Source organism: Bacillus thermotolerans (genome assembly GCF_000812025.2).
Classification (GTDB): domain Bacteria; phylum Bacillota; class Bacilli; order Bacillales; family Domibacillaceae; genus Quasibacillus; species Quasibacillus thermotolerans.
Map to the genome: position 1 here is coordinate 1 of NZ_JWJE02000027.1, position 55666 is coordinate 55666.

The 55666-nt window shown below is 43.0% G+C and carries 55 protein-coding genes, 1 tRNA gene, 1 pseudogene and 1 riboswitch; of the genes and pseudogenes, 16 read left to right on the forward strand and 41 right to left on the reverse strand.

What is annotated here, in order from left to right; genetic code table 11:
* Nucleotides 1-74 precede the first annotated feature (74 nt).
* The 5 genes and pseudogenes from QY97_RS11285 to QY97_RS20845 all read right to left on the reverse strand — a co-directional run bounded on the left by QY97_RS11285 (nt 75) and on the right by QY97_RS20845 (nt 3056).
* Nucleotides 75-1364 carry a GAF domain-containing protein gene (locus QY97_RS11285; RefSeq protein WP_039233504.1) on the reverse strand — a complete coding sequence of 430 codons (1290 nt, stop codon included), beginning with the start codon at nt 1362-1364 and terminating at the stop codon, nt 75-77.
* Nucleotides 1361-1618: a hypothetical protein gene (locus QY97_RS11290; RefSeq protein WP_039233506.1), complete on the reverse strand. Its 258-nt coding sequence runs from the start codon at nt 1616-1618 to the stop codon at nt 1361-1363. The genes QY97_RS11285 and QY97_RS11290 overlap by 4 nt, the downstream gene beginning before the upstream one ends.
* Nucleotides 1619-1632: 14 nt before the next feature.
* Nucleotides 1633-2439 (reverse strand): hypothetical protein, encoded by an 807-nt coding sequence (locus tag QY97_RS11295; RefSeq protein WP_315849915.1) that lies wholly within the window; start codon nt 2437-2439, stop codon nt 1633-1635.
* Between the two features lie 3 nt (nt 2440-2442).
* Nucleotides 2443-2628: pseudogene (locus tag QY97_RS21080) on the reverse strand (ATPase domain-containing protein); the annotation flags it as partial.
* The gene (locus QY97_RS20845; protein ID WP_232506278.1) at nt 2586-3056 is read right to left on the reverse strand and encodes an RAD55 family ATPase; all 471 of its coding nucleotides are present in this window, start codon (nt 3054-3056) and stop codon (nt 2586-2588) included. The pseudogene QY97_RS21080 and the gene QY97_RS20845, both read right to left, overlap by 43 nt.
* Nucleotides 3057-3491: 435 nt before the next feature.
* Here QY97_RS20845 and QY97_RS11300 point away from each other — a divergent pair, with 435 nt between their 5' ends.
* Both QY97_RS11300 and QY97_RS11305 read left to right on the forward strand, forming a co-directional pair.
* The gene (locus tag QY97_RS11300) at nt 3492-3674 is read left to right on the forward strand and encodes a YhzD family protein (protein WP_039233508.1); all 183 of its coding nucleotides are present in this window, start codon (nt 3492-3494) and stop codon (nt 3672-3674) included.
* 248 nt (nt 3675-3922) lie between these two features.
* Nucleotides 3923-5146 (forward strand): ATP-grasp domain-containing protein, encoded by a 1224-nt coding sequence (locus QY97_RS11305; protein ID WP_039233510.1) that lies wholly within the window; start codon nt 3923-3925, stop codon nt 5144-5146.
* A gap of 827 nt (nt 5147-5973) precedes the next feature.
* Here QY97_RS11305 and QY97_RS11315 read toward each other — a convergent pair.
* The 4 genes from QY97_RS11315 to QY97_RS11330 form a co-directional block, all read right to left on the reverse strand.
* A complete protein-coding gene (locus QY97_RS11315) occupies nt 5974-7485 on the reverse strand; it encodes a coproporphyrinogen III oxidase (RefSeq protein ID WP_039233596.1) in 1512 nt (503 codons plus the stop codon).
* A gap of 95 nt (nt 7486-7580) precedes the next feature.
* A complete protein-coding gene (locus QY97_RS11320; protein ID WP_039233514.1) occupies nt 7581-8444 on the reverse strand; it encodes an HAD hydrolase family protein in 864 nt (287 codons plus the stop codon).
* 158 nt (nt 8445-8602) lie between these two features.
* On the reverse strand, nt 8603-8959 hold the full coding sequence (locus tag QY97_RS11325) for a YlbF family regulator (protein WP_039233516.1): 357 nt from the start codon (nt 8957-8959) through the stop codon (nt 8603-8605).
* 65 nt (nt 8960-9024) lie between these two features.
* The gene (locus tag QY97_RS11330; RefSeq protein ID WP_039233518.1) at nt 9025-10161 is read right to left on the reverse strand and encodes a DUF445 domain-containing protein; all 1137 of its coding nucleotides are present in this window, start codon (nt 10159-10161) and stop codon (nt 9025-9027) included.
* A 127-nt stretch (nt 10162-10288) separates the two neighbouring features.
* Between QY97_RS11330 and QY97_RS11335 the strand changes: the two genes are divergently transcribed.
* Together QY97_RS11335 and QY97_RS11340 are read left to right on the forward strand one after the other, a co-directional pair.
* Nucleotides 10289-10495, forward strand: a complete 207-nt coding sequence (locus QY97_RS11335; RefSeq protein WP_039233519.1) for a YheE family protein — start codon at nt 10289-10291, stop codon at nt 10493-10495.
* A gap of 64 nt (nt 10496-10559) precedes the next feature.
* A complete protein-coding gene (locus QY97_RS11340; RefSeq protein ID WP_039233521.1) occupies nt 10560-10757 on the forward strand; it encodes a hypothetical protein in 198 nt (65 codons plus the stop codon).
* 35 nt (nt 10758-10792) lie between these two features.
* Here the strand turns inward: QY97_RS11340 and QY97_RS11345 are convergent, their stop codons facing one another.
* A complete protein-coding gene (locus QY97_RS11345) occupies nt 10793-11056 on the reverse strand; it encodes a metal-sensitive transcriptional regulator (protein WP_039233524.1) in 264 nt (87 codons plus the stop codon).
* Nucleotides 11057-11474: 418 nt separating this feature from the next.
* Here QY97_RS11345 and QY97_RS11350 point away from each other — a divergent pair, with 418 nt between their 5' ends.
* Entirely contained in the window at nt 11475-11690 is a 216-nt protein-coding gene (locus QY97_RS11350; RefSeq protein ID WP_039233526.1) for an alpha/beta-type small acid-soluble spore protein, read from the forward strand.
* 64 nt (nt 11691-11754) lie between these two features.
* Here QY97_RS11350 and fumC read toward each other — a convergent pair whose 3' ends face one another.
* From fumC to QY97_RS11410, 12 genes are all read right to left on the reverse strand, one after another.
* On the reverse strand, nt 11755-13131 hold the full coding sequence (gene fumC, locus QY97_RS11355; RefSeq protein WP_039233528.1) for a class II fumarate hydratase: 1377 nt from the start codon (nt 13129-13131) through the stop codon (nt 11755-11757).
* Nucleotides 13132-13271: 140 nt separating this feature from the next.
* Nucleotides 13272-13865 (reverse strand): 3-isopropylmalate dehydratase small subunit, encoded by a 594-nt coding sequence (gene leuD, locus QY97_RS11360; RefSeq protein WP_039233530.1) that lies wholly within the window; start codon nt 13863-13865, stop codon nt 13272-13274.
* A gap of 12 nt (nt 13866-13877) precedes the next feature.
* The gene (leuC, locus tag QY97_RS11365; protein ID WP_039233532.1) at nt 13878-15290 is read right to left on the reverse strand and encodes a 3-isopropylmalate dehydratase large subunit; all 1413 of its coding nucleotides are present in this window, start codon (nt 15288-15290) and stop codon (nt 13878-13880) included.
* Nucleotides 15291-15388: 98 nt separating this feature from the next.
* A complete protein-coding gene (gene leuB, locus QY97_RS11370) occupies nt 15389-16498 on the reverse strand; it encodes a 3-isopropylmalate dehydrogenase (RefSeq protein ID WP_039233533.1) in 1110 nt (369 codons plus the stop codon).
* Between the two features lie 18 nt (nt 16499-16516).
* A complete protein-coding gene (locus QY97_RS11375) occupies nt 16517-18067 on the reverse strand; it encodes a 2-isopropylmalate synthase (RefSeq protein WP_039233534.1) in 1551 nt (516 codons plus the stop codon).
* Entirely contained in the window at nt 18054-19079 is a 1026-nt protein-coding gene (gene ilvC, locus QY97_RS11380) for a ketol-acid reductoisomerase (protein WP_039233535.1), read from the reverse strand. The genes QY97_RS11375 and ilvC overlap by 14 nt, the downstream gene beginning before the upstream one ends.
* A gap of 27 nt (nt 19080-19106) precedes the next feature.
* Nucleotides 19107-19631: an acetolactate synthase small subunit gene (ilvN, locus tag QY97_RS11385; RefSeq protein ID WP_039233536.1), complete on the reverse strand. Its 525-nt coding sequence runs from the start codon at nt 19629-19631 to the stop codon at nt 19107-19109.
* Nucleotides 19628-21343: an acetolactate synthase large subunit gene (gene ilvB / locus QY97_RS11390; RefSeq protein WP_039233598.1), complete on the reverse strand. Its 1716-nt coding sequence runs from the start codon at nt 21341-21343 to the stop codon at nt 19628-19630. Before ilvB ends, ilvN begins: the two co-directional genes overlap by 4 nt.
* A 370-nt stretch (nt 21344-21713) precedes the next feature.
* Nucleotides 21714-23378 (reverse strand): dihydroxy-acid dehydratase, encoded by a 1665-nt coding sequence (gene ilvD / locus QY97_RS11395; protein ID WP_039233538.1) that lies wholly within the window; start codon nt 23376-23378, stop codon nt 21714-21716.
* Between the two features lie 376 nt (nt 23379-23754).
* The gene (locus QY97_RS11400; protein WP_039233540.1) at nt 23755-25716 is read right to left on the reverse strand and encodes a transglycosylase domain-containing protein; all 1962 of its coding nucleotides are present in this window, start codon (nt 25714-25716) and stop codon (nt 23755-23757) included.
* A gap of 198 nt (nt 25717-25914) precedes the next feature.
* Complete coding sequence (locus QY97_RS11405) at nt 25915-26088, reverse strand: twin-arginine translocase TatA/TatE family subunit (RefSeq protein ID WP_039233541.1); 174 nt, start codon at nt 26086-26088, stop codon at nt 25915-25917.
* A 126-nt stretch (nt 26089-26214) separates the two neighbouring features.
* Nucleotides 26215-27450 (reverse strand): dicarboxylate/amino acid:cation symporter, encoded by a 1236-nt coding sequence (locus QY97_RS11410; RefSeq protein WP_039233543.1) that lies wholly within the window; start codon nt 27448-27450, stop codon nt 26215-26217.
* 272 nt (nt 27451-27722) lie between these two features.
* On the opposite strand from QY97_RS11410, the gene QY97_RS11415 reads away from it, so the two are divergent.
* Entirely contained in the window at nt 27723-28028 is a 306-nt protein-coding gene (locus QY97_RS11415) for an ArsR/SmtB family transcription factor (RefSeq protein WP_039233545.1), read from the forward strand.
* Nucleotides 28029-28155: 127 nt separating this feature from the next.
* The gene (locus QY97_RS11420) at nt 28156-28593 is read left to right on the forward strand and encodes an arsenate-mycothiol transferase ArsC (RefSeq protein WP_039233547.1); all 438 of its coding nucleotides are present in this window, start codon (nt 28156-28158) and stop codon (nt 28591-28593) included.
* A 50-nt stretch (nt 28594-28643) separates the two neighbouring features.
* Here the strand turns inward: QY97_RS11420 and QY97_RS11425 are convergent, their stop codons facing one another.
* Nucleotides 28644-29936: an NCS2 family permease gene (locus QY97_RS11425; RefSeq protein WP_039233549.1), complete on the reverse strand. Its 1293-nt coding sequence runs from the start codon at nt 29934-29936 to the stop codon at nt 28644-28646.
* A 145-nt stretch (nt 29937-30081) separates the two neighbouring features.
* Nucleotides 30082-30183: riboswitch (purine riboswitch) on the reverse strand.
* A gap of 149 nt (nt 30184-30332) precedes the next feature.
* Between QY97_RS11425 and QY97_RS11430 the strand changes: the two genes are divergently transcribed.
* A complete protein-coding gene (locus QY97_RS11430) occupies nt 30333-31154 on the forward strand; it encodes an EcsC family protein (RefSeq protein ID WP_039233551.1) in 822 nt (273 codons plus the stop codon).
* Here the strand turns inward: QY97_RS11430 and QY97_RS11435 are convergent.
* On the reverse strand, nt 31146-31853 hold the full coding sequence (locus QY97_RS11435; RefSeq protein ID WP_039233552.1) for a TrkA C-terminal domain-containing protein: 708 nt from the start codon (nt 31851-31853) through the stop codon (nt 31146-31148). The two genes, QY97_RS11430 and QY97_RS11435, sit on opposite strands and share 9 nt — an antisense overlap.
* Nucleotides 31854-31956: 103 nt before the next feature.
* A complete protein-coding gene (locus QY97_RS11440) occupies nt 31957-33369 on the reverse strand; it encodes a SpoVR family protein (protein ID WP_039233553.1) in 1413 nt (470 codons plus the stop codon).
* Nucleotides 33370-33548: 179 nt separating this feature from the next.
* Between QY97_RS11440 and QY97_RS11445 the strand changes: the two genes are divergently transcribed.
* The 3 genes from QY97_RS11445 to QY97_RS11455 all read left to right on the forward strand — a co-directional run bounded on the left by QY97_RS11445 (nt 33549) and on the right by QY97_RS11455 (nt 34837).
* Nucleotides 33549-33767, forward strand: coding sequence for a YhdB family protein (locus QY97_RS11445; RefSeq protein ID WP_039233555.1), 219 nt, complete (start codon nt 33549-33551; stop codon nt 33765-33767).
* A 180-nt stretch (nt 33768-33947) separates the two neighbouring features.
* Nucleotides 33948-34364 carry a disulfide oxidoreductase gene (locus tag QY97_RS11450; RefSeq protein WP_039233600.1) on the forward strand — a complete coding sequence of 139 codons (417 nt, stop codon included), beginning with the start codon at nt 33948-33950 and terminating at the stop codon, nt 34362-34364.
* Between the two features lie 2 nt (nt 34365-34366).
* Nucleotides 34367-34837: a thioredoxin family protein gene (locus tag QY97_RS11455; protein ID WP_039233557.1), complete on the forward strand. Its 471-nt coding sequence runs from the start codon at nt 34367-34369 to the stop codon at nt 34835-34837.
* Between the two features lie 79 nt (nt 34838-34916).
* Here QY97_RS11455 and QY97_RS11460 read toward each other — a convergent pair whose 3' ends face one another.
* Entirely contained in the window at nt 34917-35318 is a 402-nt protein-coding gene (locus QY97_RS11460) for a YhcU family protein (RefSeq protein WP_046128507.1), read from the reverse strand.
* A gap of 113 nt (nt 35319-35431) precedes the next feature.
* Between QY97_RS11460 and QY97_RS11465 the strand changes: the two genes are divergently transcribed.
* Nucleotides 35432-36334, forward strand: a complete 903-nt coding sequence (locus tag QY97_RS11465) for an RluA family pseudouridine synthase (protein ID WP_039233559.1) — start codon at nt 35432-35434, stop codon at nt 36332-36334.
* A gap of 45 nt (nt 36335-36379) precedes the next feature.
* Here QY97_RS11465 and QY97_RS11470 read toward each other — a convergent pair whose 3' ends face one another.
* Nucleotides 36380-37228 (reverse strand): aldo/keto reductase, encoded by an 849-nt coding sequence (locus QY97_RS11470; protein WP_039233560.1) that lies wholly within the window; start codon nt 37226-37228, stop codon nt 36380-36382.
* Between the two features lie 388 nt (nt 37229-37616).
* On the opposite strand from QY97_RS11470, the gene QY97_RS11475 reads away from it, so the two are divergent.
* Nucleotides 37617-38915 (forward strand): NCS2 family permease, encoded by a 1299-nt coding sequence (locus QY97_RS11475; protein WP_039233563.1) that lies wholly within the window; start codon nt 37617-37619, stop codon nt 38913-38915.
* Nucleotides 38916-38964: 49 nt separating this feature from the next.
* On the opposite strand, the gene QY97_RS11480 is transcribed toward QY97_RS11475, so the two are convergent.
* The 3 genes from QY97_RS11480 to yhbH all read right to left on the reverse strand — a co-directional run bounded on the left by QY97_RS11480 (nt 38965) and on the right by yhbH (nt 41552).
* Nucleotides 38965-40098, reverse strand: coding sequence for a zinc-dependent alcohol dehydrogenase (locus QY97_RS11480; RefSeq protein ID WP_039233565.1), 1134 nt, complete (start codon nt 40096-40098; stop codon nt 38965-38967).
* A gap of 71 nt (nt 40099-40169) precedes the next feature.
* The gene (locus tag QY97_RS11485) at nt 40170-40298 is read right to left on the reverse strand and encodes a hypothetical protein (protein WP_039233566.1); all 129 of its coding nucleotides are present in this window, start codon (nt 40296-40298) and stop codon (nt 40170-40172) included.
* A 114-nt stretch (nt 40299-40412) separates the two neighbouring features.
* Nucleotides 40413-41552 carry a sporulation protein YhbH gene (gene yhbH / locus QY97_RS11490; RefSeq protein WP_039233568.1) on the reverse strand — a complete coding sequence of 380 codons (1140 nt, stop codon included), beginning with the start codon at nt 41550-41552 and terminating at the stop codon, nt 40413-40415.
* Between the two features lie 90 nt (nt 41553-41642).
* Here yhbH and QY97_RS20675 point away from each other — a divergent pair, with 90 nt between their 5' ends.
* Nucleotides 41643-41819, forward strand: a complete 177-nt coding sequence (locus QY97_RS20675; protein ID WP_166701692.1) for a hypothetical protein — start codon at nt 41643-41645, stop codon at nt 41817-41819.
* Between the two features lie 49 nt (nt 41820-41868).
* Here QY97_RS20675 and QY97_RS11495 read toward each other — a convergent pair whose 3' ends face one another.
* From QY97_RS11495 to QY97_RS11525, 7 genes are all read right to left on the reverse strand, one after another.
* Nucleotides 41869-43764, reverse strand: a complete 1896-nt coding sequence (locus tag QY97_RS11495) for a PrkA family serine protein kinase (RefSeq protein ID WP_039233570.1) — start codon at nt 43762-43764, stop codon at nt 41869-41871.
* Between the two features lie 332 nt (nt 43765-44096).
* Complete coding sequence (gene trmL, locus QY97_RS11500; RefSeq protein ID WP_039233572.1) at nt 44097-44570, reverse strand: tRNA (uridine(34)/cytosine(34)/5-carboxymethylaminomethyluridine(34)-2'-O)-methyltransferase TrmL; 474 nt, start codon at nt 44568-44570, stop codon at nt 44097-44099.
* A gap of 57 nt (nt 44571-44627) precedes the next feature.
* Complete coding sequence (locus QY97_RS11505; protein WP_039233574.1) at nt 44628-45488, reverse strand: amidase domain-containing protein; 861 nt, start codon at nt 45486-45488, stop codon at nt 44628-44630.
* A 155-nt stretch (nt 45489-45643) separates the two neighbouring features.
* The gene (queG, locus tag QY97_RS11510; protein ID WP_039233577.1) at nt 45644-46789 is read right to left on the reverse strand and encodes a tRNA epoxyqueuosine(34) reductase QueG; all 1146 of its coding nucleotides are present in this window, start codon (nt 46787-46789) and stop codon (nt 45644-45646) included.
* 129 nt (nt 46790-46918) lie between these two features.
* Nucleotides 46919-46992: transfer RNA gene (locus QY97_RS11515), tRNA-Gly, on the reverse strand.
* Between the two features lie 244 nt (nt 46993-47236).
* Nucleotides 47237-47872, reverse strand: coding sequence for a YczE/YyaS/YitT family protein (locus QY97_RS11520; protein WP_039233579.1), 636 nt, complete (start codon nt 47870-47872; stop codon nt 47237-47239).
* A 265-nt stretch (nt 47873-48137) separates the two neighbouring features.
* Nucleotides 48138-48479 (reverse strand): GlpM family protein, encoded by a 342-nt coding sequence (locus QY97_RS11525; RefSeq protein ID WP_039233581.1) that lies wholly within the window; start codon nt 48477-48479, stop codon nt 48138-48140.
* A gap of 133 nt (nt 48480-48612) precedes the next feature.
* Between QY97_RS11525 and QY97_RS11530 the strand changes: the two genes are divergently transcribed.
* Nucleotides 48613-49497, forward strand: coding sequence for a LysR family transcriptional regulator (locus QY97_RS11530; protein WP_039233583.1), 885 nt, complete (start codon nt 48613-48615; stop codon nt 49495-49497).
* 768 nt (nt 49498-50265) lie between these two features.
* Nucleotides 50266-51792 (forward strand): BCCT family transporter, encoded by a 1527-nt coding sequence (locus tag QY97_RS11535; protein WP_039233586.1) that lies wholly within the window; start codon nt 50266-50268, stop codon nt 51790-51792.
* Between the two features lie 102 nt (nt 51793-51894).
* On the opposite strand, the gene QY97_RS11540 is transcribed toward QY97_RS11535, so the two are convergent.
* The 4 genes from QY97_RS11540 to QY97_RS11555 all read right to left on the reverse strand — a co-directional run bounded on the left by QY97_RS11540 (nt 51895) and on the right by QY97_RS11555 (nt 55351).
* A complete protein-coding gene (locus QY97_RS11540; RefSeq protein ID WP_039233588.1) occupies nt 51895-52425 on the reverse strand; it encodes a DUF6241 domain-containing protein in 531 nt (176 codons plus the stop codon).
* A 149-nt stretch (nt 52426-52574) separates the two neighbouring features.
* A complete protein-coding gene (locus QY97_RS11545) occupies nt 52575-53471 on the reverse strand; it encodes a DMT family transporter (protein ID WP_039233590.1) in 897 nt (298 codons plus the stop codon).
* Between the two features lie 267 nt (nt 53472-53738).
* A complete protein-coding gene (locus tag QY97_RS11550; RefSeq protein ID WP_039233592.1) occupies nt 53739-54920 on the reverse strand; it encodes a macrolide family glycosyltransferase in 1182 nt (393 codons plus the stop codon).
* Entirely contained in the window at nt 54917-55351 is a 435-nt protein-coding gene (locus QY97_RS11555; protein WP_039233594.1) for a helix-turn-helix domain-containing protein, read from the reverse strand. The genes QY97_RS11550 and QY97_RS11555 overlap by 4 nt, the downstream gene beginning before the upstream one ends.
* Between the last annotated feature and the right edge of the window lie 315 nt (nt 55352-55666).

The window sequence follows — 55666 nt, forward strand, 5'->3', positions numbered from 1 at the left end:
TCTTTCCACATACTGAACGCCTCCTAAACCCTATTATACAAGCCTTCTACAAGTTTGGTCAAGAAAGCAACAATCTATACGAAAACAGCCTTAAATAATAAGGGACATTCGATAACCGGCTGGACTCCTGTATCCTCATTAAGCCTCGGCTCTGCTTTTTCTATAAGAGCTGAAGAAGAAAAGCAGCGCCTAGCGGCTTCTTTTAAATAATTCTCCACTTCCCCCTTTACATTCCCTCGGGAAATCATTTGTATTTTTTTACTTTCAGGACTTTGTACAAACACACAGGAAAAAGGGCCTTTTACTAAATTCATACTTATATCGACCAGGATATAAGTGATTTTTTTGTATTCGGGAACGGAGGCCATGAGCTTGCAGATATCCGCTAAAGATGATAAATAGTTTAGCTGTTGTGTGTTCTCTGATTGCAGCGATTGAGTCAGGAGAGCCACTTCCGTAAGGACGGCTGTCTCTTTAGCTACTTCCCTTTCCTTTTGAGAGAGCACTTCAGATGAACGGCTGCCGCCAAAAAAGAGATTAAAGGAACCATCCCGTAATTTAAAGGGAAAACAGAATAAGGATTTGGGCTGTATTCCCGACGATTGAAAGAAGGAGGCCTTAGGGTCCTGGCCTATGTCCTCCCAGTACGTGTCCTCCCCCGTTAGAAGAGCACGGCCAAGGAACCCTTCCCCTAGAGAAAACCTCGTGCCCCGGAAAAGTTCTGTGTCTTCTCCAATCATCGCCGTAATGTCATAGACATCCTCCGACTGAGCTTCTGCTATTCCAAAGAAATCAACCTCATAGCTGCTATCTAAAATCCTTGATAAAAGCTGGAAACATTCTTCCCTGTTCATTTGAATCGCTTTTCGAAAATACTCTATTCGTTCGTTAGAATCAAAATCTTCACTCTCTTTTATACATAATGATATCAGCTCAGCCAGCTTCTTTGTTTTAAGCAGCCATTGCTTTTTGTTTTCCTGAGTTAAAGCGGGTGCCTGCTTGAGGATGGGCTCTGGATCCTCTTCGCTGATGAGAGAAAGCTGTTTTTTTACAGATAAACCCTGCTCTTTATCTACCATGGCCCCCGTCCACAGTAACCATGTTGAACCGACATTTAGTGGGGCTGCGCCTATATAGATCCCCGGAAAAAAATCGTAAAGGAGAGGCGTAGAAATCTTCCACTTACTCTTTACGCTCTCCTTTATTTGATCCAACAGTTCATCAAGCATCCGGTTGCAAAGGAGGTTTTCCCCCTTTGGCGGAAGAATGAGCTCTCCATTTTTGTCAGTTATAAACACGGTCCACCCGTATTGATTGGCGTAGACTTCCTGTAATTCAGCCGTGAGCTCTAATGGTGTATTCATATCGGCTCCAGCTCGCTTGTGAAATCAAACTCACTATGGGTGGTTGGTTCCTGGTAGCGGAAAACGGCAGACGGCCCAGCGCCTATCTTTTGAAGAATGCCTTGTTTAACTAAAAGCTCTAAAACCGGCTCCAGGTCCTCACTCTTCCTTCCGAGTCTGCTTTCCAGCCCTCTAGCGGTCTCAATTAAATAAGGATTGGCCTCAAATAACATCGTGCATTCTAGTTCAAGAGCCAGTGACTCTTTATTTGCCATGATACGTCCCTCCTTTACACTAAACGGATATATGGTTTCTCCTCAATGCTTTCCAGCAAATAAGGCTGTGAAATCTGTCCATCTGGAGACTTGGTCACTTGTAAATACTGATAGGAGCCATCAACCCATGTTTGAATCACCCCGTTGGATATACGTTCTAAAAAGGAGGCAACCTGCTCACCAACTTCTTTAAAATTGCATAATACTAAGACCGTCACTCCTATCGACCTTAAAACAGCCGCCTCCTTTGCAAAGGATGTTAATACATAGTCCGTTCCTCTTTCATTAATGACCGTATTCAAGTCATAACTGGCAAACCAGTTAGTTCCCTTGCTTTTACTGTCTTTTAGCATAGAGAAGCATTGGTTTCTTAAAAACCCCTCATATTCTTCATTGGTCATATTCCAAACCCGAAACACAGCGTCCTCCCACCCTGTTGGCAGGGGCCGGTCATAATGTTCAATAAAATAGAGCTTTTTTTGTTCTTTTAATTGATCGAGTTCAGTACCAAAAAAACTCACAAGAGACCTTAGTTCGTGGATAGTTTGAGAGCCGGAAAGGAGGCTTAAAATACCATCTCCCGCCTTTACCCGCTCCTCATAAATCGCTCCGATGACTTCTCTAAAGTTCGTTTTGCTGCCGGTATCCAGCACATACACAGCACCCCTTGTCATCCCGCCTCCCAAGACGTGATCAAGCTTAGAGATGCCGGTTTTCACCTTTTCTTCCCGGTCACTTAAGTACTGATCTTTCACCGTTTGAGCGGCAGGCAGAACGTAAATTCCATCATCTGAAATATCAAAAATATGTTCGCCTTCCATGATTCTGGTGCCCCTCATTTTTGTTACTTCCAAAGTTCTTTTTCTAAAAGTCTGCTTTTGCTCTCTTAAAAATAAGCGGATCACTCCGTCAACAACAAAATGTTCAAAAGGAATATGCCCCCGCTCTAGATATGACATTTCTTGAATTAGCAGTGAAGTAAGACCAAACTTCCGTATAATATTCCGGATTGTAAAAAACTTTTGGCGTTTTTTCCCTCTTCTTCTCCATCTAAATAACGAAAAAGACTAATGCTGTCAATGACAAGCCGCTTACAATCCAGCTCCTTCACCGTCTGCTCAAACAAGCCATCTGGCATCATCATTTGTTCTACTAAAATATCAGGAGATAACCCGATAATTCTAAGCTTATTTTTTCTTTCAAGATCCCTTAAATCCCAGCCAAAGGATTTCATATCTTTATATATTTGATCAGGGAACTCTTCAAACGTGATGAAGATGCCTGTTTCATTATCGCGAATAATTCCTTCATATAAAAACTGAATACCGATGGTTGTTTTTCCAGTACCAGGCGGACCTTCTAAGATAACAGCAGTCCCTTTTGGCATTCCCCCGTCTAAGATTTTATCTAGCCCAGCTATTCCTGTAGATACATTCATAGGCGAACACACCCCTCTTTATCGTTTATAAGAAAATACCCCCTTAGAAAACCGAATAAGATATATGCATTATCTTATAGTAATCTGCAAGGGCTGAATATCCCCTATCATTCCCAATCTGTATGTATGGAATGAACTAGGAAGTAAATGAATAGTATGTATATGGCTTGATCGTTTGCATAAATACATATTTTCAATATATTTCCTATATACCCAATAAGTAATAAACTAAAATTTTTTTGTCTATTATTTTACAGCAGCTTTACAAGAATGGTGGTACAGTACTTTAAATGCTTTTGTGATTGTTCAAAAGTATAGACTTGTAATTCTTCCCTTTAACTAAAGATGAAAAAAATCCTCTTAAACACCGCTTAAATATTTCAGAAAATTGCAAACTGAGTTACAATAGTAAAAACAATATAAGGAGGCAGAGGAATGGTATATAAGCTGACAGTGTTTGAAAAGAACGGCGAAAAGCTTTTAGACGAATCATTTGAAGCTCAAAATGACCAGGAGGCAAAGGATAAAGGGATGGAACTCCTTCACCATTATGCTTATGAAGATTATACATATCGTTGCGCTTCTCCACTCGGCAAGCTTGTTCTTTTTCATGTGTGAGCAGAGAGGCCCTATTGTGTAGGGCCCTCTCTACTTTTTTTAGGTGTTTTTTCAAAAGGATATTTTTTTCAAAAAATTTACTATTTTAATGGCTTAAAACGTTATAGAACTGTGTATAAATAGATTGCTATGAACTTCGTTAAAGCATGTGCGTCCCTTGCTCACTATATTTCTCCACTTCTTAGCATGCAAAGGGCCTATATCGGGACAAGTACTAAGAAAAAAGAAGATATTTGGGAGGAATTTTCATGGAAGAAATGGCTCTTTTAAAAGAACAGCGGGGTATATCTATCCGCCCGTCACAGACCATTCAAGAAATATATGGGTCAGAGTATATTTACTCGCCTAAGCTATACGCTCAGGATTACGAGCATTTTGCCGGTGATGTGCTCAGCCTGGAAGCACTGACGGGAAGAGAGCTATGCGTAGCAGGCAATGCGCCTGTCATCTGCCACGAGGGAGCAGCAACAGAAGCAGCACTGCAGCTTCTGCATAAGGCTGGATTACATACTCCTTCTGTGCTTTATACGTACCGGACAGATGAAGAATACATCCAGATCCTTCACCAGCTGCAGCAGCAGCAAAAACAGGTAATCTTCCAATATCCTCATCCGGATGACAAGGTTTCACCAGACCTGTACTGGGTGAAACCGGAAATGCACGCCTATCTATGTGATAAGCAGAGCATTCCTGAGCTTGTTCCTCCTGAAAATGTTCCCGGTAGAAGAACAATGAGTCTTCAGCAGCTTTTACAGAAAATGCCTTCCTTCCCTTTTGTATTGAAGTCAGGAGACGGTCGCCCCACTTCAGGGGGCAGCGGTGTGCTGTTCGTGGAAAAGAAAGAACAGCTGTATGAGCTTGATGACTCTTTCTGTGATTTGTCTAATCTTATTGTGGAAGAGTTTATTTCCCACGACCGCAACATGTCAGTTCATTACACAGTTAACCAAAAGGGCGACATTAAATTTTTAGGTCAGTCTGAACAACTCGTGAATAAAGACGGCTGCTTCCGCGGAAGCTGGATCAGTTCGGAAGCAGAGGAGTTTATGGCAAGCATCGTAGAAACCGGCTACTGGATCATGAAAAAGGCCGCCGACAAAGGGTATGTAGGCGCTGCTGGCTTTGATGTACTTATCCGTGGCAATCAGTACTATTTTATCGACCTTAACGTGCGATTTAACGCTTCCACATGCGGGCTATTGCTGTACCCTGCCGTAAGGAGAAAATATGGAACGTCAGTCGTCCGGCTTTGCAATCTAGAGTGGACGGGTGATTTTAACTGTGTACTGCCTACTGTTAAAAGCTATATAGATGCGAAGCAATTCGTGCCGTTAAGCTTATTAGATGCGAGCTATTTTCCAGATGATAAAAAAGTATCTAAAGTAGTCGGCTTAATCCTCGGCCATTCTGTTGAAGAAATCGAAGAGATTATTAATGAGATGACAGCAAAAGGGCTGTACCCAAGAGAATAGATCAAAAAAACCGGCCTTAATTATAAGCAGCTCCGTTTCCGTGGAGAAACATACGCTATAGCATGCTCATTAGCAGACCAAATCGCATATGATTTGGTCTCTTATTTTTCGTTCATATATGAACGATTATTAACTAATAACATACAAAATTACAACCAAAACAACAAATGACAACAGCCATTGTCAAAGTGCTAATTATTATGTTGCCGATCATGTTTTTACTATATTGATTTTTGTATACCAAGTAGGTAATTATAATTTTATGTTAAAGTATATGTAGAGCTTGTGAAGGATTGTCTAAACTAACGAGCAGGCTTATACAATAACAAAATTTATAACTTTATATTTAGCCGAGGTAAAAGTATATGAAAAACCGAAAAAAATGGTGGAATGTAGGACTCATACATTACAGCAAATTTGTTCAATTTTATTTTTTACTTGCTTTATCCTTAATGATTTTTGGAAGTAATGTTATTTTTAAGGCATATTTTATGCTGCCGAAGATTGATTGGATGCTTTGGGCTTCTATATTAATAATTCTTAGCTTTATCTATCTCTTTACTCAGTGCATAAAGAGAATGAAAAAAGAATATGCAGAGAAGAACCTTGGTTACTAAGTAAGTGGGGCTTTGATTAGACAATGATAATAAAGCGGAACGCTTGGATATTAGACCCAAGCGTTCCGTTTTGTTATTTATACGACTAGTTATGGTGTTAAACACACTGTATTTTAGTATGTTACTTTACTTGTTTCTTGAATATTTTCTTCGCATTACCTGAACTACATGCCTTAATTAGCTGGTCTTTTTATGAGTCAGTCGTGTATGTTAGCGGACAGGAAGATCCGAGAACAGCTCGTTCAGTTTGTTAAGTTTCTTCTCCGTGTACTCGACGAACCGCTCATTATACGTTTTGGGGTCCTTCGGATTGGAGAAATGTTCGATTTTGCCTGTATGGCGATCGATAAATTTACTTGCGGCTCCACAGCCAATGCCAATAATCGTTTGGACCTCTTCCATGATCATAATATTATAGATGCTCTCCTGGCCCGGCTTTGAGTAACCAACGTTCTCCAGGTTGCCGAGAATGTTCTTCTGACGATATAAGTAATACGGAACGTACCCATGATCACTTGTCCACTCTTCAGCCATATTCATCATTTTCTCCACTTCTTTACGGTCTGCTACTTGATACTTCTCTTTATTAAGCGTCATTTCTGAAGCGCGCTTAAAGGATAACGTGTGGACGGTTAATGATTCCGGCATCAGCTTCTCTGTCTCATCCAGAGAGTGTGCAAACTCTTCTGTCCCTTCTCCAGGCAGTCCGATAATTAAATCCATATTAATATTATTCATACCGCTCTGCTTAGCCATATGATACTTTTCAATCGTTTCTTCTACTGTATGATGACGGCCGATCGCCTTTAGTGTCTCCTGTGTATAGGATTGAGGGTTGATGCTGATTCGGTCAATATTCCACTTCTTCAAAATCGACAGCTTCTCAGGCGTAATGGTGTCCGGACGTCCTGCTTCTACAGTAATTTCCCGAATATTTTCGACATCCGGAAATACTTCGTACATCAAAGCATACAGCTCGTCCATTTCTTCCGCTGTAATAGCAGTCGGCGTTCCACCACCGTAATAGACAGTTGTAATTTTCACGCCTTTCTCCTGCAGCCAGCGGCCAATCTGCTCCATCTCATAATGCAGGCCGCTCAAGAAAGACGCCACTCTTCCTTGCTTTCCTTGAATGGCGTAAGCGGGGAAGGTACAGTAAGCGCACTTCGTCGGACAGAAAGGAATGCCGATATAAATACTCACTTCATCCTTTACATCATATAAATCTGGCACCATTGTCAGCTGGCGCTCGAGAATCTTCTCCATCAAGTCGATTTTTTCTTCTGTAATCATATACTCACTTTGAAGCTTTTGGCGTACTTCCTCCGTCGTCAAACCAGCCTGACGATGCTTATGGAACAGCTTCGTGGGCCGCATTCCCGTTAAGATCCCCCATTTTTGTGTGATACTCGTATATTCCTGCAAAACACTTAAGAAGACGTGAGAAGCGACCATTTTCATTTGCTTTAACCGCTCTTTATCCCCATCAGCTGTGAGCTTCTTCGTATAGCTCGCTGTATATTCCTTGTCAGATGGCTTGGCTGTCAATACGGCCATCGCATGAGCTTGGCCGCTCTCTTCCTTTAAACGAATATCTATCGTCAAATCGCTCTGCTCATTTTCCTCCATGCACACTTCCGTTTCTTCGAAAAACAAGTTGGCAATCAGCTGCAATGGACGGGCAAACCGGTCATCTTGTAATCCTTTTATATAAATTAACACGCTCATTCACCTTCCTACTAGTTGCTTTCCTTAGCATACTGAAACAGCAGCCTGACGGTCAAGAATAAAAAAAGCGGCTAAATTAGCCGCCCTCTTTATTCGAACTTATTCACCTCTTCCGTTTCTACCCGCCTTTGCTTTCTGAACAGCTCTTTAATCACATAATGGACGCCGCCTTCTTCTTTCTTCCTTGTTACCCAGTTGGCCGCCTTCTTAATATTCAATGGTGCATCTCCCATAGCGATGCCTATACCTGCCTCTCTTACAGCCTGTTCATCGTCTTCATTTGCGCCGATGACTGCTATTTCAGAGCGATGAATGTCCATTCGATCAGCTAAATAAAGAATACTGTTCCATTTGGATACATTAGAAGCACTAATGACGACCTCATCCCTGCCCTTCTTTGTGAAAGAAAGCTCGTGGAACATGTTATTTAAAGCTTGCACAGCTTCTTCTCTTTCTGACGGACGGAAGAAAGTAACCTGCATAGATAAAGGAGAAATGCGCTCCTCAAATAAATGTTCAGCTAAGGAGTCAACAAAATATTGAGAATAGAGGAATCTTTGTGTGCGCTGCCACACGTTTCGCTTAACGAGTGTCTTTGGAAGCCTTCCTCGATTGCTCACAGAAAAGTTCTCATTTGATAAAGTCAGGCGGCAATCAAAGGATTCTAGAAACTGCACAATCTCGTAAGCGACATCTTCATTAATCCGCTGAATAAAGACTGGTTTATCTGACTCTGAAGAAACATACGCACCACCGTGAGCAATTAAGCAGCTTTGCGGATGAAGTGATTTCGCTGCTTTTTTGACAAGCGCCAGCTCACGATTTGAATAGAAGCAAATAGCCACTTGCTTTTTGTGCACATACCGAATAGCTTCTTTTGTGGACTTCATCACACGCCCCCGGTTTTGCCACTGGAGAGCATCTATATTAATTGCTAACAATTTATAGGCCATAGCATGTTCCTCCTTCTTGTTGTCCGTTCTTTTTAAACAGTATGAAGAGGGAACAAGCTTTAGAACAACGTTCCTTTTTTGCTGAACAAAAAAACAGCTCCAAACTATTTGTTTGAAGCTGTCTGCGTGCATTTCTCTTTACTTGTGCCTAGACGCGATCAGTTTTGTTCAGATGTTCCGTAAATTTCTTCAAGCGGCTTCATCATGATTTTGTTAATGTCGCCAATCACTGTACTCATTCTTTGTTCCGCTTCCATCAGCTTAGCAATCAGCTCATTCTGCTGGACAAGTGCAGCGGCTTTCTGAGCCTGCTGTACTTCCTCTTGTGTGATTTCCTGTCCGCTCATTTGCTTTTCTTGCAGTCTCACTTGAATGTCCCGGAAGTTTGCGAAGATTCCGTTAGCCTCTTCGTTCGCATTCACTTGCTCATACAAAGTTTTCAGAGTATGAAATTCTTCGCTTTGTCTCAAGCCTTTCTCTAACTCGTATGCTTGATCATATAAATTCGTCGCCATCTTCTTCCTCCTCTAATATAGTCATGACTCCACTTTAACAGACTATGCAGCCGTTGACGAGAATTTCACCCGATGAAGTGGACAATTACTGCCTGTACAAGACCAATTCCTCCCCCAAGCAGGCCGCCCAGGAAAGTGATCATCTTTAACTCCCGGCGGGAAATATCCAGTACGATCTGTTCCAGCCGCTGAAGCGAAAACGTCTCGACCTGGTTCCGTACAATTTCTCCAATTCCCAGCTTCTTCATGATTACAGGTACGCGGGAAATCGCTGCTTCACCCGCATGGTCAACAACAGACGGAATGATTTCATCAATAATTTTTCCTTCAAGCGGCTGAAGGAAATCAGCCACCGGACGCTCAAGCAATGCCGGGATATTTAACTGGTGCAGAACAAACTGTTTTAATTTGCTTAAAGCCTGTTCCTCTGGGACATACTCGAAGATATCTTCCCATTTCCGATCAAGCAGCTTTTCCCACTCCTGCATAAGCACACTGTCCAGCAATTCCTTTGTACCCGGATTATTTATAAACTTTAAAATTTCAGGTTGAATCTTGTCCTCGAGCGATGTGTTTCCTAAAATCATTTGCAGCATGCTTCCCAGCTTGCCGCGTTCGAACAAGAAATCATCTGCCATTCTTTTAATGCGCCATTTTCCTTCCATGCTGGAAAAATAATCAGAGCTTTTTTGCAAAATGTAAGAAGAAACATCAGGCACCTTGCCTTCTAAAGCATCTAGCCATTCAGCTGGGAGTGACTCGCGGACTGTTTGATGCAAATAGAAACCTTTAATATGGTCATATTTATCATCTATCCACTTCTCGACCCATTCTTCCGCACGCTTGCCCGGCTGGCTAAAGTGAAGGTCTTCCAAAAGGGACGATACTGTTTTTTCAGATGCCAAAAGCGGCTTTACTTCCTGCTGAAGCATAGATTTTACCTCTTGGCGGAACACAGGCTCTTGCAGTTTTTTCTCCAAACTGGCAGGTGTCAGTAAATGTTCTTCAACGATGCGGCCGATCTGCTGGGCCAGTTCTCCTCTTCTCTTTGGAATTAAACCTGGTGTAAACGGAAACTTCCATTTACCAATGTAAATTGAATTATAAGGACGAAACAGCATCTTTATAGCAATAGCGTTGGTTACTGCTCCGATGGCTGCTCCGATAAGTGCCATAAAAATAAGCAATCCAATAAAACCCATCTCTTTGTTCACCTTCCATCTGTGATCGCCGGCTAATCCGGCTCTTTCATTATAAGTGGATTCTGCAAAAATTAGCAAATATTGTCCAGTATTAAGGAGAATGTTACGATAAAAATGGGGTGACAAAATGCTGCTTCATTTTCAATATAAGCCGCTTTATAAAGAACAAAAATTGCCTGGCTGGTCGTTTTCTTTCTACTATCACAAGCAGCGGTTAACGGGCAACTACTTCAGCGATGGAACGATTGAATGGCTGTCGGATATACCTCAAGAACGCGAGCAGCTCGAACAGCAGATACACGAGCTGATGCTTTTTCATGTTTATGACAGCTAGACTTGGGGGCTATGAATAACTCCTTCTTTCCCTGAACATATTAAATGGTAAGGAGGGGTTTGCCTTGAAAGACAAACACGAACATTTTCCCTTTCTGCCGGATACACAATTTGAAGGCAGAGACCAGGTGTATTTAGATATCGACCGAATGATCAATGAGGGAATGTCCGGAGGATCTGTGCATATGCGAGAGGATTCTCTTACCGCTAATATCGAAGAGGTCATCCCTTTTATGGATGAAACACCTCCTAATCAGCAATAAACAAAATGAAAAGCTGCCCTGTTTAACAGGGCAGCTTATCTGCTTCGTACAAGCATATCTACTGCTTCTTGGATGGATTCTTCTGCATTCTGGCCCTGTTCGTGGGCTTCACGAATACAGCCTTCTAAATTTTTAGCTACGACCAGTCCAATAGAACGGTCGATAGCTGAGCGTATAGCAGACAGCTGTGTCACTACGTCTTTACAGTTTTTTTCTTCCTCCATCATTTTAAGAACACCACGAATCTGGCCTTCTATACGACTGAGACGATTTTTTACATTGCGGTCGTATTCTGTCATTATGTTGACACCTCATTTTTCTCCTGAGAATTCTCTCTGCTTCCCTTCATAAGGACGGCTGAACAAGATATCCAGGCTGACTGGAAGCCGTTGTTTTTGATCTATAAACCATAGGAAAAGGAACCAGCCATCCGAAGAGAGAAATCATGCAGCCGCTTCTTTTAAGCACTCGTTTTTATGTACATTAGTATAACACATAACCAGACAAAACACGCGATAAAGCAAACGCATAAGGAATAAATTACCACTATTTATTATTGCATAAACTTTTTCAAGCTAAACATACTAGTAGTACAAACAGCAAATACTTCTCTATATCATTGATGGGCCAACCAGATAGTCTGGACGCAAGCTATTGCGGACTGGTGCAAATCCAGCGGCCCAACCAAAAATAAAAAACAACAGGAGATGACAAAACATGGCAAACAACAACAGCAACAGCAATAACCGCAACCAATTGTTAGTACCAGGTGCACAACAAGCAATTGATCAAATGAAATTCGAAATTGCTTCAGAATTTGGTGTACAACTTGGCGCAGATTCTACTTCTCGTTCTAACGGTTCTGTAGGTGGAGAAATCACAAAGCGTCTTGTAGCAATGGCTCAACAACAAATGAACGGTTTCCAAAAATAACTTTTACAACTTCATAAATGTGGAACGAGCCTCTGACAACTCTGTCAGAGGCTCTCTTTATTATTTAGGGAAGGTTAACCATTTTAGCCGGATCAATCCACTCGTCATATTGCTCCTCGGTTAAATAGCCTGTCTTGATGGCTGCTTCTTTTAAAGTACTTCCTTCTTTATGGGCCAGCTTAGCAATTTCAGCCGCTTTTTCATAGCCAATGTACGGGTTAAGAGCAGTTACCAGCATCAAAGAACGCTCCATTAGCTGTTTAATGACATCACGATTGGCTTCAAGGCCTGCCGCGCACTTCTCATCAAATGAACGGATGCCATCTCCGAGTAAGCGAATCGATTGAAGCACATTATAAATAATCACCGGCTTAAAGACATTCAGTTCAAAGTTCCCTTGGCTCGCTGCAAATCCGACAGTCGCATCATTGCCAAACACCTGAGAGGCAATCATCGTCATAGCTTCACTTTGCGTCGGGTTTACTTTACCGGGCATAATAGAGCTTCCCGGCTCGTTTGCAGGGATGGACAGCTCGCCAATACCGCTTCTTGGACCGCTTGCCAGCCAGCGCACATCATTAGCAATTTTCATCATATCGGCAGCAAGCGCCTTGAGCGCTCCATGGAAATAAACAATCTCATCATGACTGGTTAACGCATGGAACTTATTTGGGGAAGAGTAGAAAGCATAGCCTGTTTGTACTTCAAGCTGCTTCGCTACTTTATCGCCGAAGGAAGGATCCGCGTTAATGCCTGTGCCTACAGCTGTGCCGCCGATAGCCAGGCTCAAAAGGTATTCCTGAGACTGTTCAATCATCTCTACGCTGCGCTCCACCATCTTGCGCCAGCCTGAGATTTCCTGACCCAATGTGAGCGGTGTAGCATCTTGAAGATGAGTGCGTCCGATTTTAATTAAGTCCATGTATTCTTTTTCTTTTTGCTCTAGTGTATTTCTAAACTGGGCAAGTGCAGGCTTCAGGTTCTTCTCAACTGCTGTGTACGCAGCAATATGCATAGCTGTTGGGAAAGTGTCGTTAGAGCTTTGCGACATATTCACATCATCATTTGGATGAATCCACTTTTCCTTCTCAGCAATTTCATTCCCTCTTCTTGCGACAACTTCATTCATATTCATATTGGATTGCGTACCGCTTCCTGTCTGCCAGACAACTAGCGGAAAATGCTCATCCCATTTTCCATCGATGACTTCATCACAAGCTTGAACAATGGCTTCCTTCTTCTCTTCTGACAGCTTGCCCAACTCTGTATTAGCAATAGCAGCCGCTTTCTTTAATTGTGCAAACGCATATGTAACTTCAAGTGGCATTCTTTCCTGACCGATGCGAAAATTTTCTCTGCTTCGCTGTGTCTGTGCCCCCCAGTATTTATCTGCCGGTACCTTCATTTCCCCAATTGTATCCCGTTCAATTCTGTATTCCATGTTCTTTACCTCCTCTTTGTCTGACAGTCCCATATCACTCTTCCCTTTTTCCCTCCCGTTCATTCCAGAAAACCCAATTTTTCAAAAAAAGAGCCGCGAATAACTCCGCAGCTCTTTTCTGAACAGACCCGCAGAGTAAATTACTTTCCTGCTGCGATTTTCTCTTCATATTTCTTAATATTATCTTCCAGGTTTAAGGTAACAGCGATTTCGTCCCAGCCGTTTAACAGCATTTCTTTCCAATAAGGGTCAATATCAAATTCCGCTACGAACCCTTTTCGGTCAAAAACGTCCTGGTCCTTCAAATTAACGAATAGACGGTAACCAGGCTCTTCTGCTTTTTTCATAAGTTCTTCTACTTCTTCCTCTGTCAGGCGGATCGCCAAAATGCCGTTTTTCACACAGTTATTGTAAAAAATATCCGCAAAGCTCGGAGCGATCACGACTCTAAAACCATAATCCAGCAAAGCCCAAGGTGCATGCTCGCGAGAAGAGCCGCAGCCGAAGTTTTCGCCTGCCACTAAAATTTCCGCATTCTCATACTGTGTCTGGTTCATAATAAAATCTTCTCTTTTATTTCCTTCGTCATCGAAGCGCCAATGATGAAAAACATATTGGCCAAAGCCTTGCCGTTCAATACGTTTTAAAAACTGTTTCGGGATGATTTGGTCCGTATCAATATTCGCACGATTGAGAGGGCAGACAACTCCGTTGAACTTGTTGATGGCTTCCATTCTACTTCCCCCTTATTGATGAACTTCTGCTAATTTGCGTACGTCAGTGAATTTCCCTGTTACCGCAGCGGCAGCGGCCATTTGCGGGCTGACCAAGTGTGTTTTTGAGCCATTTCCTTGGCGGCCTTCAAAGTTACGGTTAGAAGTAGATGCGCATCGCTTTCCTGAAGGAACGATATCGTCATTCATTGCTAAGCACATGCTGCAGCCTGATTCGCGCCACTCAAAACCTGCTTCTGTAAAGACTTTATCTAGGCCCTCTTCTTCCGCTGCTTTCTTAACTGTTTGAGAGCCCGGTACGACAATAGCAGTTACTCCTTCTTGCACTTTCCGGCCCTTCGCTACCTGGGCAGCAGCGCGCAGATCGCTTAGGCGAGAATTCGTACAAGAGCCAATAAATACATAATCAACCGCGATGTCCTCAAGTTTTGTACCAGCCTCAAGACCCATATATTCCAACGCACGAGCTACGGACTCACGGTCTGCCTCACGTTCAAATTGACTTGGAGTTGGTACGGAAGCGCTAATGCCGCTTCCCATAGAAGGATTTGTGCCCCAAGTGACCTGAGGCTCGATCTCTTCTCCTTTAATTTCAAGCGTGCGATCATACTCAGCACCTTCATCAGTGGCAAGAGACAACCAGTACGCTGCCGCCTTATCAAACTCTTCTCCCTGAGGTGCATAACGGCGGCCTCTTAAATACTCTACTGTCTTCTCGTCTGGGCTGATTAACCCAGCGCGAGCACCTGCTTCAATGGACATGTTGCAGACAGTCATTCGCTCTTCCATAGAAAGATTTTGAATAGCTTCGCCTGTATATTCAATAATATGGCCCGTACCGGCATTCACACCATATTTCGCGATGACGGCTAAAATCAGATCCTTTGCAGTTACACCAAAGCCAAGCTCTCCAGTTACCTTCACTTGAAGAGTCTTTGGCTTTGTTTGCCATAATGTTTGGGTAGCAAGCACATGCTCAACCTCACTCGTACCGATGCCAAATGCTAAAGCACCGAAAGCGCCGTGTGTAGATGTGTGACTGTCTCCACACACAATGGTTTTCCCTGGCTGAGTTAACCCTAACTCTGGTCCAATAACGTGAACAATCCCTTGGTCGGGGTGGTTAATATCTGCTAACTCGATGCCGAACTCCTTACAGTTTTGCTCAAGTGTTGACATTTGTGTCTTTGAAATAGGGTCATTGATGACATTGCGGTTTACCGTCGGCACATTATGATCCATCGTAGCATACGTTAAATCCGGACGGCGCACTCGACGGTTATTCATACGCAAGCCTTCGAAAGCCTGTGGCGATGTCACTTCATGCACTAAATGAAGATCAATATATAAGAGATCGGGCTTCCCCTCTTCCTGATGTACTATATGTTGTTCCCAAATTTTTTCGATAATTGTCTTAGGTGCCATACAACAGCCCCCCTCACTGTCTTATTTTGAAAAAAGAGGTGTTCCGGTCTCTAACGAAGCACACCGGAACCCTCTCATATATCACGATAAATCTTCGATTACATATATACGTCTGCTTCTGAAGATACTGTTGCTCCCTCTTCTACTCGCTTAATAATTAAGTCAATCATTTCGTCCGTTCCCACCACTTTGCCTTCTGTTAACTTAAGGTCTGGTGTTTGGTAACCGGCTTTCAATGTTTCCTGTACAGCTCGTTCGATCAATTCTGCTTCTTCTTTTAAATTAAAGGAATACTTCAGCATCAATGCTCCTGACAGAATCATTGCCATCGGATTAGCTTTGTTCTGACCGGCAATATCTGGCGCTGAGCCATGGACCGGTTCATATAAGCCAAATCCATCTTCCGCCAGGCTTGCTGAAGGCAGCATGCCGAGGGAGCCTGTAATGATTGAAGCTTCATCACTCAGAATATCTCCAAATAGGTTCTCAGTAACAATCACATCAAATTCTTTTGGATTGCTGATCAACTTCATCGCCGCCGCGTCTACATACATATGCTCTACTTCAACCTGCGGGTAGCGCTCTGCTACTTCGTTTACCACTTCACGCCACATTCGGCTTGATTCAAGAACGTTCGCTTTGTCGACGGAAGTCAGCTTGTTATTGCGAATGGAAGCAAATTCAAAGCCCTTTTCAACGATACGTTCAATCTCTGCTCTTGTATATTGCAACGTATCTACTACGACCTCTTGATTAGCTCCGCGCCGCTCACTTGGCTTGCCGAAATACAATCCGCCAGTAAGCTCGCGGATAATCATTAAGTTCACATCTTCTGCAATTTCAGGCTTAAGCGGAGAAGAATGCAGCAGGCTTTGGAACCCAACGACCGGACGAAGGTTAGCGAATAAGCCGAGCTCTTTGCGAATAGCAAGAAGACCACGCTCTGGACGAATGTCGGAAGGAAGGCTATCCCATTTAGGACCGCCGACAGCTCCCAATAGTACTGCGTCACTTTGTTGGCAAAGGCTTAGTGTTTGCTCAGGAAGCGGTGTATTCGATTCATCAATGGCTGCTCCGCCAATGTTTGCATATTCAAATGTAAACTCATGGCCAAATCGCTTTCCAACCGCTTCTAGAACAGCTACGGCTCCCTTCGCAATTTCTCTTCCAATTCCATCCCCAGGCAATACTGCTATATTCTTTTTCACGCTAACTCCCCCGTTACATTAAATGTGATGTACTTTTTGCAATTCCTTCTGCTGTGCCTCTAATGTCAACACTCGGTTAACCGCATTTAGGTATGCGCGGGCAGAAGCTTCAAGAACGTCTTGAGCTGTTCCACGTCCGCTCGTTTCAATTTCTTTATGGTTAATGCGTACGTATACTTCTGCTAATGCATCACGCCCTGCACTAACTGAATTGATTTTGTAGTCTTGCAGTGTCACTGGTTCATTCACTAGGCGCTCAATCGTATTATAGATCGCTTCTACGCTTCCAGATCCTGTTGCCGCTTCTGTTACTTGGTCACCATTCGGCAATGTAGCAGAAATAGTGGCAGTAGGAATATTCTCCGTACCGTATTGAACCTGCACACTGTTTAACTCATAACGGCTAACATCGACTGTTTCTGTTTGTTTATCAGCAAGAATGGAGAAAAGATCTTCCTCCGTGATTTCTTTCTTCTTGTCTGCTAAATCCTTGAATGTGCTAAATGCTTCATTCAATTTCTCCTCAGACAGTTCAAATCCAAGGTCTAATGCCTTGCTCTTGAAGGCATGTCTGCCTGAGTGCTTGCCAAGAACAAGTTTATTAGATTTCAAGCCGATCAGCTCTGGCGTGATAATTTCATAGGTTGTCTTCTCTTTCAATACGCCATCTTGGTGAATGCCTGATTCATGTGCAAAGGCATTGTCACCGATTACCGCTTTATTTGCTGGAACAATCATACCTGTTAATTTAGATACAAGACTGCTTGTACGTTTAATTTCATCTAGCTTCAATCCTGTTGAAGCCTGGTAGAAATCATTGCGGATGTGAAGCGCAACAGCCACTTCCTCAAGGGCTACGTTACCGGCACGTTCGCCAATTCCATTAATTGTTCCCTCTACCTGGCCAGCACCGCCCTCGATGGCTGCTAAAGAATTAGCCGTAGCCATTCCTAAGTCATCGTGGCAGTGAGCTGATAGAATCGCCCGGTCGATGTTTGGTACATTATTCTTTAAATAAGAGAAAATATCTTTAATTTCTTTTGGTGTAATATAGCCAACTGTATCAGGAATATTTACGACGGTTGCCCCTGCATCAATGACCGCTTCCGCTATGCGAGCCAGAAAATCAAGCTCAGTACGGCAAGCATCCTCGGCAGAGAATTGAACCTTCGCAAAACGTTCCTTCGCATATTTAACTGCTTGCACAGCTCTTTCTACTACTTCATCCTTTGACATTTTCAGCTTATACTCACGATGGATAGGAGATGTAGCAAGGAAGACGTGGATACGTGGTTCTTCTGCACCTTTTAATGCTTCCCATGCTGCATCAATGTCATTTTTATGGGAGCGTGCAAGGCCAGTCACTGAGCTGTTTTTAACAGTATTAGCAATCAGCTTCACTGCTTCAAGGTCGCCCCTTGAAGCGGCTGGAAAGCCCGCTTCAATGACATCGACCCCAAGTCTCTCAAGCTGTTTAGCGATCTCTAACTTTTCAATCGTGTTTAAGTTTACACCTGCCGACTGCTCGCCATCTCTTAGCGTTGTGTCAAAGATCTCAACCTTTCGCACCAGAAGACACTTCCTTTTTCGTTTGTTTTTTTACGAATGGCATCATTTCACGAAGTTCTCTTCCTACTACTTCGATTGGATGTTGTTTTTCTCTTTCATTAATAGCTGTGAACTCCGGACGGTTCAGCTGGTTTTCAAGCAGCCATCCTTTAGCAAATTTACCAGTTTGGATATCTTCTAGCACTTCTTGCATACGTGCTTTTGTTTCAGCTGTGACAACACGCGGGCCTGACACGAAATCACCCCACTGAGCTGTGTCGGAAATAGAATATCTCATTCCTTCTAATCCGCCCTCGTACATTAAGTCAACGATTAATTTAAGTTCATGCAAGCACTCGAAGTATGCAACTTCCGGCTGGTAGCCAGCTTCAGTTAATGTTTCAAATCCAGCTTTCACAAGAGCAGATACGCCGCCGCAAAGAACCGCTTGCTCACCGAATAAGTCTGTTTCAGTTTCCTCTTGGAAAGTAGTTTCCAATACACCTGCACGAGCAGATCCAATTCCTTTTGCATAAGCAAGTGCAATATCCTTCGCTTGACCAGTCACATCTTGGTAAATCGCGATTAGTCCTGGTACGCCTGCACCTTCTTCATATGTACGGCGTACTAAATGGCCTGGACCCTTAGGGGCGGCTAGGAATACATCAACCTCTGCCGGCGGAACGATTTGGTTAAAGTGAACGTTGAAGCCATGAGCGAAGGCTAATGTCTTTTCTGCTGTTAATTCAGGCTCAATTTCGTTTTTATATACAGCCGTCTGGTACTCGTCTGGAAGAAGGATCATGATTAGATCTGCTTCAGCACTTGCTTCGCGAACAGACTTTACATCGAATCCATCTTGTACTGCTTGATCCCAAGACTTACCTGGTCTTAAACCGATGATTACTTCTACTCCGCTGTCACGTAAGTTTTGTGCATGTGCATGTCCTTGAGAGCCATAACCGATGATTGCTACTTTCTTGTTTGTTAAAACGCCTTCGTTGATATCTCCGTTGTAATATACTTTTGCCATTTTTCATCATCCTCCAAAATAATTGTTTTAATAGTTTAAAAGTGTAGTTGGTTTAGCATCTAATACTTGCTTTTGAGAACCTCTTTTTAAGGCTGTTTGGCCTGTACGGGCCATGTCTTTAATTCCGTATGGGCGAAGCAGGTCAATCATCGCTTCGATTTTTTCGAAGTTTCCGACAACCTGGATAGTGACACTGTCCTTTGCCACATCAATAATAGTGGCACGGAATGGCTCGATAATCACATTGATCTCCGCCCGTGTTTGCGGGGTAGTCAAAACCTTGATTAATGCAAGTTCTCTGGAGACAACAGCCTGCTCGGTGATATCGGCCACTTTCAGCACGTCAACTTGCTTGTTCAGCTGTTTTAATACCTGCTCAGCTGTGCGGTCATCCTCCACATGAACAATCACTGTGATTTTCGAAATGCCTTCGGTCTCTGTTGGACCTACCGTAATGCTTTCAATATTAAATTGTCTCCTTGTGAAAAGCCCTGTGATTCTATTTAGTACACCACTTTGGTTAAGTACCGTCACCGTTACTATCCGTTTCATGGTCTCACCCCAATCATTTCATGAAGTCCTTTGCCTGGAGCAATCATTGGGCACACTTTCTCTTTTGGTTTGATCTGACAATTGATCAAGACCGGCTTGCGATGGTTAAGAGTTTCCTTTAGCACTTTTGCTGCTTCCTCTTCCGTATTAACAGAATAGCCTTCAATGCCGTAAGCCGCAGCTAGCTGAATGAAATCAGGCTGATGCGGGAGCAATGATTGTGAATATCTTTCTTCATAGAAGCTTTCCTGCCACTGTCTTACCATTCCAAGTGCCTGGTTGTTATAGATAATAATCTTGACTGGCAGATTCAGCTCGGAAATTAAGCTTAGCTCCTGCAGCGTCATTTGGAAGCCGGCATCACCTACAATGGAGACAACAGTCTCATCTGGATGAGCAATCTGTGCACCAATTGCAGCCGGGAAGCCAAAGCCCATCGTGCCCAGCCCGCCTGATGTGATCCAGCGGTTTGGCCGGCTGAAACCATAGTATTGAGCCGCCCACATTTGATGCTGGCCAACGTCTGTTGTAACGATTGCTTCTCCATCCGTCAACTCGTGAATCATCTTGGTTAATAGCTGCGGCGAGATGCCTTCTCCGCCTTCTGTATGCCATAGAGGGAAGTCTTTCTTATCCTGTTGCAGCATAGCTCTCCACTCATCTGCTTGAGGCACAATAAGTTCCATTTCAAGCAATCTTTGAAGCGCTGCTTTTGCATCCGCAACAATTGGAATATGCGTATCGACGTTCTTTCCAATCTCTGCCGGATCGATATCAATATGAGCAACAGTTGCATTTGGCGCAAAATGCTGCAGGTTACCTGTTAGACGGTCATCGAAGCGAGCACCGATATTGATAAGCAAATCGGTATGATACAGGGCCTTATTCGCCGTATGCGTCCCATGCATACCGGCCATCCCTAAAAATAGAGAATGGTTTGCCGGGAACGTGCCGAGCCCTAAAAGGGTATTAACAACTGGAATATCCATCCGTTCGGCAAGAGCAACTAACTCCTCAGAAGCTTGTGCGTGAAGTACTCCTGCACCAGCTAGAATGACCGGTTTCTTTGCCTGGGCAATCGCCTCCGCCAATTTTTTCACCTGCAGTACGTTAGGCGTCGTGTTCGGCTGGTATCCAGGGAGATCAACCTCTGCAGTAAATTCAGGCTTGGAAACAGTCGTCGCGATATCTTTAGGGATATCAATGAGCACTGGTCCCGGGCGACCTGTCGTTGCAATGTGAAACGCTTCTTTGACGATTCTTGGGAGATCCTTTAGATCTCGCACCTGATAATTATGCTTTGTGATTGGCATGGTAATTCCAATTACATCCGCCTCTTGGAATGCATCTGTCCCAATGACGCCCGTAGCTACTTGTCCGGTAAAGACAACGAGCGGAAGCGAGTCCATCATTGCATCCGTAATTCCTGTAACGAGATTCGTTGCTCCAGGACCTGAAGTCGCAATAACAACTCCCGGCTTGCCTGATACCCTTGCATACCCTTCAGCTGCATGAATAGCGGCCTGTTCATGTCTCGTTAGGATGTGACGAATTGGATTTTTATAGAGAGCATCGTATAGCGGAAGAACCGCTCCTCCTGGATAGCCGAAAATGACTTCTACTCCTTCGTTTTTCAACGTTTCAATAAAGAGATCAGCTCCACTGATGGACAGAGTCAACGGTTTGGCTTCTGTTTTTACTTTTGCGCTCATGCACTTTCCCTCCAAATTGTTGTTTTCTAAATCGCAAGAGTAATGGGGCTTTTCAAAAAATAAAATCCAAAAAGAAAAGCTTTTTTCACCCCACACGCCTACTTCTCCTATAAGCGCAGGGGTGAAAAAAGCTTTCTCATTTCACGGTACCACCCTGGTTCATGACATTTTCACAAATGCCACCTCGTGAACAATCAGTTGATTGTTCGTTTTGATAACGAGTAAGTGTTACTCGGCCATTCCTAATTGTTTCCGTTCAGACTGGCACTCAGAGGGGATGTCGCTATAAGGGGTATACCGGCTCTCAGCCCCGCCGGCTCTCTGTGAATACGGATCCTTACAGCTTTTACCTCGTCTACGCTTTTAATAATTAAATTTTCATTACTCCGCCCGTGTTAGCTGATGTAACAAGCTTAGAGTATCTTGCTAAGTAACCTTTTTTAATCTTTGGTTCAGGCTGTACCCAGCCTGCTTTTCTTGAAGCAAATTCTTCTTCAGTTAAATCAACATCAATTGTACGGTTAGTTAAATCAATCGTGATCTTGTCCCCATTTTCAATAAAAGCGATTGGACCGCCTTCAGCTGCTTCAGGTGAGATATGGCCGATTGAGATGCCTCGGGAAGCTCCTGAGAACCTTCCGTCCGTAATTAAAGCTACTTCCTTATCAAGTCCTCGTCCTGCGATCGCCGCTGTAGGAGCGAGCATTTCAGGCATTCCCGGTCCGCCTTTAGGTCCTTCATATCTAATGACGACTACATGGCCCGCTTTGACTGTTCCATTATTGATGCCTTCCTGTGCCGCATCCTGTGAGTCAAACACGATTGCTTCACCAGTGAAGGTCTTAATGGATGGGTCAACAGCACCGACTTTAATGACGCCTCCGTCTGGTGCAAGGTTTCCGAAAAGGATGGACAAGCCGCCAACCGGGCTGTACGGATCATCACTTCTGCGAATGACCTGGTCGTTCTTGATCTCTGCATCTTGCACGTTTTCATAAACGGATTTTCCGGTCACAGTAATTCGATCCCTGCTTAAGGCTCCAACTTTGCAAAGCTCATTAATAATCGCGCTTACGCCGCCTGCTTCATGGACATCTTGCATGGTATAAGGAGAAGCCGGGCTGATCTTGGCTAAATAAGGAACCCTTTTAGCTACCTCATTGATACGGTTTAGATCGTATTCAACTTCTGCCTCATGAGCGATAGCAAGTGTGTGAAGAACCGTGTTCGTCGAACCGCCCATCGCCATATCAAGTGCAAATGCATCATCAATGGCTTCTTCTGTGATAATATCTCTAGGCTTAATGTCGTTCTCAATCGCGTTCATTAAGTGCTGAACTGCTTGCTTGATTAATTTATGACGTTCATCTGAAGTAGCGACAATCGTTGCATTTCCCGGCGGTGTAACGCCCAGGATCTCCATCAAGGAATTCATAGAGTTTGCTGTGAACATTCCTGAACATGATCCACATGTCGGGCAAGCATTCTCTTCAATCTCCTTCAGCTGTTCTGCTGAAATCTTCCCGGAGTGGTGAGCTCCTACTCCTTCAAATACGGATACAAGGGAAAGCGGCTCTCCTGATTTTGTTTTTCCGCCTTCCATCGGACCTCCTGATACGAAAACAGAAGGGACATTCGTCCTAGCAGCTGCCATCAGCATTCCTGGAGTTATCTTGTCACAGTTAGGGATGAAGAACACTCCATCAAACCAGTGAGCATTAATAACTGTCTCAGCCGAATCGGCAATTAGCTCTCTGCTTGGCAGGGAATATCTCATACCAATGTGACCCATTGCAATTCCGTCATCTACTCCAATTGTATTAAATTCGAAAGGTACGCCTCCGGCTTCGCGGATAGCTTCTTTGACCACTTCAGCAAATTTGTTTAAATGGACATGACCTGGGATAATATCAATATAGGAGTTACAAACTCCAATGAAAGGTTTGTTCATGTCTTTTGCTTTTACTCCCGCCGCATAAAGTAAGCTTCGGTGGGGAGCGCGATCAATTCCCTTCTTTATCATATCACTGCGCATACTATCTCTCCTCCAGGTGTCTTCAGGCTACATGTTAGTCTGTATTGAGTGAAATATCTCACTATTCTGTCTGCAAAACACCTTTCAATCCAGGTGTTCACTTATATTCTCAATTCAGAAAATTAAGTGTATGTTGAGGACAATCATATCCTTCTTTTCAGCATTGGTCAACACCTTTTAAAAAATTTTTAGATAATTAGAATTATTGATTTTACAGCATTTAAACATGCAATCGCTTACAAGGTTGATATTATTAGATTTTTCATTTTTGCTCTTTTTCGAATTAGTTTATGACTTTTTTGTCACTTGGTTTTTCAAAGAAAAACAACAAAAGGTTTACCGAGGGCCATTTTCCCGCTACCCTCGGTAAACCTTTTTAGAATAAATCCTTCCACTTCTCGACTACTCTATCAAACCAGCCGTCCTCTTCCTCTTTCTCTCCCTGTTTTTCCTCTATCGGAGGGACGTTGAAAGACGAGCCTTCCAGATCTGGCTCGATTTCCTGCATAATCTCTTTAAATAACGGCACGGCTCCCTCTGAACTGTTCGTAGCAAGGTGATTTTCTTCGTCAGCATTCTCTACACCAATCCATACGGTTCCTACGATATCCGGCGTATAGCCGACAAACCATTGATCTTTTGTTCCGCTGACTCCTTCAATCGGCACCTGCGTTGAACCCGTTTTTCCGGCAAGCTCCAGCCCCGGAATTCTCGCATTCCTTCCTGAGCCCTCTTCGACTACATTCAGAAGCATAGCGTTAATATCGTCCGTCACTTCTTTCGTCGTAACCTGTGTTTCCTGAGGAGCAGACTTTGGTTCTACTTCTCCTTCTGGACCCACAATTTTCTTAATAAAAAAGCTGTCTTTTCGCACGCCATTATTAGGGAATGTCGTATAGGCCTCAGCTATTTGCAGCGGAGACACTCCTTTATACATTCCGCCAAGAGCAATTGCTAAGCTCTTATCTTCTTCTACTAGTGGAATGCCGAAACGCTCAAGCGCATCTAGACCTTTGGATAAGCCAATCTGGTCTAGGAGCCAAACAGTTGGAACATTGAGAGACTTTTCAAGCGCCGTCTTCATGGTTACTTCTCCCCGGTAATTCCCTCCATAGTTCGTTGGCTCGTATTCACCTCCGAAGGTCATTGGCTCATCCTTCAGCATCGATGTCGGTTCATAGCCCTCTTCTAAAGCCGGCGTATAAACAGCAAGCGGTTTTAAGGTTGAACCCGGAGATGTTCGCATTTGGGTCGCGTAATTAAACCCTCTAAACACATGCTCCCCTCGCTTGCCAACGATCGCCACAACTCCGCCAGACTTAGGATCAACGAACACGGCCGCACTTTGAGTTGGATCGCCATTCACAGAATCAGGGAAGACCCAATCTTTCTCATACACCTTTTCAAGGCCAGATTGGATATCCTGATCCAAGGCAGTATGAATTTCATAGCCTTTCGTTAGCAGGTCATCTTGTGTCAGTCCGAACCGGCTAATCGCTTCACTAATCACCGCATCCGTATAGTAAGGATATTTTCCCGCTAAAGGGTCGCCGCTTGTATCCTCTAGATTCACGTTCTCCTCTTTAGCAGCCGCTGCTTCTTCCTGCGTAATATATCCATGCTTAACCATCTGATTTAATACCACATTTCGGCGTTCAACCGCTCCTTCTAAATTCTTATAAGGATCAAGCGCAGACGGTGCTTTAATAATCCCTGCAAGCATAGCTGCCTCGGCAATCGTTAAATCATTTGCCCCCTTGCCAAAGTACTTCTTTGATGCAGTTTCAACTCCCCATGCACCGCTTCCGAAATAGATGGTATTTAAATACATTTCTAATATTTCTTTCTTGCTGTATACTTTTTCAATTTCAATAGCTAAAAACAACTCTTCTATCTTCCGCTTATACGTCCGCTCATGGGAAAGCAAAGCGTTTTTGGTTAGCTGCTGGGTAATGGTGCTCCCTCCTGCTACGACATCTCCAGAAAAGATATTCGTGAAGAAGGCACGAGCAATGCCCTTTACATCAAATCCGTTATGCTCGTAAAAGCGATGATCCTCAATAGACACAACGGCATTCTGCAAATGCTCAGGCATTTGGTCAATTGGAATGCTTTCTGAACTCTTAGCTGATATCTTGCTTGCTTTCTCTCCTTCCGCATCATATATGATCGTCGATTGAGAAAGCCCTTCTTTTAGCGTTTCTACATCAGCAGACTTCATAAAGTAAAAAACAAATCCCAGTCCCGCTAAGATAGTAACAGCTATGGCCAGGATGAGAATTTGCGTTAAGTGAAATCTCTGCCACAGCTTTCTTAGAAACTTGCTGACTGTTTTCATAATTGATACTTGTCCTCCTGAAAAAACTGAATTCCCCTTTATTGATCCGTATGGATATATACAGGTTGCTCTATTGCTGCACACAACAAGAACTTATTATAACTGATTTGACTCTATCCGCCAATTTTCAACTATTTTCTACATCTCCTCTGCATAAAAAAAGCTGGAGCAATTGCCCGCAGCCTTCTGCATATTCCGTTACTGGTTCGTTTTCTTATTTTGTTCATCGTCTTCCATAACGCCCTTCATTCCCCGTTTGAATTCGTGAAGTGTCTGTCCCGCTGCTTTTCCAAGCTGAGGAAGTTTAGAAGGCCCAAAAAGCAACAAGGCTACAATCAATATAATGGCTACTTCTCCAAAGCCTAAATTCATGGACGGTTATCTCCTTTTGCTTTTGTAATTAGTGACTCTATCCGTTTAATTATATATTAATTTTTGGAAGTTGAAAACCAAATAAAGCAAGCAGGCCATTCCTGGCATGCTTGCTTTATTGTTCCATTAAGCGCCGTCACGCTGTTTCTTAATCGTTCTCTTCTTTTCAGTTTCCGCCACATATAACGCACACGCAGCGTCACCAGAAATATTAACAGCTGTACGAGTCATATCAAGAATACGGTCAATACCAATAATTAAACCGATACCCTCAACCGGAAGCCCGACACTGCCCAATACCATTGCCAGCATAATCAAGCCGACACCTGGTACTCCGGCCGTTCCTACACTTGCTAAAACGGCTGTCAATACAACGGTTACTAATTCACCCATCGTCAAATCAATACTGTACACCTGAGCGATGAAAATAGTCGCAACCCCTTGCATAATGGCTGTTCCATCCATGTTAATAGTCGCGCCAAGAGGCTGAACAAAGGAGCTGACAGACTTAGGTATATTCAACTTCGTCTGCGCCACTTCCATGGAAAGCGGCAATGTGGCGTTACTGCTGGATGTACTGAAAGCCACTGTCATAGCAGGTGCAAAGTTTTTAAAGAACCAAATCGGGCTCTTTCTCGCAAGCAGCAGCACAGTACCTCCATACGTTAAAATACAGTGAATGAGGAGCGCAGCTAACACACAAAGCATATAGCTTCCCATCGACTGAATCGCATTCCACCCTTGTTCTCCAATAGCTGAAGCAATCAAGCCAAACGTTCCGTAAGGAGCAAATTTCATCACAAGGTGAACAAGGTACATCATAATATCATTACCTTGTTCAAATAAGTTGAATATGCCCTTTGTTTTTTCACCTAAAGCCGCTAAAGCAAGACCAATGAAAAGAGCAAAAGCGATAATTTGCAGCATGTCACCCTGTGACATCGCTTCTACCGGGTTTTTAGGAATAATATTCAGTAAGGTTTCGCTCACAGGAGGAGCTTCCTCTGCTGAGAACTCTGCATTCTCCGCATCAAACGTGCCTGCCTCTCCCGGCTGAACGACACTCGCAATCGCTAAACCGATCGTGATGGCAATAGAAGTGGTCACTAAGAAGTAGACAATTGTTTTAAAACCAATTCTTCCTAGCTTCTTCGGATCACCTAGGCCGGCAGCCCCTAACACGATTGAGAAAAAGACAATCGGCACGACAAGCATGCTGATTAAGTTAAGAAAGATTTGACCAAGCGGGTCAAATACATATGGATCTAGGACGCTGTATGCACCAGGTGTGAACATATTTAATAATAGCCCAACCACTGCACCGGCGATCAACGCAATAATAATCCTAGCAGTTAAGTTCATGCGTTATTCTCCTTTCTAACATTCCAAAATGAGTGCATTTTTATATAAGAGGGGGTCTAAGCATTGGTGACAAAATGAAGGGGAAAATATAGTTAAGTTTACCACTAATCTTGTTTATTAAACCCCTTCGACATTATACACGATAAAGATAACGCTTACAATTGAATGTTTTTTCCCACTTATCCGACTAATGAGTGCTTAAATTCAATATTCTATTATGAATGATCACTTGATGTACTGAAAACAAAGGCACTGCACTTTAGGAAGTTACTATGCAAAAACCCCCTTATGAGCTGGATGAAGAAACGCTGTTTATTGTTTCTCAAACCTTTAAAGCCCTACCTGACCCTACACGCCTAAAATTTTTAAATCTGCTCTTCAACGGGGAACAATCCGTCAACGATATTGCCCAAAAGCTGTCCATGCTTCAGTCTACCGTCTCCCAGCAGCTTCGTTTCTTAAAAAACCTGCGGCTCGTTAAATATCGCCGGGAAGGCACGACCTTGTACTATTCTCATGATAATGAGCATGTTATTGACCTTTTGTCCCGGACAATCGAGCACACCAACCATCATTAACCTCCTTACCATCCAATACACCTAGAACTTTCCGCCTTATCTTTTCAAAAATTTTTCTAGTATGGAAGCATACTTTCCATAAAAAGGGGTAAAAAAGAAACAGAACAAAGGCAAAGGGGCTAGCACAATGAAAAGTAAAAATATATTGTTTTTCTCTACATCTAATGAACTAAGCATCATGGCAGAAGGTTGGGCTTCTAAGCTAAATGAGCCTGCATTAAATTTTATTAGCACCTCATTCGATAAAGCCCTTGATCCTAGCCTTTCTATCGAAGCAATGAAAGAAGTTAACATAGATATTACAGACAAGGAGCCAGCATCTCTAGCTCCTAAACTAATTAATGAGGCAGATTTGATCGTCAATATTTATGATTCGGACTATGACCAAGGACTGACCCTGCCGCTAGCTTCTGATAAGAAAGTTCTTTACTGGGACATTCCTAACCCTGCTTACTGCAAAGATGTGATAGAAAAGTGGGCAGCTTATCAAATCGTATGCGATGAATTAGCTGGACATGTAAAGCAATTGGAAAAAGATTTAAAATCCCCCCCGCCAAAACAATAGATTAGGCAGGAGGGATTTTTTTACTTTATTTAACGGCAATCGGCTTTATCCTATAAATACATGAAGTAAGCTACAAAAGCGATAAACAATACATACAGAAGCGGATGAAGCTCTTTTCCTCTCCCCTTGGCAATCATAGTGACTGGATAAAGAATGAAACCGAGAGCGAGCCCGCTTGCCACACTGGATGTGAGCGGCATCATAATAATTGTCACGAAAGCAGGAATGGCCACCTCTGGACGATGCCAGTTGATATTTTTAATACCGCTTGCCATTAAAGCACCGACAATAATCAGCGCTGGCGCTGTGACAGCTGACGTAATAACGGAAAGCAGCGGAGAGAAGAACAGGGAAACGGCAAATAAAGCGGCAATTATAATTGAAGTAAACCCTGTTCTCCCTCCAGCTGCTATACCTGCGCTTGATTCAACCATAGCAGCTGTAGTTGATGTGCCCAGCACGGCCCCTACTGTTGCTGCTGATGAATCCGCCAGGAGCGCACGGCCAGCATTAGGAATTTTATTTTCCTTCATTAAGCCAGCCTGGGAGGCAATAGCAATTAATGAGCCGGCTGTATCGAAAAAGGCAACAAACAGAAATGTAAAAATAACAGCCAGCATATCCGGCGTAAAAATGCTATCTAAGTGACTAAAAACAACCCCAAACGTCGGTTCTAGGCTTGGAATGGCGCCAATGATGCGATCAGGTACCTCAATCAGCCCGACAACCATACCGACAGCTGCGGCAATGGCCATGCCGTAAAAGATCGCGCCGCCGATTCCCCGCATCATCATAATAATCGTCACAACAAACCCGAATACTGCCAGGAGCACTGTCGGCGACCGCAAATCCCCAATAGCAATAAATGTATCAGGATTTGCCACTACAAGCTCGGCGTTTTTCAATCCAATGAAAGCAACGAAAAATCCGATTCCGCCCGCAATAGCATGCTTTAAATCTTCGGGAATCACGTTAATAATTAATTCACGTATTTTCAGCAAGCTTAGTATGACGAATAAGACACCTGAAATAAACACACCGGTTAAAGCTGTCTGCCAAGGTATTCCCATACCGATGCAAACAGAAAAAGTAAAAAATGTATTCAACCCCATGCTTGGTGCAATGCCAATTGGGTAATTAGCTAAGAGACCGATCAGCAGTGAGCCAATAATAGCTGATAAAGCCGTCGCTGTAAACACAGCTCCTTGATCCATTCCCGCCTGGTTTAAAATGATGGGATTAACGACAAGAATATAAGCCATGGACAGGAAAGTAGTAATACCTGCCAGCGTCTCTCGCTTGTAGGTTGTTCCTCTCTCCTCAAAAGCAAAAAAGTGTTTCATCTGTTCCTGCTCCCTGTTTTAGATTTGATGCTTTGCTTGAATAAATAAGGCACTCATTTCCAATGCACCATATATGTGAATGAAAATAAAAAAGCCTCCACCTAGTGGGAAGCTGCCTAAAAAATAATAACGCACAGATAGCGGACAGGAAGTCCACACACTCTGTAGTCAAGCTATTTACGGCAGCCTGGTAGAAACGTCCAAGCCTTATTCTTGGACATATACAAAGGTGAATCTCTTTTCAATTGCGGAAAGTATACCAAAATCCACTTTGTAAGTAAATCAGCTAGGCTATATTCATAATCTTTCCGCAACTCACTAAAAAGCATAATTTCCTGAAACTTTGCTGCATACCTCAACGTATGTAAATTATTCAAGAAAAAGGTTGGGATAAACATGGAAACAAAAGAACAGCTGCTGGCTGAGCTTTCGGCTATCCAAAAATGGGAAAAGGAACAAAAAAAGGTATGGATTTGGGAACGAATCAGCCGGCTTCCCTTTAAGGTGTTAGACCGCCTAACACCAAAATTCATTCAAGAAAAGGTTGGTCAGCTGCTTGATGAGATCGGCAGCTTTATTCAAACAGGCGGACAATATTTAATCCAGGAGAAGTATGTACTCAAGAGAGTTCAGGAAGCAAATCCCGAACTGACTATCCTTTCCGTCAAAGATGCTGGCACAGCTCCCCTTGAGAAAATGGCTGCTGTCAGTGAACAGCTAACGAGTTCGAGGGCTAATCTTGCAACCGTTCAAGGAGCAACGACTGGTGTTGGTGGTATCTTTACTCTTGTTGCGGATATTCCGCTGCTTTTAGGCCTATCCTTGAAGACACTTCAGGAAATCGCCATTATTCACGGCTATGATCCGCATGAAAAGGAAGAACGCCTCTTTATTATTAAATGCCTCCAATTTGCCTCTTCTGACGTAGTGGGCAGGCAGGCTATACTGGATGAATTATCTGCCTTCTACGAGGGAAGCAAATCACACGACAAGATGATTTCTCAGCTTCAAGGATGGCGTGAAGTTGTCTATACGTATCGAGACCAATTTGGCTGGAAAAAAATGCTTCAGCTTGTGCCCATCGCCGGCATCTTGTTCGGTGCCGTTACGAACCGATCGGCTATTTCGGATCTGGGCGAGGCCGGAGCCGTGCTTTACCGAAAGCGACGCCTTATGGAAAGAATGCAGGCAATTACTGAACAGGAAAGCTCACTCTGATGAGCTTTCTTCCGATGTACTTTCGACCTTTTCGTCTGCCTGCAAGAACCTTTCTTCTAAGTCTTTTTTATTTCCGTAAATATACAAGCGGTCTCCTTCCTGTATCTTCTCTTTCCATAACCCCCTGCGTATATTCACCTCTCCTCGTTGAATAAATAAAATATTTAAGTCTTCTTCATTTTTAATAAATTCTCCGATGGTCTTTCCAATTAAAGGGGACTCCTCTTCCACCGCTATGTCTGTTACAACATCGTCATTTTCTAAATAAAGCGCATCCTTAATCGGCAGCTCAGAAATCTCCAGCTTCTTTTCCATCTCATGATGAAATTTATCTCCTAGAATTCTTTTCGTAAGAGGTGTTCTCCCAATAAGAACTACTGCAAGCAGCACAACATTAGTAATCATTAGCTCCTTTAGTCTTAAATCATCGGCGAGCATATTCGTAATGGAGGAAATAATGACTGCCAAGGAGAAAGCGCCAAATAAGATCAAGAACATACTCAGCCTTCTGCGTACCGGATGATCAATAATTAACTGTGACTCATCTGTTGTAAAGCCTGTACCTGTCAGCATAGAAATGACTTGATAACGGGAAATGTCTCCCTCTAGCCCTGTCAACCGGAACATGATCACAGAGATTTCAATGACTAATCCGACAAATAAAAAATAAAGAAGAATAAAAATAAGCGTCGTATTCATTTGCTTTCCTTCTTTCTGGAAACATTCGCTAGCTTTCTGATTCCCTTTTCGTTATGAAACAAAACTAAAAAACAGGTACTGGAGAGACTCCAGCACCTGCTATTTATAAATATTTACGCTGGACCTTGTGACCACTGAAACTAAAGAGTACTTCCCGGTCTTCGATGATCGTCTCAAGATGAACAGTCCGCCCCCATAGCGTGTACAGATGCGGCAGTACCTTCTCTAAATATTTAATATCCAGCTCGATGCCCTCATACCAATGCTTGAGATACAGCTCTCCCGCTTTCATGTAGTCTCCATCGTTTACCGTTAAATAAGGAAAGCCGCCGTTGACTCTCATATTCACTAACTGGTCACGCACGTTTGTCCATTCCTTATCAGTAATTTTATAATCCTTCCCTTTTTTCTGGAATAAATACATATCTTCTCTCTCTACCAGTTCTTTCGTTAAATAGTTGCGCAAGAAAGAGATATCTCCCTCAATTTCCCGTACCTCAAAGATTTTTTCTCTTCCTGAGCCTGGCTTTACTCCCCGTCGCTTCATTTCCTCGGTCGGGTTATTGTAGCGTTCTTCAATGTCCTCGAACATTTTCAGCCCTAAATAATACGGATTAATGGATGTGCGTGAAGGCTGGACGACACTGGCATTCAGCTTGGCGAATTCGATGGCCTCTCCAGAGGTCAAATCCAGTTCACGTAAAATGCGCTGATGCCAATAGCTCGCCCAGCCTTCATTCATAATTTTCGTCTCAAGCTGCGGCCAAAAATACAGCATTTCTTCCCGGATCATCGTCATAATATCACGCTGCCAATCGTCCAGATCACGACTGTATTGTTCGATGAACAGCAAAATGTCCTTCTCCGGCTGAGGAGGAAATGCCTTTTTCACCTTCTTTGGCACCATTTCTCTTTTTCCGGAGTCATCTAATTGCCAAAGATCGTCATACTCCCGCTTTTTCCTCTTTATTATCTTTTCCTCCAAATCGTCTGCCTGCCAGGAGAGCTTTGGTCTGAGGAGAGAGGGATCGATGTGTTCTTCAATTGCAAGGACGGCGTCCAGGAAGGTTTCAACCGTTTCTTTCCCGTAATCCACTTCATATTGACGGATTCGTTCAGCCGTAGCTGCCATGCTCTCTACCATATTTCGGTTGGTTTGCTGGAAACGGGCATTATTTTTAAAGAAATCACAGTGAGCCAATACATGAGCCACAATTAATTTATTTTGAATAAGGGAATTCGTATCGAGCAAGAATGCATAGCATGGGTTAGAATTAATAACCAGCTCGTATATCTTACTTAACCCCAAGTCATATTGAAGCTTCATTTTAAAAAATTGTTTTCCAAAGCTCCAGTGGGAAAACCTCGTCGGCATTCCATAAGCGCCAAATGTATAAATGATATCCGCTGGACAAATTTCATATCTCATTGGATAAAAATCCAGCCCAAAGCCAGACGCAATTTCTGTAATTTCATCAATGGCATATTGAAGCTCTTTCATCTCCGCTTCGTTCATATTTACTTCCCCCTTTTGCCCTTTAACAAATACTTATGAGAAAAGACAAAAAGTCATACCGGCTTTCCATTCAATTCTTCCTTCTTCTTTCCTAAACAGTGCTCCCAATATTTGCAGAGAGAGTTCAGGGCCTTCATCGAACATACTAAAGGTAATTCCTCTACAAAGGGGGACTAACCTTGGTTTACACCGATTATGACCGGGCACTGTATTATATTTACCGATCGGATTGGGATAATCTTCTTGTACTAATGGTACGTACAGGGGATCATTTGCTGTCGAAGAAAATCGAGCATTTTCTTCATGCTTGCTCCTTTCCTAATCCTTATTCTACAGTGGAGAAAACATTTTATACGCTATTCGACTATATTGAACACGCCAATTCGCTAAATGCCTGACCGAATTCCACCAGTTAACCGGCCGCTAAAGCCACAAAGCTTTGGCGGCCGGTTTTTATTTATGGAATCTTTTGTTCCTAGGGACCGATGGTATTTTTTAAAAGAAAAATAGATTGTTTTATTTTTGGCTCGGAAGATAATATAATTGGCTGGAGGAAATTTATTGGGAAAGGGACAAATATGAATAAAGAAAATTTACTCTTGAGCGCCTGGGCGACTTCCTTTGTTGCGATGCTGGGCAGCTTGTATTTCTCTGAAGTGATGCAATATGAGCCATGTGAGCTTTGCTGGTATCAGCGTATTTTTATGTACCCGATGGTCTTTATTTTGGGATTGGCTGTCGTTAAAAAGGATGCAGCTGCCGCTCGTTATTCACTCTTGCTTTCAGCTGCAGGCAGCCTGGTCTCCATTTATCATTACGCGATCCAGAAAATTGAGTTTTTTACCAGCAGTGCGCCAGCTTGCGGACGGGTGCCCTGCACGGGAATGTACATTAATTGGTTCGGCTTTGTCACCATTCCCTTTTTAGCACTGACTGCTTTTGTTATCATTTTTATTATCAGCCTTATGATTATCAAAAGAAAGGACCACGTATAAACATGAAGAAAATTCTTATTTTTGCAGCCATCATCCTTGTTTTATTTGGCGGTATTGTTTTCTTAACAAATTACCAGCAAGATCAGGCTTCCGAGGGTAACCCCTATGGCAAAGACGAGCTGCACCCTGAAACCATTAAGCAGCTTGACGACCCTAATTACAGCAACTTAATCTTGCCAGATGAGCTAAAGGAGAGCTTACAGAACAGTGAAGACATGTTTGTTTACTTTTATAGCCCAACCTGCCCTCATTGTCAGCAAACAACGCCTGTTTTAATGCCGCTGGCTGAAGAAGAAAACGTAGATGTAAAACAGTTTAATCTGCTTGAATTTGAAGACGGATGGACAGATTACCAAATCGAATCCACACCAACTTTAGTCTATTATGAAAATGGCGTAGAACAGGAGCGCATCGTCGGCAGCCAGCCGGAAGAGAACTTTGAAGCCTTCTTCCAGGCTCATAAAGAGGAATAAATTCTTCCCCCAAGGCCTTTCAGCCGGGGGGATTTTCATTTGCTGCCATAAAGAAAAGCTTCCTCTTGCAGCGGAAGCTTTACATTAAATACGTATGTACAGGTGCTTCATGTTCCCATAAAGAAGCAACATTTCTCTTATTAGTGAAGTGGCTGAAGAAGAAAGGAAACTGAATACCAAATTCCTGTAGAATCATCGTGTTCTTCTCAAACATTTCCTGGTAAGTCATTGGAAGCCGATCCGGGTTCTTCGTTTCAAGGATAGCTGCAATTGTCTGTAAGCTCGTGATGACCTGGAAGGCATCACGCAGGTTGCCGAACTGTTCAAAGTGCTCCTCCTTTATATCAAGAATTCCGCTTTCATACATTTGCTCCAGCTCTTTCCGACCGAAAAAACGTGGCAAAAGGTCTTTCTTTATCCGATTAACTAGGGCAACAATCTTTTCTTCTTGCTCGCTCGTAGAAGCAATAATTACTTTCAAAGAAACACCTCTCTACTCCTGCGATTTAGGGGTATATTTAAGTTAAGGATAACATAGAAACAAACGTAATATGATGGTAATTTTTGAAATAATAAAAGAAAGGAGCCAGCTTTTTGTACTCAACTATAAAGAACGGCGTCATATATGAATTGACTATTTCTACAGACTTGGAGGGAAAATCTGTTCAATCCATCCTGAAGGAGCATTGGAAGCTTCCTAAAAAAATGGTGCACCAATGGAGAATGGAAAAAGCTGCGGGAGTAAACGGCCAGCCAGCTGACTGGCTTGCTCCGCTTGCAGCGGGCGACCGGCTCTCCCTTCCCTTGTTTCGGGAGAGCGAAGAAGCCGTCTTCCCCTCCAATCTGACAGTTGAATGGCTATATGAAGACAATCATATCTTGGTAGCCAATAAACCAGCGGGCATGAAGACCCATCCAAATGCTTCATCGGAAACCGATACTCTGCTGAATGCTGCTGCACATCGTGTGTATCAGTCTGAAAAAAGCAGCTTTATCCGCCATGTCCACCGTTTAGATGAACAAACATCCGGTGCCGTGCTATTTGCTAAGCATGAAGCCGCCTATGCAGTCTTCTCCCGCCTTCTGGAAGAACGGAGCATTAAAAGAACCTACCTGGCAGCCGTACAAGGCTGCTTAAAAAAACAAAAGGGCATTCTTAATCAATCAATCGGCAGAGACCGGCATCACCCTACGAGAAGGCGTGTCTCCCCTTCCGGCCAGAAGGCGATTACCCACTATGAGGTGATTAAAGAGGACAAGGAGCAAGGCTTCTCCATTGTAAAGTGCCAGCTAGCAACCGGCCGGACACACCAGATTCGAGTGCATTTTTCAGCTATAGGCCACCCTTTACTTGGGGACAGACTATATGGCGGAAAACCCATCCTTTCCCGGCAGGCGCTTCATGCAGCCGAGATCAGTATTCCGCATCCATTTATCGGAGAAACAATCACCTGCTCCGCCGACGCTCCCCCTGATTTATTGACCTTTTTCCGATAACCTTCTACACAAAAGCCGGGCAAGACTGCCCGGTTTTTTATATGCTTACTTAAAATCTTTAAAGAATTCATCGGGGTTCGGCCCTAACCGTTCATCCTTGTTGAGGCCACTGATGCGATTCATCTCCTCTTGAGAAAGCTCAAAGTCAAAGATTTCACTGTTTTCTCGTATTCTGTCGCGGTTCACAGATTTCGGGATGATCACAGTGCCGTTTTGTAAATGCCAGCGCAAAATCACTTGTGAAACCGACTTACCATGCTTTCTGGCTAAATGAGTTAGGACCGGCTCATTAGCCAACTGATTGCGGGCGATGGGTGCCCAAGCTTCAATGACAATATCGTTCTCACGGCAATAGGTGCGTAATTCTTCTTGTGTCAGCATCGGGTGATTTTCTACTTGGTTAATAACCGGCTTCTCGTTGCTTGAAGCCATAAGCTCCTTCAAATGATGGACCTGAAAATTACAAACACCGATCGCTTTGACCGTTCCCTCATTATATAAGCGCTCAAGTGCCCGCCATGTATCTTTATATTGGCTGTCTTTTCCCGGCCAGTGAATCAAATATAAATCCATATAATCAGTTTGAAGCTTCTTCAATGACTCTTCAAACGCTCTTAATGTATGATCATATCCCTGGTCACTGTTCCAAACCTTAGATGTAATAAATATCTCTTCACGGCTGACATCACTCTCCTTGACTGCAGCTCCGACTACCTGCTCGTTTTCATATAAAGAGGCGGTATCGATTAAGCGATAGCCGATTTTTAAAGCTGACTGGATAGCAAAGTTCGCTTCAATCTCATCTGTCATCTTATACACACCAAGACCTAGCTGCGGCATACTTTGTCCATTATGAAGGGTAATTGTATCTTGCAGACTCTTAGCGACTTTCATGTTTACTCCTCCTTCTCAGCGTTCTTTTACTTTACCCATAAATAAGTGTATAAGCGTATCACCCACTTGTGAAGGGAGATTTTTGAAAACTCTTTTATTTCCCAATTATTCGGGTAAAGTATCTTTGTTAATTAACTTGAAACGATCAGGGGCACTGTTACAGTATTTACACAAAAGAGGATAAATTCATTATTCTGCTCAATTCTATTGCGATTAATTTGAAAGAAGACACCAGTTAAAGCTGAATCAGCTAAAGTTTTATTAATAAAAAAATTATTATAAAATATGATTTATTTTGGTGAAACTTTAAATTTGCTGTTGCATCCATTGTTGAAAACGAATAATATATAAAGTGTAATTTTAAATGTTCGTATTTTGGAGGTTTCCAATGTTTAAACTACAAGAAAATGAAACAACGGTTCGAAAAGAAGTAGTCGCAGGATTAACTACCTTCTTAACAATGGTTTACATTGTTGTTGTTAACCCGATTATTCTGCAGGATGCCGGCGTACCATTTGATCAAGTGTTTACAGCTACTATTATTGCCACGGTGATCGGTACTCTCTGGATGGGGTTATTCTCTAATTACCCTATTGCCATCGCGCCCGGTATGGGATTAAACGCTTATTTTGCTTATTCCGTCGTGGGTGCTCATGAAGGCGTTACGTATGTAACTGCTTTTGCTGCAGTGTTTGTTGCGGGCATTCTTTTTGTTCTTTTGTCTTTAACACCTTTCCGTGAGAAATTAATTATTGCCATTCCCAGCAACTTAAAATATGGAATTACAGCGGGTATTGGCTTATTTATCGCCTTTATCGGCCTTAGAATGACCGGTCTGGTTGCCGATGATCCATCCAATCTTGTCAGACTGGGGGATCTTCATAGCCCGCAGGCTATACTAGCGCTTGTTGGTCTGGCTGTAACTATTATATTGATGGTATTGAAAGTAAATGGAGCTCTGTTTATTGGAATGGTCGTTACTGGCATTATTGCTTACTTTACCGGCCACTTAACTATCACAGAAGTAGTGGCAGCTCCTTCTTTACCTGAAGGACTTATCGTTGATAATCCAATCCAAGCGTTTGCTGATGTTATTGAGCACGGACTATATGCAGTTGTATTCTCCTTCCTGCTCGTTACTATTTTCGATACAACCGGTACCATGATTGCCGTTGCCCAGCAGGCTGGCCTCATGAAGGGCAACACTATGCCCAGAGCCCGCCAAGCTCTTCTTGCTGACTCTGTCGCTGCTACAGCAGGAGCCGTCTTTGGAACAAGCCCAACAAGTGCCTATATTGAGTCTTCCACAGGCGTAGCAGCCGGCGGACGTACCGGATTAACCGCTGTGGTTATAGGTGCATTGTTTATTGTTGCAGCTTTCTTCGGCCCGCTTGTAAGCGCAGTATCAGGCCTCTCCGCTATTACAGCTCCGGCTTTAATTATCGTCGGCTGCTTAATGATGGAGAATGTCGCAAAGATTGACTGGGGCGAATTGGATGAAGCATTCCCTGCTTTCTTAATTATTTTGAGCATGCCGTTGACATCCAGCATCGCTACAGGAATTGCCCTTGGATTCATTTCCTATCCATTACTGAAGATTGTCCGTGGTAAATTCCGTGAAGTCCATCCGCTTGTCTATATCTTTGCTGTATTATTCTTTTATCAGCTCGCATTTTTACCACATTAATCAAAAAAAGACTGTTTTCAGCCTTTAAAGGCTGAAAACAGTCTTTTTTTTATGGCCTTAGTACTACCTTCACACACTCATCCTCATGGTCGTTAAACAGCTTATACGCTTCTGGTGCCTGCTCAAGAGGCATGATATGGGTAATGATATCAGTCGGATTGATCTTTCCTGCAGTAATTTGCTCAAACAGCTCTGGCATATAATGAATAACAGGAGCTTGTCCCATCTTGAGCGTCACATTTCTTTCAAAGAAATTACCAAGCGGGAACATGTTATACATTAATCCATAGACACCTGTTAACTGGACAGTTCCAAACTTTCTTACAGCATCCTTTGCAATGTTGATAGCGCTTAGTGTACCGCCCTGCAGCTTCAATTTTTGTTCAATCTTTTCAATAGCTGATTTCTTCCCATCCATGCCTACGCAATCAATGACAATATCGGCACCGCCGCTTGTTACCTCTTTCAAATGCTTGCCCATCTCTGGATAGTCTGTGAAGTTATACGTTTCCACATTATTTGTTTTTCTTGCTAGCTCAAGGCGATAAGGTAAGTAGTCTACAGCGATGACTCGCTTAGCGCCCTTCATCCAGGCAAACTTTTGTGCCATCAGCCCAATTGGACCGCTTCCAAGCACAACCACCGTATCTCCCGGCTTCATACCTGAATGCTCTACGCTCCAGTACGCAGTCGGCAGCACATCAGACATGAACAAGAGTGCTTCATCCTCCAGTTCACAGGATTCCGGCACGACAAACGGCATAAAGTTCCCGTAAGGTACGCGTAAGTACTCAGCCTGCCCGCCTGGATGATTGCCATATTGCTCAGTATAGCCAAAATAGCCCCCCGTATCCTTATGAGGGTTTGCATTGTCGCATTGGCTTTCCATATGGTTATGACAATAGAAGCATTCACCGCAGGAAACATTAAATGGGAGAACCACACGATCTCCTTTTTTCACTTTTGTTACATCTGGGCCAACCTCTTCTACAACTCCCATTGGTTCATGGCCAATAATGTATCCGGGGCTCAGTGGCATGTTTCCTTGATATAAATGAAGATCCGAGCCACAGATAGCAGTAGATGTAATACGTACAATCACATCATCCCTTTTCTGAAGAACCGGATCCTCCACCTCTTTTACTTGTACATCCTTTGGTCCTTGATAAGTGAGAGCTTTCATGTGTATCCTCCTCTTTCCTTTGTTTCTCTTGCTTCCCCATAACTGCCTATACGAACTTCTTTTTAAACGGTTTAAGAGTCAGAGTGAGTCGGCTTGTCCACCTGGCGCTGCGGCTCGATATCCTGTCCTTCTTCTCTTTTCTTCTTCTGTTCAACTGAAAGGTTCTCTTGCTCCTGCTGCTTATCTTGATTGTTTCTCATATACAAGGCTCCTCCTTTAATTCGTCACTACCCTTATTTATTTCCGCTCACACGCAAACTAAACAAAAAAGTACCTTATTGAAAGAGCCGCCGGCCTCAATAAGGTACCTGTCTCTATTCTTCTTTTCTAAAAAAGCTCTTCATTGCATAAAAAACATCTGCTTTTTGCCTTAAAATATAATGGCGGAATTTCTCATCTTCAATACTTCTATAGGAGCTCATTAATGTGCTGTTTCTGTTGTATTGGTTTACTTCCCCGTACCCGAACATATTGGATTTCTCCATCAGCTGGCTTACGAGCTTCATGCAGCGCGTATTGTCAGATGACAGATTGTCACCATCGGAGAAGTGAAAAGGATAAATATTGTAGCGCACAGGATCATATTTCTCTTCTATTAATTCCAGCGCTTTCCGGTAAGCAGACGAGCAAATGGTTCCGCCGCTTTCTCCTTTCGTGAAAAAGTGTTCCTCACTAACCACTTTGGCCTCCGTATGATGAGCAATAAACTCAATGTCTACCCGTTCATATTTTGTACGGAGAAAACGCACCATCCAAAAGAAAAAGCTCCGTGCCATATATTTCTCCCAAACCCCCATCGAGCCGCTCGTATCCATCATCGCCAGCACTACGGCCTTTGATTCCGGCTTCTGTATCTCTGTCCATGTTCTAAACTTCAGATCTTCTGGCAAAATCGGATGAAACTTCGCTTTTCCCTTCAGTGCGTTTCTTTTATAGGCTGATAGAAGTGTTTTTTTCTTGTCTACGTTACCCATCAAGCCCGTTTTACGAATATCGTTATATTCGACATCCTCCACAGTGAACGGCGCCTGCTCCTTTTGCTTTAAATTCGGTAAGGCCAGCTCGCTGAAGAAGGCTTTCTCCAGTTCCATAAAGGATACTTCTGCTTCATAGTAATCTTCTCCGGCCTGGTCGCCTGCTCCGTTTCCTTTTCCCGGCCCGTCTGCTGCACTGCCATCACGGGCAACAACATCTCCTACCTGACTGTCGCCATCTCCTTGGCCAACGTGTTTGTTTTTGTCATAGTTATATCTGATTTTATACTCTTCAATTGAACGAATAGGAATTTTGATCACTTCATTGCCGTTCGACATAATGATATTTTCTTCTGTGACAAGATCTGGCAGGTTCTTACGGATCGCTTCCTGCACTTTGTCCTTGTGCCGCTCTTGATCATCGTGTCCTTTACGATGAAGTGACCAATCTTCGCGGGATACGTGAGAGTTCTCACTCATCTCCTCTTATCTCCCCTTTCCTTACATATTAGTGTATGCGTTTGATGTGAATGTTGTACGGGTATCTCCTATAAAAAGAGGTGACTGCGCATGAGCAATGAAGACAAAAAGATCCCGGCTGCCAACGGTTCCATGGCCTCAAACCTTGAGGAAATGAAGCAGCTCGGCAGCCAAATGGAGCGTCAACGGACAAACCAAGAGCTTAAAGAGGATGAACGTCAGCCAGACCCTGTTCAACACAATTCAGATAATGCCTGCCGTTCATAAAATGATTAAAAAAGGAAAAAAGAGGGCGGCCTAAAAGGCTGCCTCTTTCTTATCTATTTAGCAAGCTTCCTACATAGCGAAGCAACTCGTTAGCTGAGATCGAGTTATACCCGTAATCATCAATTAAGCGTGCCACTACTTCGTTTACTTTCTTCAACTGCTGCTCATCCGGCGTTTTAGTGGAAGTAGTGATTTTGACAATATCTTTTAAATCAGCAAACAGCTTTTTCTGAATCGCTTCACGCAGACGGTCATGGGAATTATAGTCAAAACGCTTCCCTTTTCTGGCATAGGCGGAAATACGGATAAGAATTTCTTCGCGGAAGGCCCGTTTCGCATTTTCTGAAATGCCGATTTGCTCTTCAATGGAACGCATCAGCTTCTCATCTGGATTGATTTCTTCCCCTGTTAACGGGTCACGCATTTTCGACTTATTGCAATAGGCTTCTACATTATCTAAATAATTGTCCATTAGTGTCTTCGCAGATTCTTCATAAGAATAAACAAAGGCTTTTTGTACCTCTTTCTTTGCAATGGTGTCATATTCTTTTCTCGCAACAGAGATAAAGTTCAAATACTTCTCCCTCTGCTCGTTCGTAATGGACGGATGCTGATCGAGCCCTTCCTTTAAAGAGCGCAGCACATCTAGCGCATTAATGGAGTTTGTATCCTTGCGAATAATCGTGGAGGATATCCGGTTAATGACGTAACGTGGGTCAATGCCCGCCATTCCTTCATCCTGGTATTCTTTTTTCAGTTCCTCTACATCTGCTGAGCTGAACCCTTCTACAATTTCTCCATCGTACAGACGCATTTTCTTCACTAAGTCGATATCGCCGCGCTTTGGTTCTTTTAATCGCGTTAATATCGTGAACATCGCTGCGACCCTTAATGTGTGAGGAGCAATATGCACACCTGATACATCACTCTCACGGATCATTTTTTCATAAATCTTCTCTTCATCTGATAGCTTTAAGTTGTATGGGATTGGCATCACAATGATTCGAGAATGCAGAGCTTCATTCTTCTTATTAGAGATGAAAGAGCGATACTCCGTTTCATTCGTATGAGCAACAATTAACTCATCCGCAGAAATCAAAGCAAAGCGCCCCGCTTTAAAGTTTCCTTCTTGTGTTAAGGAAAGCAAATGCCAGAGGAACTTCTCATCACACTTCAGCATTTCCTGGAATTCCATTAACCCGCGGTTTGCTTTGTTCAACTCTCCGTCGAAGCGATAAGCACGCGGATCGGATTCTGATCCATACTCAGCAATCGTTGAAAAGTCAATGCTGCCCGTTAAATCAGCAATATCCTGTGACTTCGGATCAGAAGGACTGAATGTACCGATACCTACCCGCTTATCCTCAGAGAAGAAGATTCTTTCTACTACTACATCTTCAATACGGCCGTGATACTCTTCCTCCAGTCTCATCGTATTCAATGGCGATAAGTTTCCTTCTACTCGAATGCCGTACTCCCGGTAGAAGTCTTCTCGCAGATGATGTGGAATTAAATGGAGCGGGTCCTCATGCATAGGGCAGCCTTTAATCGCATATACTGCTCCTCGATCCGTCCGTGAATATGCCTCCATCCCCTTTTTCAGCATAGCGACAAGTGTCGATTTCCCTCCGCTCACAGGCCCCATCAATAGGAGGATCCGCTTGCGCACGTCCAAACGTTTAGCAGCTGGATGAAAATATTCCTCTACAAGCCGCTCTAATGCCTCTTCTAATCCGTATAATTCCGTGTTAAAAAAGCTATACTGTTTACGGCCGTCTTCTAGCTCTACTCCCTGATCTTTAATCATATGATAAATCCGTGAATGGGCTGACTGAGCGACCCATGGCTTCTCTTTAACAATCTCCAAATATTCAGCAAAAGTGCCTTCCCACTTTAATTTCTCTTCACTTTCCCGATACTGCTCGATTTTTTTTAAGATATCCATATAGACCTCCCGCTTTGCTTGATTAGGAACGTTTAATAAATCTTATGCCCGTACATCTTTGAACATGCTAAAGAAAAGCGGAAGAAGATGGACATGGGTTGGAAAAGTTAACGTTTTCATTCTTATGTATTTGATATATAATGAAGATAATTGTGAAGGAAAGACTTCTATAAGAAAGGAGTATATAGCATGAGTATTGATTTTCTCCTGATTTTAGGTGTCATCATTGCCTTTCTTGCTGCCATCTTTACTGCTGGCTATGAAGACAAACCAGGCACAAGAAAGTAACGAACGGTACATAAAAAAGCACCGCAGCCGCGGTGCTTTTTGTATTATTTCAATTCAAGGAAATTCTGCTGGCGCAACGCTTCATATACTAGAATGGCTGCTGTGTTTGATAAATTTAACGATCTTACGTTATCATTCATCGGAATGCGCAGACAGCGATCTTTATTTTCAGCGATCAGATCCTTCGGCAAACCCGTTGTTTCCTTTCCAAAAATAAAGAAATAATTCTTTGCGGGATCGCTGTAATCGTACTTAGCATAATTGTTTTCGCCGAACTTAGTTAAATAAAAGAACTCCCCGCCGGCATTCTTCTCGAAGAACTCTTCAAGAGAATCGTAATACATAATTTCTACGAACTGCCAGTAATCCAGACCGGCCCGTCTGAGCATTTTATCATCCGTTGAGAAGCCGAGCGGACGAATTAAGTGCAGTACCGTATCGGTAGCCGCACAGGTCCTCGCTATGTTTCCGGTATTGGCTGGGATTTCTGGCTGATAGAGTACAACATGGTTAGACAAAATTATTCACCTCATACATAAGCTATAACCTATTTATTATATCATTAACAGAAATACTTAAGAAGAATCATCTTTTATATGGAAGAACTTATACTTAATATTTGCTGTATAAGCAGTGGAATCCTCATAGCTCCAATAACGCATCCGGCTGTTTGTTGTATGAGCATTTACGAGCGGCATGCCTTTTTGATCCTTTGCTGTTACAATCGTCGTGTGATCAAAGCGGCCGTCCCCTTGAAAGTCATAGCAAATTACATCTCCAGGCTCCAATTGCTCAGGCCGGCTCACTTCTTCTGCACGGAGCCCTTTCTCCGCTCCGCTTAAGAACCAGCGGAGAGCATGAGCGACAGACCAGCTGTAGCTCCAATTATTATTTCTCATCCACCAGCCGCGGCTCCGGTCCGGGTACCCTACCATTGGTGCTCCTCCCGCATGGAGACATTGGGATACATAGTTCGTACAATCTACATCAAACTTCCGGTAAGCCGAATTATAACTGTTCCACCAGCGCTCCGCGTACTGAACGGCCTTTAGCCGATCATACCGGAACGCTCGCCTCTGTTCCGGCTCTTCAATTGGTTCCCCGGCATCGGATTCATGAGAATAGATGGCTGCAAGGTCGACTTCTTTATCTTCTAATACTTGCTGTCGCTCTATTCTGGCCTCTCTGCCTTCCACCTCTTCCTCTAAATAAAGAAAATCCCCCTGCTTAATTAAATATTTATAATGAACGAGGTAGCGAGTTAGTTGGCCGTCGTCTTCCAGAACCTTTCCGAAAGCCTTTATTTTGAGAATTTCACTATCTCTTTCTGTCATTAATTGCTTCTTCCTCAGCAGCCTTTCATCTCTGCTGGCCTCTTCGCCCTCCAAAAGACATTGCAGCCGCCGCTTCAACTCTTCTTGAAGCTCTTTATACATGCACGTGCCTCCTTCTATCCAGCATGTTCACCGACTCAACCGGCTTTTCTGCCGGCGATGGATGTTGATTGATCACACTTTTCATAACTGCTTCTTCTGTCGGCTACCTGTAGGAGTAATTCTTCACAGAAGCATGTAATTCATTCTATTCGCGGCTACTGCTTTTCATGATTCTTTACAGAAGATATGGCTTGTTCAATCTCCTGTTGAACCTCTTCATCTGTTTCTTTTTCCTTTGCTGCGAGAAGGGCTTCAAGTGCTTGACCGCCGCCGATTTTGGCAAGTGCCCAAGCAGATGTGCCTCTGATCACGGGGCGGACATCATTCAACAAAACATCGACTAAAGCAGGTACACTCTCTTCTTCTTTAAAGTGGGCCAAAGCGATAATAGCATTTCGCTGAATCGGCTTCTTCCCTCTCCACGAGCCTGACATGTAGCCAAATGTTTGCTTAAATTCTTTATTACTCAGGTGCAAAAGAGGCTCTAAAAGCGGCCTCACTGCCTCAGCGTCAGGTTCCATTTCTTCGTGAAGGTGAAAATCAATGCCTTTGTTTTTTGGACAAACCGTTTGGCACGTATCACAGCCGTATATACGGTTTCCTAGTTTTTCACGGAACTCTTCAGGCATGAAGCCCTTCATCTGGGTTAAAAAAGCGATGCAGCGCTGAGCATTAAGCTGCCCGCCTTGAACAAGCGCACCTGTCGGACAAGCATCCAGGCACTTTGTACAAGTGCCACACTGGTTTTCGATCGGCGCATCAGGTTCAAGAGGCAGGTTGGTAACCATTTCTCCCAGATAAACGTAAGAGCCAAACTCAGGCGTGATAATCGAGCAGTTCTTACCGCTCCAGCCTATCCCCGCCCGCTCAGCAACCGCTCGATCTGCCAGCTCTCCTGTATCCACCATCGAGCGGAAGCGGGCGTCTGGCACTTTGGAGGAGATAAATGCCTCAAGTTTCTTCAGACGGCCGCGAAGGATCGTATGATAATCCTCTCCCCAGGAAGCACGGCAGAAGATCCCTCGCCGCTCGCCTCTCTTCCCCTTTACTGACTCTTTCATTTTAGAGGGGTAAGCTAGAGCAATAGCGATAATCGAACGAGGTTCCTCTAAAAGCAATGAAGGATCTACACGTTTATCGATATCCTTCTCTTCGAAACCTGAAGCATAGCCTAACTCCTGCTGACGCAAGAGACGGCTTTTTAGTTCGGTAAACGGCGAGGCGGATGTGAAACCAATCTTATCTATGCCGATTATTCGGCTGTATTCGATAATCTCTTGCTTCAGCTGCTGGTAATCCATAAGCTTTTCCTCCTTTCAGAGAGATATCTATTTCGTTCGAATTTTTATATAAAATGAAAAAACGCAACATTTTATCCATCCAGGGAATAAAACATTGCGTTAATAAACGAGTTAATGACGATATAATAATGGAGCGGGTGATGGGAATCGAACCCACGACATCAGCTTGGAAGGCTGAGGTTTTACCATTAAACTACACCCGCGGACAATGTATAACTCGTAATATGTTTTTCATTATATAAAAAAATATTGTCGAATACAAGGGGATTTTTATTATTTTTAGTTTTATTACAAGATACAACTTATTTTAAATAAACATATAGCCTCGAGCGTTCCAAAGGCCATTATAATCCTCTGGTCCAGCAGGAACGAACACGGCTATAATACCTGAAATGAGCGTCAATCCTCTTGCCGCCAAATCGGCAGCTCCAATTTCTTCCTTTCAATCTAGGAGGCGATACTGCCTTCTCTTTCCTCTAGTTTTCTCTTCTTCATAGCTGCTATATAAGGCAAGAACCATTTAATGAATAGACCTGTGAGGAAAGCATTGATCAATGTCCCTACACCAAGTGCCCCTCCAAAGTAAAAAGCAGCAGCAACAAGAAAAAGATTAATTAACGCTCGTGTATAAGCAATGTTCCACCCCGTCAGCTCAGATAGAACAAGCATAGAACGATCGAGGGGATTAGGCGCAAACGCAGACTGCAGATAAGCAGCGATCCCTAATCCCATTAACACCACTCCGAGCATCATAGCAGCAAATTGTCCAAAGAGGCTCATCGGCTCTCCCCAGCCCTCAATAAAAAATAACCATGCATCTATACCTATACCTGTAAAGAAAGAAGTGAGCAAAGCGAAATACTCAGGGCGCTCTCTCTTAAGGACTGCATTACCCAATATTAATACTAATCCAACAACAATTTCCCAGCTCCCTACAGTTAACCCAAACGTCCGATGCAGGCCAACGAGAAGAGAATCAAACGGGGAAGCACCTAAACCCGAGATAATCGTAAGAGCGATTCCTAATGTCATAATAAGAATTCCCGATAAATAAAAGAAAAACCCTTTTCGCATGAAAGCCATGGAACCACTCCTTCCTCCTATTTTGAAATGAATCTATATAGTTTATGAAAGACCGATCTTTAGAGAGCTTCCAGCTTTATCCTACGGCACAAATAAAAAGCTTTCAACGCAATGTTAAAAGCTTTTCATATACGGATTCATCACCCGCATCAAACAAGAAGCTACAGCGGCATACAATTATTACTCATTATGCCCTTCGGTGTCATTATCGTCAAGATTTAATTAGGCTGCCTTTATTACTTACTCCTCTAGTCAGCCTCTGCATTTAAATATTTGTCTCTTGCGATACAAAGTATAAGCAGCCTGTCATGTAAAGAATATAGATACCAAAAGCAACAACTACAGCATACACAGGCTTCACCCACTGAGTTAACAGGAAGATGCCTCCAATTAAAATCACTGCTCCGAAAGCGCCGAAAATGGCGCTTTTTTGTGTCATCCTAAAGTCTGCAAGATTCATATTTTTCATCTGCAAACTAATATTGATTAACGTCATGATTGGAAGCAATGTGATTACACCTGATAAGAAAAGGTATTTAGACTTGCTTAATAACGAGGCTGCCACCATGACTATACCGCCTATTAGAAACTGGACTATGTAACTCACCACGGTCTCTCCTTTAGTACAAGTATTCAAATGATCAGTTGAATTGATTTTATTTTATTCTCCCCTGTGATATAAGTAAACTAAATATAATTGATATTAAATATAATAAATCCTTATATTGCGAGGGGTAAAAATGAGCTTAAAGAAGTATATGGCTTATATAAAAACTGTAGAGACCGGCAGCTTGACAAAAGCAGCGGAAATACTGAATTATACGCAGCCGAGCATTAGCCAAATGATTAGCAGCCTAGAAGAGGAATATGGTTTCCCCCTGCTAGTAAGACAAAAAAATGGAGTAAAGCCTACTGAAAACGGGTGGAAAGTGCTAAAACCTATGCGAGAGATTCAAAAAGGCTATGAAAGGTTATATGAGACAGTTCATCATATTAATGGATTGGAAACCGGGACAGTTCGAATAGGTGCTTACATAAGCATTACTGCCAGTTGGATGCCTAAAATACTCAGTGATTTTAAACAGCTATACCCTTCTATAGAGATTCAATTATTTGAAGGAAATGCTTCGGAACTGGATCATTGGCTAGAGGAGGATATCATCGACTTTGCGATTGGCAGCTCTCATAACGGCAAATGGGACTTCCGTTTCTTACTGGAAGATCCTATTGTCGTCATTATGAATGATCAGCATAAGCTGGCGGAGTTGAAGAGCTTTCCATTACAAGCGATGGAAACAACGGATTGTATTTTGCCGTATCCTGACTCTTTATTTGAAATCCATCGTTTTATAAAAAAGGCAGGGATTAGGCCTCAAATGGCCTATCAAATAAGAGGCGATGAAACCATTATTGCTATGGTGCGGAATAATCTGGGTATTAGCTTATTGCCCCAACTGCTGTTAAGCAACTCTAATCTGGAGAACATAACTGTAAAACCAATGAGTCAGCCTGTTTCCCGAAGCGTTGGGATTCTTACAAACAAGACAAAGCATGTGCAGACTCCCTCTATCACGAAAATGATCCAATTCATTGAGGTTTGGATAAAAAATCAGGACTTCATATAAGTAATAAGCTGCTGGCTGTGCCAGCAGCTTATTACTTATCTTGCTTATACACTGTTGGAATATCAAAATAAATTCTTCAGGGATATTAGAATAAATGGCGTCTAGTGCTCCCCAATTTTATCGCCCCCTTCAGATTAGCCACAGGTATCCCCCAAACAGACTCCAAGAGTCCAATTCGTATCAAGAATATTTCACCATACTTTCTGCATACTAAAATAAAAATGTTTAACGGGTTATACAAGAGGAGAGAAGGTGTGGTTTCTTTTTCAATTAAATACGATTCCTTCTCTCTGATTGCATCATTTGCCTTCAAATTGGAACAAAATACGACATAATTCGGAGAATTATTAAGAATTAGCAAGAATCAAGCCATCTGAGAAGCGGTGAGGGGCCTAGAACACGAATAGAGCTTGAATATCACGTGTGTTCAAGTTAACTACTTTTGTTATACTATCCAGGTGCCGTCAGAATCTCAGGTAATTTATTCCGCTCCAGTGGCTAATTACTTCTATAATTGTGTTCTTCACATTTATTTACCCCATACCAAGCTGTAACACAGACAGCAGATGGCTAAATTCCAATAAGCAATTAAGAATTTAGTTGCTTTCCCAAGAGTGTTTATTTAGGTGTAAGCAATTAAATTAGTGCATGTTCAAAAAGTTATTTACAAGTGCGCTTCAAGAGATGTTCATTGGCTGTACATTTTTATGTGCCCCAATTGAAGTAAAGCTACTGTGAATAATAAAAGATAGGAGTTATTTATAAAATATGAAAAATGCTTCAGTTGTTTTGTACGCATCTCTAGCCATCCTGGCAAGCCTTGTTCTCGCGGGAATAGTGGCGCCTGAATGGTTAGAAAACATCACTAGCAACACCCAAAGCTTTATTACCAATTCATTCGGCTGGTATTACTTAGGTTTGGTATCGGTGTTTGTGGCCGTGTGTATTTATTTATTAGTAAGCCCGCTTGGCAGAATCAAACTCGGGAAGCCGGAAGACAAGCCTGAGTTTTCACGGCTAAGCTGGATCGCTATGCTTTTTAGTGCGGGTATCGGAGTTGGTTTAGTCTTTTATGGTACATTTGAACCGATTAGTCACTATGCAATCAGTTCACCTACTGGAGAGCTAGGCACGGATCAAGGTATCAAGGATGCAATGAGGTTTACCTTCTTTCACTATGGAATACATCCGTGGGCAGTCTATGGTTCTGTTGCCTTAGCTCTTGCTTACTTTACTTTTAGAAAAGGCGAACTAAGCTTAATCAGCAGAACCTTACGACCATTAATCGGCAAGCATGCAGATGGATTAGTGGGTAAAATCATTGATATCATAGCGGTCATTTCAACTATTATGGGAGTTGGAACGTCACTCGGGTTTGGTGCCATACAAATAAACGGGGGGCTATCTTATCTATTTGACGTACCAAATAATATAGCAGCTCAAGCAGTCATCGTCGCTATCGTTACAATCCTGTTTATGGCATCTGCATTAACTGGCATAGGAAAAGGTATCAAGATTCTAAGTAATTTAAACATGGGACTTTCTGCCTTCCTTTTCTTAGTCGTATTTGCTCTGGGACCGACACTTTTCATCCTGAATTTATTTGTTGATACGCTAGGGTCTTACATGCAAAATTTAATTAATATGAGCTTTCGGATTGCCCCGCTTAATGAAGAGGCGCGAAGCTGGATTAATGCATGGACCATCTTCTACTGGGCTTGGTGGATTGCCTGGACTCCATTCGTAGGTGTTTTCATCGCCAGAGTCTCCAAAGGAAGAACCATTCGTGAGTTTGTTGTGTACGTGCTGCTAGCTCCAACACTTATTAGTTTCCTATGGTTCACGACATTTGGGGGTGCAGCGATCACAACCGAGTTATCCGGATTCTCCATCTCTTCATTATTACCCGAAGAATCCCTCTTCGGAGTGTTAGAAGGTTATCCATTTAGTATGGGGCTATCCATTTTAGCCATTTTCATCATTCTTACATTCTTAGTTACATCCGCAGACTCTGGTACGTTTGTTCTAGGGATGATGACAACTAACGGATCCTTAAATCCAAGCAAGCAAATCAAAGCCATATGGGGAATCTTTCTTTCCGGTATTGCTCTTGCCCTGCTTTATTCCGGTGGATTGCAAGCTCTTCAAAACACAATGATCATCGCAGCCCTTCCATTTTCCATTGTGATCGCGGTTATGGTCATTAGTTTGCTTAAAGCTTTACACAAAGAGGAAAAAGAATTGCGAAGCAGCCAATTAAGAAACACTAAAAAACAGAAAACAGCTGGTAAATGATAACAACTCCCTTAAGGTAAACAGATGAAACAATAGAATCTGTCTACTTTGAGGGAGTTATTTTATAGCTAAATATGAAAGCCGCTTGCATAAGCCAGCAGCTTATTGTTTATCTTTTCTAAAGTTGTTCTCTATAAAGAGCCTCTCTTCTTCCTCACTCATGAGCCCTTCAGCCTTCCCGACGTTACCACCCTGCAGCCTCCACAAGAAGTTATGATCAGAATCGGCTTTACTAAAATCTCCCGCTCTCCAGCGCTCCGCAATACTGAACAAATCCTTCTTATGAACGAAATCGCTGTTTTGAAGAGTCTTATAAATCTTCTCTATATTTTCAGGAGTCATCTCTACAGCTCCCCATTTTTGGTCGGCCTTTACCTTTTGATGTGTCATTTTGTGCATAGTATTGATCACAAAGTCCTCTGTCACATCCGCAGGAAATTCAAGAGAGCTGATAATGTCTCCGCCCACCTTTTGAGAATGATCAGGTTTCGGTTCACCGAATATTGCAGCAAGCGGATTGACTCCCTTCTCTTCCTGAGCCTGTACATAGCTTTGGATAGCAACAATGCCGCTTACAGCCACTAGCAAGAGCGTTGTCACCGTTATAATTAAAATAGCTGAAAGTCTTCTCATTGATTAGCCCCCGTCTTCGCACGCATCATACTTACTACTCCATATTTCTGGCGCATATATATGTATCTCTCACTATCAATCTATATAATGCCAGATGTAACGCCTGATCGCAAGAGTTGATGAAGCCCGTGCAGGAGCTGTTCCGATCGTTAACTTTTCGCCTTTTCTTGCCTTCTACCAGATTGCGTCGTCAAGAAGACCCCAGCCACCACGACAAGCGCGCCAACCAGTTGTATAACAGTAATCGTTTCATTCAACCATATATAGGCTCCAGCCATTGTTACAACGGGCAATAGATTTAAAAATACAGAGGCTTGAGAAGGGCTCAGTAAATCAACTGCGCGATTATAGAGCACTAAGGCAACAACGGAAGGAAAAATGCCCAAGTATAAAAACCCGGCTATATGGGAAGGGAATGCAATTGTCGGAATGCCTCCAATTAACCATTCTACGAAAACGACAGGAAGCAGGACCATCACTGAAATGCCCGTCATAAGAAAGAGAGCAGCAAACGAAGGGAACAAATGCATGTAACGCTTCACATAGATAGAATACAGTGCCCACGAAACAATGGCCCCAATCATAATGACATCGCCAATATTCCAAGAAACAGAAGCCAATTGAAAGACCTTTCCTTTTAAAACGACCAAAACTGCTCCCAAAAAAGACAATAGTGCACCGGCCCATTGTATTCCTCGGAGCTTCTCCTTTAGCATCACAGCACTTAATATAATAGTAACAACAGGAATAACGGATTCTAATACAGATACATTCGTGGCAGTTGTAAAATGCAGAGCTCCATAAATAAATGTATTAAAGAATGTAACACCTGTAACTGTCATAAGCAAGAGAGGCCGTCTATGTTCCCAAAACGCAGAACGCTCCTTCCAGGCACTCAGAAACCCAATCGGAAAGAGAACAATCAACGCGACGACTAAACGCGAGAAGGCAAGCGTCAACGGCGGCAAATCATTTAGAGCTTTTCCAACAAGGATATTCCCTGCATAAAACATAACAACAAGCACCATTAGTATATACGGATACATGAAGATCCCTCCCTTCCACGACTGCTTTGTAATAAATGTATGGCCAAACAGTTATAATAAGACACTCACTTATCTTCTTACCCCGATGAAGGGCTGCTTCTAAAGTTACCTGTGCTTGACTGAATGCATGGCTAATGTAACGGGAAAACCCAGGCGCACAAATAGCCTGGGTTGCCTTTGAATACTCAACCTTTTATCCCAACCCTGCAAACCTATCCCTTTCCGCCACGGAGACTTTATTCATCCTTTCATATATTTTTAAAGCTGTCAGGATTTCTCTTCAATTTTAGCTAAAATGACATTAGCTGCTTGCGACGGACCCCCAGCGTTTCTAAAACTCTCTGACAGCCTCTTTGCCTGCTCCTGATACGTTCGGTCTGCCAGCACCTCAGCTGCTGCTTTTTTCAAATGCTTCACCTTGCTTCCTTGCAATTTGATTCCTGCTCCAAGCTCTTCAACACGATCGGCCACTAGTCTTTGCTCACTGTGCATTGGAAATAAAATCATCGGGACCCCATAATACAGACTTTCATTTACACTATTCATGCCGGCATGTGTAATAAATACATCTGCTCTTCTTAACATGGCGATCTGATCGACCCATCGTTTAACGGTAAAATTGGCTGGCAGGCTGCCCAGAGAGGCGATGTCTGTTTTTTCGCCAACTGACATCACTATCTGGTAATCACTATGTGTAAATGCTTTGATGCAATTGCGATAAAATTCCTTGTTTTGATTAAGCACCGTTCCCAATGAAATATAGATCACCTTTTTATCCTTTCTCCTATCCGTCATCTCACCAGAGCACCGAATAGAAGGACCAACAAAGGCATAACGATTGGAAAACGTTTCTGCCAGTGGCTGGAATTCTTTTGTTGTGTACACAATGGTGTCTGTTTCATTATCATTTTCAATCAGCGAGACGAAGCGATCCACTCTATACCCATGGGACCTAAGAAGCTGCATTTTCTTATTGATTCGCGGCATGCTCACAATCATCCTCAGTATTTCCATGATCCCTCGCTTCATCAGCTTGGCTGTATATTGATTAAAGGCAAAAGTCGTAGTCGAGCAAACGTAAGCAACTCTTAATTTCTCAGCAAATAATTTTCCCCACAAGCATACAGAATCCGATACAATACAGTCCGGCTGAAAGGCTCTTAATTCTTTACACACTTTATCATCTAAGGCAACCGCCATATCCACTGCCATTTCAATCAGAGCAGCAAAATCCTTGCCAGCTTTACGATTCAATTCCTTTTCCTGTAACTGGGGCAAGTACTCATCACAAGAAATGAACTTGGCCCCGGCTTGCTCAATTTCCTCTTGAAATGCTAAGAAGGAATAGTACCAAACTTCATGGCCTTTATTCACCAGTTCAGACACCACTGGCAGTGTCGGATTGGTGTGTCCATGCGCAGGGATGGAAAAGAATACAATCTTACTCATTCCGGATCTTCCCCTTCTGCTCTGCGAATCATATCCGCAAATTCCAGGAAGCTCTCACTTTTTAGAAGGGCAAGACCATTTGTATCATCCTCCCCCAAAACGACAAGCTTATCACCAGTGTGAACCTGGTATAACTCTCTTGCCCGTTTGGGGATGATGATTTCTCCTTGTGCCCCTACCTTTACCACACCGAAGAACTGCTTTCCTTTAGGACCAAGCTGCCTTATCTCCTCCTCGCTCATCTTGTCAGATAATTGGTCTAGCGTGACTTGAAAGAGACCCGCTAACATCTTAGATTTATAAATATCAGGCAGAGCCTCCCCATTTTCCCACTTGGCTACTGTTTGACGTGATACGTTTACTCTCTCAGCTAACGCTTCCTGACTCATCCGGTGTTTCTTGCGCAAAATGCGAATATTCATCCCAATCATGCCCTCATCTCCTTATATGTTTAAACATATAAAAGGCTGAGGGTAAAGTCTACCAATAGTCTGTCGCATTTTTTGTTAAAAATTGTGGCAAAGCTCCTTTTCCGTTATATCCTTTCACCTCTTAAAAACTTAAGCTGTATGGCCTTGGGTTGTAAAATACGAGTTAGCCCTTGTTATAAAAACCTCTACTAATTAATACGGCTGATATTTGAAGCATAAAAAATGGTTCTAAATCAAATGTTGGGGTTTTAGGCTACCGCGCTACGCTTGGTGGCCTCTATAAAAAATGATGGATGGTACCATTCATCATTTTTG

Bases quoted from the DNA above. Each gene is read 5' to 3' on its own strand.
- QY97_RS11405 (WP_039233541.1), bottom strand. From the start codon at position 26,088: ATGAATTTAGGCTTTGGAGAAGTAGCCATTATATTGATTGTAGCCTTG.
- QY97_RS11300 (WP_039233508.1), top strand. From the start codon at position 3,492: ATGGTATATAAGCTGACAGTGTTTGAAAAGAACGGCGAAAAGCTTTTA.
- leuD (WP_039233530.1), bottom strand. From the start codon at position 13,865: ATGGAAGCCATCAACAAGTTCAACGGAGTTGTCTGCCCTCTCAATCGT.
- QY97_RS11470 (WP_039233560.1), bottom strand. From the start codon at position 37,228: ATGAAAGTCGCTAAGAGTCTGCAAGATACAATTACCCTTCATAATGGA.
- QY97_RS11335 (WP_039233519.1), top strand. From the start codon at position 10,289: ATGCTGCTTCATTTTCAATATAAGCCGCTTTATAAAGAACAAAAATTG.
- yhbH (WP_039233568.1), bottom strand. From the start codon at position 41,552: ATGAGTGAGAACTCTCACGTATCCCGCGAAGATTGGTCACTTCATCGT.
- ilvD (WP_039233538.1), bottom strand. From the start codon at position 23,378: ATGCGCAGTGATATGATAAAGAAGGGAATTGATCGCGCTCCCCACCGA.
- QY97_RS20675 (WP_166701692.1), top strand. From the start codon at position 41,643: ATGAGCAATGAAGACAAAAAGATCCCGGCTGCCAACGGTTCCATGGCC.
- QY97_RS11400 (WP_039233540.1), bottom strand. From the start codon at position 25,716: ATGAAAACAGTCAGCAAGTTTCTAAGAAAGCTGTGGCAGAGATTTCAC.
- QY97_RS11555 (WP_039233594.1), bottom strand. From the start codon at position 55,351: ATGATTGGGATGAATATTCGCATTTTGCGCAAGAAACACCGGATGAGT.
- QY97_RS11435 (WP_039233552.1), bottom strand. From the start codon at position 31,853: ATGAATACGACGCTTATTTTTATTCTTCTTTATTTTTTATTTGTCGGA.
- QY97_RS11480 (WP_039233565.1), bottom strand. From the start codon at position 40,098: ATGAAAGCTCTCACTTATCAAGGACCAAAGGATGTACAAGTAAAAGAG.
- QY97_RS11420 (WP_039233547.1), top strand. From the start codon at position 28,156: ATGAAAAGTAAAAATATATTGTTTTTCTCTACATCTAATGAACTAAGC.
- QY97_RS11350 (WP_039233526.1), top strand. From the start codon at position 11,475: ATGGCAAACAACAACAGCAACAGCAATAACCGCAACCAATTGTTAGTA.
- QY97_RS20845 (WP_232506278.1), bottom strand. From the start codon at position 3,056: ATGAATGTATCTACAGGAATAGCTGGGCTAGATAAAATCTTAGACGGG.
- leuC (WP_039233532.1), bottom strand. From the start codon at position 15,290: ATGGCACCTAAGACAATTATCGAAAAAATTTGGGAACAACATATAGTA.
- QY97_RS11430 (WP_039233551.1), top strand. From the start codon at position 30,333: ATGGAAACAAAAGAACAGCTGCTGGCTGAGCTTTCGGCTATCCAAAAA.
- ilvC (WP_039233535.1), bottom strand. From the start codon at position 19,079: ATGGCAAAAGTATATTACAACGGAGATATCAACGAAGGCGTTTTAACA.
- QY97_RS11425 (WP_039233549.1), bottom strand. From the start codon at position 29,936: ATGAAACACTTTTTTGCTTTTGAGGAGAGAGGAACAACCTACAAGCGA.
- QY97_RS11345 (WP_039233524.1), bottom strand. From the start codon at position 11,056: ATGACAGAATACGACCGCAATGTAAAAAATCGTCTCAGTCGTATAGAA.
- QY97_RS11285 (WP_039233504.1), bottom strand. From the start codon at position 1,364: ATGAATACACCATTAGAGCTCACGGCTGAATTACAGGAAGTCTACGCC.
- QY97_RS11305 (WP_039233510.1), top strand. From the start codon at position 3,923: ATGGAAGAAATGGCTCTTTTAAAAGAACAGCGGGGTATATCTATCCGC.
- queG (WP_039233577.1), bottom strand. From the start codon at position 46,789: ATGGATTACCAGCAGCTGAAGCAAGAGATTATCGAATACAGCCGAATA.
- QY97_RS11455 (WP_039233557.1), top strand. From the start codon at position 34,367: ATGAAGAAAATTCTTATTTTTGCAGCCATCATCCTTGTTTTATTTGGC.
- QY97_RS11540 (WP_039233588.1), bottom strand. From the start codon at position 52,425: ATGAGAAGACTTTCAGCTATTTTAATTATAACGGTGACAACGCTCTTG.
- QY97_RS11520 (WP_039233579.1), bottom strand. From the start codon at position 47,872: ATGGCTTTCATGCGAAAAGGGTTTTTCTTTTATTTATCGGGAATTCTT.
- QY97_RS11505 (WP_039233574.1), bottom strand. From the start codon at position 45,488: ATGTATAAAGAGCTTCAAGAAGAGTTGAAGCGGCGGCTGCAATGTCTT.
- QY97_RS11530 (WP_039233583.1), top strand. From the start codon at position 48,613: ATGAGCTTAAAGAAGTATATGGCTTATATAAAAACTGTAGAGACCGGC.
- QY97_RS11440 (WP_039233553.1), bottom strand. From the start codon at position 33,369: ATGAACGAAGCGGAGATGAAAGAGCTTCAATATGCCATTGATGAAATT.
- ilvN (WP_039233536.1), bottom strand. From the start codon at position 19,631: ATGAAACGGATAGTAACGGTGACGGTACTTAACCAAAGTGGTGTACTA.
- QY97_RS11545 (WP_039233590.1), bottom strand. From the start codon at position 53,471: ATGTATCCGTATATACTAATGGTGCTTGTTGTTATGTTTTATGCAGGG.
- QY97_RS11550 (WP_039233592.1), bottom strand. From the start codon at position 54,920: ATGAGTAAGATTGTATTCTTTTCCATCCCTGCGCATGGACACACCAAT.
- QY97_RS11295 (WP_315849915.1), bottom strand. From the start codon at position 2,439: ATGGAAGGCGAACATATTTTTGATATTTCAGATGATGGAATTTACGTT.
- QY97_RS11485 (WP_039233566.1), bottom strand. From the start codon at position 40,298: ATGAGAAACAATCAAGATAAGCAGCAGGAGCAAGAGAACCTTTCAGTT.
- QY97_RS11320 (WP_039233514.1), bottom strand. From the start codon at position 8,444: ATGGCCTATAAATTGTTAGCAATTAATATAGATGCTCTCCAGTGGCAA.
- QY97_RS11330 (WP_039233518.1), bottom strand. From the start codon at position 10,161: ATGGGTTTTATTGGATTGCTTATTTTTATGGCACTTATCGGAGCAGCC.
- QY97_RS11475 (WP_039233563.1), top strand. From the start codon at position 37,617: ATGTTTAAACTACAAGAAAATGAAACAACGGTTCGAAAAGAAGTAGTC.
- QY97_RS11450 (WP_039233600.1), top strand. From the start codon at position 33,948: ATGAATAAAGAAAATTTACTCTTGAGCGCCTGGGCGACTTCCTTTGTT.
- QY97_RS11290 (WP_039233506.1), bottom strand. From the start codon at position 1,618: ATGGCAAATAAAGAGTCACTGGCTCTTGAACTAGAATGCACGATGTTA.
- QY97_RS11535 (WP_039233586.1), top strand. From the start codon at position 50,266: ATGAAAAATGCTTCAGTTGTTTTGTACGCATCTCTAGCCATCCTGGCA.
- QY97_RS11325 (WP_039233516.1), bottom strand. From the start codon at position 8,959: ATGGCGACGAATTTATATGATCAAGCATACGAGTTAGAGAAAGGCTTG.
- QY97_RS11495 (WP_039233570.1), bottom strand. From the start codon at position 43,764: ATGGATATCTTAAAAAAAATCGAGCAGTATCGGGAAAGTGAAGAGAAA.
- fumC (WP_039233528.1), bottom strand. From the start codon at position 13,131: ATGGAATACAGAATTGAACGGGATACAATTGGGGAAATGAAGGTACCG.
- QY97_RS11415 (WP_039233545.1), top strand. From the start codon at position 27,723: ATGCAAAAACCCCCTTATGAGCTGGATGAAGAAACGCTGTTTATTGTT.
- QY97_RS11410 (WP_039233543.1), bottom strand. From the start codon at position 27,450: ATGAACTTAACTGCTAGGATTATTATTGCGTTGATCGCCGGTGCAGTG.
- ilvB (WP_039233598.1), bottom strand. From the start codon at position 21,343: ATGAGCGCAAAAGTAAAAACAGAAGCCAAACCGTTGACTCTGTCCATC.